We start from the raw sequence: 43,857 nt of genomic DNA, 5'->3' as shown, positions 1-43,857 counted from the left end.
TATTTTTTTTACACTTGTTTAAGCAAATATAATAGTCTACAATTGCTCTATATTTTATGCAAGTACTGTTTCAAAATCAAACCTTACTAAACCATCATCATCTATATTAGTAAGTTTTACTTTATGTAATGTATTAACAAGTTCTGGATTCCATGGTGCTTTTACTTTTACGTAGTTTTCTGTAAAACCATGAATGTAGCCTTCTTTATTATCACTTTCGAATAAGACAGTTCTAGAAGTTCCAATTTGTTTTTCGTAAAAGGCACGGCGCATTTTTGTACTTAATCCTCTTAACATTTTACTACGTTTACTTCTAACGTTTTTGGGCACAACGTTTTCAAAACTTGCAGCCTCTGTATTATCTCTTTCAGAATATGTAAACACATGTAAATAAGAAATATCTAATGTATTTAAAAAGTTATATGTTTCTAAAAAATGTTCTTCTGTTTCTCCTGGAAAGCCAACAATTACATCAACTCCAATACAAGCATGTGGCATTACTTCGTTAATTTTAGCAACACGATCTACATACAATTCGCGCATGTAACGACGCTTCATTAACTTTAAAATATCATTATGTCCACTTTGTAATGGAATATGAAAATGCGGCACAAAAGCTCTAGATTTACTTACAACATCTATTGTTTCGTTTTTAAGTAAGTTTGGCTCTATAGAAGAAATGCGAAGTCGCTCTATACCTTCAACTTTATCTAATGCTTGTACTAACTCTAGAAAGGTGTGTTCGTGCTTTTTATTACCAAACTCTCCTTTTCCATAATCACCTATATTAACACCGGTTAAAACAATTTCTTTAATACCTTTTGCTGAAATTTCTTTAGCATTTTTAAGTACACTTTCTAACTCATCACTTCTAGAAATACCTCTTGCCAAAGGTATTGTACAGTAAGTGCATTTATAGTCGCAACCATCTTGTACTTTTAAGAAAGCACGAGTTCTGTCTCCTATTGAATAACTACCAACATAGAAATCGGCATCATTAATATCGCAAGAATGTACTTCGCCAAAATCGTTTTTAGATAAATCGTTTAGGTAGTCTGTAATCTTAAATTTTTCGGTTGCACCAAGTACTAAATCCACTCCATTAACATCTGCTAATTCTTGTGGTTTTAACTGCGCATAACAACCAACTGCTGCTACAAAGGCATCTGAATTTGCTTTTTGAGCTTGTTTTACTATGGTTTTAAAACGCTTGTCGGCATTTTCTGTTACAGAACAAGTGTTTATAACATAAATATCGGCAGTCTCAGAAAAGTCTACGCGTTCGAAACCTTCATCTTTAAAATTTCTAGCTATTGTAGAAGTTTCAGAAAAATTAAGCTTACAACCTAAGGTGTAAAATGCGACTTTCTTTTTTGTATTTACTGGCAAAATTTAAGTTTATTATTAAATTGGTATTATATTTACTTCTTACTTTAATTTAAGGTTGCAAATTTAAGTAATTGTTTGCAAGTAAGTTTACAAGTACTTTAAAATATGACAAAATACTTACTATTTTCTTTAATAACTATTCTTGTTTTTTCCTGCGGAAATAATAACGATGATAAAAATCTAAATCAAGTATTTAGATATAATGAGCATAAAAACATTGGTTCGCTAGATCCTGCTTTTGCTAAAGACAATGCCGATATTTGGGCTGTAAACCAATTATTTAATGGTTTAGTACAAATGGACGATGCTTTAAATGTACAACCAAGTATAGCTAAAAGTTGGACTATTTCTCAAGATGCACTCACCTACTCTTTTTCGCTTAGAGACGATGTTTACTTTCATGAGCACAAATTGTTTGGAAAAGATTCTACGCGTTCTGTAAAAGCTTCGGATTTTGAATATAGTTTTAATAGACTTATCGATAAAAAAATAGCATCTTCCGGACGCTGGGTTTTAAATAAAGTTGAACATTTTTCAGCAGAAAACGATAGTACTTTTACTATTAAATTAAAGCAACCTTTTCCTGCCTTCTTAGGGTTGTTAACGATGAAATACTGCTCTGTAGTTCCAAAAGAAATTGTAGAACACTTTGGTACAGATTTTAGAGCAAACCCAATTGGCACTGGTCCTTTTAAATTTAAACGTTGGGAAGAAAATATTAAACTGGTTTTTAGAAAAAATATTAATTATTTTGAAAAAGACAACAACGGCAACAGCTTACCTTACTTAGAAGCTATTGCCATTACTTTTTTACCAGATAAACAAAGTGAATTTTTACAGTTTATTCAAGGTAATTTAGATTTTTTAAACTCTTTAGATGCGTCTTATCAAGATGATATATTAACCAGTAAAGGAGAATTAAGAGCTAAATACGAAGCGAATATTAATATGATTCGTGGTCCTTATTTAAACACTGAATATTTAGCATTTTATATGGATTCTGAAGCTTCAGAAATGCAATCTAAGTTAATTAGACAAGCTGTGAATTTTGGTTTTGACAGACAAAAAATGATGACTTACTTGCGTAACGGTATTGGAATTCCTGCAAATGGTGGTTTTATTCCTAAAGGGCTACCAGGTTACAATGCTAATATTGGTTATACTTACAACCCAGAGAAGTCTAAAGCTCTTATAAATCAATTTAAAGAAGAGACTGGCAACAATTCTCCAGAGCTAACTATTACAACTACAAGTAACTATTTAAACTTCTGTGAATATATACAAAGAGAATTACAAAAAATGGGCTTAATAGTTAATGTAGATGTTATTCCTGCATCTACGTTAAAAGGTGCTAAGGCAAATGGTAAACTCGATTTATTTAGAGCCAGTTGGGTGGCAGATTATCCAGATGCTCAAAACTACTTATCACTTTTTTATAGTGAAAATTTTGCTCCTAATGGTCCTAATTATACTCATTTTAAAAGTGACGACTTTAATACTTTGTATACACAGTCTTTTTCTGAAACTAATTCTAAATCTAGAGAAACACTATATACTAAAATGGATAGTATAGTAATGCAAGCGGCTCCAATAGTTCCTTTGTATTATGATGAAGTGGTGAGATTTACACAAAACAATGTAAAGAATTTAGGCATAAATCCTATAAATATGTTAGAATTAAAACAGGTTACGAAAGAATAGTAGTAGAATACCAATTTCTTTTTGCTTTACTGTTATTAATACAGATAATAAAATAAGTATCTAAAAATTAATTTTTAGTGTTTTTTCTTCAATAACCTTCTTTTCAATTAAAATACCGTAGACAATTAAAATAAAACTTACTGTCAAAAATGGCAATAAACGTGCTAATTTAAAATCTCTATTATTAGTAAAGCGTAAGCAATACATTATCTTACCTAGAACAAAAAATAACATTCCAAATATAAATCTAAAATTATTAACGTGATTAATTACCGCAATACTTTCAATCCAAAATAAAATTAAAGCTGTTAGAGTATAATAATGATATTTGTCTTTTTTGATTTTTTAAATAAAAAACAATTAATAAAGACTTGGTTATATACCTATATGGAACAATTTCTAGATTAAGTTTTCTCCCAAATATTTATGACTAAAGTTAGAAAATAGACAATAGCAAAATATGGTTTTTTAATATTAAATAGGTTATCAAGCATTTGAGGAGCTTTAAAATTATTTATTAATATCTTCTATTTTATATTTAAAATTAAACGAGTTTAAACTTATTCTATATTCATATTTACTGTACTCTTATTTTCTTTTAATATCCCTAACACTATTAGGTATTGTGCTAAGCAATAAAAAAACATAACTGTTATTTTATTATATGCTATTAATGGATTAAAAAACATTTTAAGGATATTAATACTATCGGCAATCATAAATGCTATAACCCCAAACATTACTAGCCAAAAGCTAATAACGTTAACCTCACCTCTTCTTAAATAAGCAAATTGCATTATTAACATAGCAACAAACAAATAGATTAGTAACGGTATAAAATACTTACCTAAGTTATTATATACTATAGACATAATAATACTCATGTAAATAAAACAAAAAAGTAAAAAAGGAATTAGTTTAATGATATTAAAATCTTCTTTATTTAAAAACCGAATAGAGTAACAGATTTTAGCAACACCAAAAAACATGGCAGCGATAATAAAGTAGACCATATCACCATTATTGCCCGAAATAAAGAAAAAATCGCCAAAAACAAATAAGCATAAGGCTGCCGTAACTAAGTTTTTTTTATCACTATCTTTTTGATTTGTATTAAAAAGAAAAAAAAGTAATAAGCTTAAACTTAATAGTATTTTCGAGAAATATCTATAAAAATATAAAGTATCATTATTCTTAAAAAAGGCATCTAAAATATATAAACCTAAATATAGAATTGAAAATCTAAGTGTGGTTTTAAAAATAAATTTCATATTGATAATTGCGATATCGAATATAAACCTTTAATTTAAATTTAACAATTAATAACTTACAAAAAAAATCTTTAATAGCTCATTACCAAGTACTAAATAAATTTACTCTCTTCTAAACTTTTTGGTTTCTTCAAAAACATATTCTAAAATAGATTGATCTGCTTCTGTAAAATCTAGTCCTCTTCTAGACATTACAACTTTACAAACCTCGAAAGCTTTTTTAGTTAAATAGGTAGTAAAACCACTACTTCCTCCCCAACTGTAGCTTGGTACAAAATTTCTAGGAAAACCACTTCCAAAAATATTAGCATTAACTCCTATAACTGTTCCTGTATTAAACATAGTATTAATACCACATTTACTATGGTCTCCCATCATTAAACCACAAAACTGTAAGCCTGTTCTAGCAAAACCTTCTGTATTGTAATCCCATAGTCTTACCTCGGCATAATTATTTTTAAGGTTAGAATTATTAGTATCTGCACCTAAATTACACCATTCTGCTATTACAGAATTTCCTAAAAAACCATCATGTCCTTTATTAGAATATCCAAATAAAACAGAGTTATTTACCTCTCCACCTACTTTACTATGTGGACCAACTGTAGTAGCACCATAAATTTTTGTAGCTAGTTTTAAAGTTGCGTTATCACACAAAGCTAATGGTCCACGAACCACACTGCCTTCCATAATTTCGGCATCTTTACCTATGTAAATAGGACCTGTACTTGCGTTTAGTGTGGCAAACTCCAGCTTTGCTCCTTCTTCAATAAAAATGTTTTCTGGAGCAATTATATTGTTAGATTTTGGTATTGGCTGTGATTCTCTATCCTTAGTTAACAATTCGAAATCTTGAGCAATAGCTTCACCGTTTTTAGCAAAAATATCCCAAGTATGTTCAATTGTAATTACATCTTCATTATACTCTATAGCATCAAATGTTTCTAAATCTATATCTTCTTGATCTTCTTCTGTATAAAAAGCAATTACTTCTTCATCTTTAAAGATCGCTTCATTCTTTTTAAGATTCTTAATTTTATCAACCAAAATTTCTGTTGGTAAAAAAGACGCATTAATCATTACATTAGCTTCTAGCTCTACCATTGGCCATTTCTCAGACAAATAATCTTCAGTTACAGTAGTTGTAGTTGCTAGTAAATGCTTTTCCCATTTTTCGCGAATGGTTAAAATACCTACTCTAATATCTGCAACTGGTCTTGTATAAGTAAACGGTAATAATTGATTTCTTGCTGGACCGTCAAAGAGAATGTAATTCATTTTTAATTTTATAGTTTAAAGCTTAGAGTTGTGTTAATGCACCTCTAAAAACTTAAGGTTATAACAAAAATAGCATAATTGTAGAAAACAAAAAAGCCTTTCATTTATATGAAAGAGCTTTTTAATATGATGTAAGCTAAATTATTTTTTGAATTTAGCGTATTTGTTTTTGAATTTATCGATACGACCTGCAGTATCAATTAATTTAGATTTACCTGTGTAAAAAGGATGAGACGTTCTAGAAATTTCCATTTTTACTAATGGATATTCAACACCGTCAACTTCTAATGTTTCGTTTGTGTTAGCTGTAGACTTTGTTAAAAACACGTCTTCGTTAGACATGTCTTTAAATGCTACTACTCTATAATTTTCTGGATGTATATCTTTTTTCATCTCTAAATGCTTTTATTGTATTCTAAATTCGAGGTGCAAATTTAATCATTTTTTACAAACACACACTATTTTTTTAAAAATAATTTAAACTTATTTCTGTAACGTTTTTTTATCTTTGACAACTAACTAAATATATACAAACTAATAAACTACAAAAATATGGAAACTACAACAAAATCATCTGCAATTAATCTAGGTATGTATCTAGGAGTCTTAATGTCTGCTATAACAATATTAGGTTATGCTGCATATCTAGAACTATTAACAAAATGGTGGTTAGGGATAATTCTTTTTATAACAATTATTGCGTTTGGTATCGTGTCTGCATTAAAATCTAAAAAAATGCAAGATGGCTTTATTACTTTTAAAGAAGCATTTAGCTCTTACTTTATTACTATAGCTATAGGAATATTAATTAGTATGGTGATAAGTATCATAATATTTAATTTTGTTGATCCAGAAGCAGCATTAATATTAAAAGAAAAAACAATTGAAGCTTCTGTACAAATGATGCGTAGTTTTAATGCTCCAGAAGAAGCTGTTGCCGAAGCTGTAGAACAAATGGAAGCTCAAAAAAATCAGTTTTCTATTGCGCCTCAATTACAATCTAATGCTATATTTTTAATAATTCAGGCTATTATTGGTCTTATTGTAGCTTTAATAGTAAAAAGAAACCCAGAAAACGCATAATAGTTTTATATTTGAAGTAACAATTTTCAAAATAATACATGGATATATCTGTAGTCATACCACTACTTAACGAACAAGAATCAATTACAGAATTACACGATTGGATTGCAAAAGTTATGCAATCCAATCGTTTTTCTTATGAAATACTATTTATAGACGACGGCTCTATAGATGATTCTTGGAAAACTATAGACGTACTTTCTAAAACAAATGCTAACGTAAAAGGTATTCGGTTTTTAAAAAACTTTGGAAAATCTCAAGCACTACATGCTGGTTTTGAAAAAGCACAAGGTGATGTTATTATTACAATGGATGCCGATTTACAGGATAATCCAGAAGAAATACCTTCGCTTTACAACAAGATTATTAATGAAAATTTCGATCTTGTTTCTGGATGGAAAAAGAAACGTTACGATAATAAACTTACAAAAAACCTACCATCTAAACTCTTTAATTGGGCTGCCAGAAAAACATCTGGTGTTAAACTTAACGACTTTAATTGCGGTTTAAAAGCCTACAAAAACATTGTTGTTAAACATATTGATGTTAATGGCGAGATGCACCGTTACATTCCTGTACTAGCTAAAAACGCTGGTTTTACAAAAATTGGAGAGCAAGTAGTACAACATCAAGCTAGAAAATACGGTGAAACTAAATTTGGTATGGAACGCTTTGTTAATGGCTTTCTAGATTTAATTACCATTTGGTTTATTTCTCGTTTTGGAAAAAGTCCTATGCACTTATTTGGTGCTTTAGGTGTTATTATGTTTACTATTGGTTTGCTGTTTTCTTTATATTTAGGTATCGATAAATTGTTTTTTCATATCGACGGAAGATTAATTACGCAAAGACCACAATTTTATATCGCCTTAGTTACTATGATTATTGGTACTCAGTTTTTTGTCGCTGGTTTTTTAGGTGAAATTATTTTACGTTCTAAACAAAACAAAAAACGTTACTTAGTTAAGGAAGAACTAAACCTAAACCACAAAGAGTAGAATTAACACAGCCTTAATTCTAATTTTTTTATAATGCTTATTTTTACATTCTATTAATTTACTATCCTAATTATGATACACATAGAACCAGAATTACTAAACAGAGTCAATACTTGGCTAACTCCAGCATTTGACGAAGACACACAATCTCATATTAAGGATTTAATAGCTACAAATCCAAAGGAACTAAAAGAATCTTTTTATAAAGATTTAGAATTTGGTACTGGTGGTATGCGTGGCGTAATGGGCATTGGCACCAATAGAATTAACAAATATACCTTAGGAAAAAACACGCAAGGTTTAAGCGATTATATGCACAAAGTGTTTCCTAACGAAACATTAAAAGTCGCTATTGCTTTTGATTGTAGACACAATAGTAAATCTTTAGCAAAAGTTGTTGCTAATGTGTTTTCGGCTAATAATATTGAAGTATTCTTATTCGAAGACCTTCGTGCTACTCCAGAACTTTCTTTCGCTTTAAAACATTTAAACTGCCATTGTGGTATTGTTTTAACAGCATCTCACAATCCTCCAGAATATAATGGCTACAAAGTATACTGGCAAGATGGCGGACAATTAGTGCCACCTCAAGATGGAGAAATAATAAATGTTATTAATAATTTAGATTATGCTGAAATTAAATTTGAAGCAAACGAAAATCTAATCAATTATATAGGTAAAGAAGTAGATGATGTTTTTATTAATGCATCTGTTAAAAACGGAAGCTTTAATACTTCCGCGGAAGCGAGAGAAAAATTAAACATTGTATTTACCTCACTTCATGGTACATCTATTACAGCTGTACCAGAAACATTAAACCGAGCAGGCTACACCAATGTTAATATAGTTGAAGAACAACGCGAACCAAATGGCGATTTCCCAACTGTAGTCTCTCCAAATCCAGAAGAGCCAGAAGCCTTAAAAATGGCAATAGAATTGGCTACTAAAACAGATGCTGATATTGTAATTGGTACAGATCCAGATTGCGATAGATTAGGTGTTGTTGTGAGAGATTTAGATAACGAGCTTGTTATTTTAAACGGAAATCAAGCCATGTTGTTAATGACGGATTTCTTATTAAAACAATGGCAGAGTGAAAACAGAATAAACGGTAATCAATTTATTGCAAGTACTATTGTTTCTACTCCAATGATGAGTGTTTTAGCAGAGTCTTACAACGTAGAATCTAAAATTGGTTTAACCGGTTTTAAATGGATTGCTAAAATGATAAAAGACTTTCCAGAGCAAGACTTTATTGGTGGTGGTGAAGAAAGTTTCGGGTTTATGGTTGGCGATTTTGTTCGCGATAAAGACGCTGTTACCTCTACTCTACTAGCATGCGAAATTGCGGCACAAGCAAAAGCAAAAAGCAGTAGCGTTTACCAAGAATTAATTAAACTATATATAGAACATGGTTTATACAAGGAACGTTTAATTTCTATAACTAAAAAAGGAATTGAAGGCGCTAAAGAGATAAAACAAATGATGATTGATGCTCGTGAGAATCCATTGAAAAATGTAAACGGTGAAAAAATAGTTTTAATAGAAGATTATCAGTCGTCTATAGCAAAAAACATTCAAAGTCAAGAAGAATATATTTTAGATGTTCCAAAATCTAATGTTTTAATTTATTATACAGAAGATGGCAGTAAAATTGCCTTAAGACCAAGTGGTACAGAGCCTAAAATTAAATTTTATATTAGCGTAAATACGACATTAGACAATGTGTCTGCTTTTAAAGCAACGGAACAACAATTGGAAGATAAAATCGATGCTATTTTAAAAGACATGCAGCTTAAATAAATGAAAAAAATAATAATTCAATTATTACCCTATATAAAAAAGTATAAAAAACACGTTTTTTTAAACGTAATTTTCAACTTATTATATGCACTATTTAGTGCCTTAGCATTTATATCTTTAATACCTATGCTAAACGTATTATTTGGTCAAACCGAAGATGTTACAGAAGCACCTGTTTGGAAAGGTATTTCTGGAATAAAAACATACGGAGAACAATTACTAAATTACAAAGTAAGTAGCTATTTAGACAATGGTAATGCTCAAATGGCTTTAGTAATAGTTATAGGTTTAGTAATTACTACATTTTTACTTAAAAACCTTTTTGGATACTTTTCTATGCAACACATGATGTATTTAAAAAATGGAATTTTAAATAATCTTAGAAAAGAAATGTATGATAAGATTATTAACCTACCTATAGGCTTTTATGCAAAAAGACGAAAAGGAGATGTAATGGCAAGAATATTAGGAGATATTAACGAAATGCAAAATTCCTTTTTTATTGCTTTAGAATTAATTGTAAGAGAACCAGCTACAATCATTTTTTCATTAATTTTCATGTTCACTTTTAGCTGGAAATTAACTCTTTTCGTTTTATTCTTTATTCCTGTAGCAGGAATTTTAATTTCTAGATTAGGGAAAAGTTTAAAAAGTAATTCGCTAAAAGCACAACAAGAGTCTGGAAAATTAATCTCTATTGTTGAAGAATCCTTAAGCGGATTAAAAATTGTTAAAAGTTATACTGCTGAAAAAATATTTAAAAACAATTTCACAAACTCAGCAGACAGAATATTAAAACTATCTAATAAAATAGGCTTAAAAAACAATCTTGCAGGACCTGTTAGCGAAGTTTTAGGAATTACAACAATAGCTGTATTACTTTGGTATGGAGGACAACTTGTTTTAGTAGAAAAAATTATTAAGGGCACAGATTTCTTAGCTTTTATGGGACTTGCTTATGCTATTTTAACACCAGCAAAAGCTATTAGTAAAGCTTCATATAAAGTTAAAAATGGTATGGCAGCAGCAGATCGTGTGTTCGAAATTTTACATGAAGAAGATACAATGCCAGATGTACAAAATGCTAAGTCCTTAGAAACTTTTAATAACGAAATAGCAATTAATAATATTACATTTAAATACAATAACGATCCTGTTTTAAAGAATTTCTCTATTAAAGTACCAAAAGGAAAAACAGTAGCATTAGTAGGACAGTCTGGTTCAGGAAAAAGTACGATTGCAAATTTACTTACTCGTTTTTACGATGTTAACGAAGGTAGTATAGAAATAGATAACAATAACATTAAAGACATTACCAAGAAATCACTTCGTGACTTAATGGGATTAGTTACACAAGATTCTATTTTATTTAATGATACTATTAAAAACAATCTTTTAATTGGTAAAGAAAACGCTACAGAAGAAGAGATTATAGAAGCCTTAAAAATAGCTAATGCCTGGGAATTTGTAAAAGATTTATCTAAAGGCATAGAAACTAATATTGGTGATGCTGGAAATAATTTTTCTGGAGGACAAAAACAACGCTTAAGTATTGCAAGAGCTGTTTTAAAAAATCCTCCAATTATGGTTCTAGATGAAGCCACCTCAGCATTAGACACAGAAAGCGAGCGTATAGTTCAAGTTGCTTTAGAGAACATGATGAAAAACAGAACCTCTATTGTTATAGCGCATAGATTATCTACGATTCAAAATGCAGATAAAATAATTGTCATGCATAAAGGAGAAATTGCAGAGCAAGGAAAACATAACGAACTTATAGCAATGAATGGTATTTATAAAAAACTAGTAGATATGCAAAGCTTCGAGTAGCTTCAAGAGATCAACACAAATAGAAAAAGGATAAACATTACGTTTATCCTTTTTTTGTTCTATGCATAAAATTGGGGCATAAAACATAAGTATTATTTTCTGTAATAAATTTAGGACATAAATAGTTAACACCCAAATAATTTGCACTTTAATCGTTTAAATACATCTTTTAATCGTACTTTATAGTGTGCAAACAAAATTCAATCAATATCTATTCATCAATAAACTACAAAAAGAGTATATTTTTAAAAGAATATTACATTTACATTAAACCATATTAAACTTTAGTAGTCTAAAAGAAAATAGATTTAGTGACAACAGAAACAGAACTTATATCTCAATTACAAGCTAAAGGCAATAAAGATGCTGCTTTTAGAGAACTTATAGCGCAATATAAAGAGCGTTTGTATTGGCATATAAGAAGTATTGTAAAATCTCATAACGATGCAGATGATGTGCTTCAAAACACATTTATTAAAGTCTATAAAAGTATTGATGGTTTTAAAGGAAATAGCAAACTCTATTCTTGGCTCTATAGAATTGCAACAAACGAAGCGATTACGCTAATAAACAAAAATGCAAAACGGTTACAGATAACCAATGAAGAAGTACAGAATTTAGCCATAGATAATATGGAATCTGATGTTTATTTTGAAGGTGATGCTATACAACTTAAGCTTCAAAAAGCAATTGCAACCTTACCAGAAAAGCAACAACTGGTTTTTAATATGAAATATTTTCAAGACATTAAATACAAAGATATGTCTGAAATTTTAGATACTAGTGAAGGCGCATTAAAGGCTTCTTATCACATAGCAACAAAAAAAATTGAAGCCTATTTAACTAATAATTAAACTATTTAATAGTTTTGAAGTCCTAATAGTAGTAAACAATTAAATATTTCCGATGTATCGGAAAGTAAACATGAAAAACGAAAACTTACATAACATTAAAGATTCAGGATTTAAAATTCCTCAAAATTATTTTGAAGGATTAGAAGACTCCATTTTAGCCGAAGCTAAACTTAAAAATTTAGTCAGTGATTCTGGTTTTAAAACACCCGAAGGTTATATAGATAATTTTACTGTTTCTGTAAAAAAAGAAACAAAAGTTATCTCTATTTTCTCTAGGAAAAATATGGTAATGCTTTCAAGCATCGCTGCAGCATTAGTATTATTCTTTAGCTTAAACGTTTTTGATAATTCACCTTTATCCTATAACGATTTAGACACAACTACTGTAGATAATTACATTTTAGACGAAACTGAAATTGGAGATTTAACTGCTCTTTTTCAAGATAATGAGTTAAGCGAAGGACAGTTTATTGAGTATACAATAAGTGACGAAACATTAAACAGCTACTTAGAAGATGAATATATTCAAGATTTATATTCAGAATAAAACAAAAATGAACCGAGCGTAAAATAAATTTAAATTAAAGAATACAAATTTTAATACGCGAACACATTTTACCTCTTAAAAAAAACAAAAATGAAAACAATATTAATACCTTTTTTCGCTTTACTATTGTCAATTAATAGTTTTGCACAAAAGCCCGATAAGGAAAAAATAAAAGCCTTAAAAGTGGCTCATATTACGGAACAATTAGATTTAACAGCAAAAGAAGCTCAAGCTTTTTGGCCAGTTTACAATGCTAACCAAGAAGCACACTATAAACTTAGAGACAATAAGGTAAGAAATCGATTAGAAGAATTATCTCGTTCAGAGTCTGAGACTATAATAACTGAGACAGAGGCAAAAGAACTATTAGAAAAGATATCTAAAATTGAAGAGACTAAGTATAAAACTGAAAAAGATTATTATCAAAAATTAAGTTCAATTCTTTCTTCAACAAAAATTTTAAAACTAAAATTTGCCGAATACTCTTTTAGATCAAAAATGATAAAAGAATTTAAAAGCAGGCATAAAGGAGAAAAGCCTAAAAAATAATTAAAAAAAAGCAGCCAATGGCTGCTTTTTTTATGTAAAAAATTTATCTAAAAGTAAGTTTAGCAATCCTCTTGCTTCCTGCTGCATAAGCAACACTATCGTTTACAAAACGAAGTGTATAAAAACCTTCGTCGCTTAAATGCCTCCATGAATCTCCTGCATCGTTAGAATAGTCTATACCTTTAAAACCAATGGCAACTAATTCTTTAGCCTCTCTTCCAGGAATATACTGTACACAACTTCTATAACCAGGATTTTGGTTTTGCGCAACTAATTGCCACGTTTTACCACCATCTGCCGTTCTTATTTTATTAGCAGAACTGTCTGCAGGTTTTGTATAATCTCCTCCTATGGCAAATCCGTTTTTATTATCGTAAAAATCTAAACTATACATACCTTGTGGTCCGTTACCTTGTACTATTGGAGTATTAAAAACTTCCCAAGTTTCTCCTTTATTTGGAGAATACAAAATACGACTTGCTCCTCCTCCAGTTGCTACCCAAGTTTCGTCTCCTACAATTGCAATATTAGTATCGCTTGCTGCAAAGGCTGCTTCATCGTTTATAGCTTCCGGTAGTATATCGCAGGACAGTTTATTCCATGTGTCTCCGCCATCGCGAGTTATAATAATACTTAAACAACTATCTGTTGGATCTCCAATTGCAATACCTTCTTTATCGTTCCAGAAAGCCATAGCGTCATAGAATGCTTTTTTGTGATCTTCTTGGTAAACAATTTCTTTACCTGACTCACCTTGTTTAATAACGTAAGCTGGTGAACCTATTGAAAGTAAAAATGCCGCAGTACTAGTGGATGCTACTGCTCTAAAATTAAATTTAATCGAATCGATACTTATTAAATAAGGAGGTGTAATCCAATAATTATCTCTATGTGAGTCATAATTATAGCTACCAAATTGACCGTTTGACGTTGCATATAACAATTCATCCTTTCCAATAATATCTATAGCTCTTACATTTAAAGAAGAATCTCTTAAAATTAAACCTATCTCAACTTCATTAAAATCTCTTGGAACAAAAACTACTTCATTTTCAGCAACTTCATTTTTACATGAAACTAGTGCTAATGCGACACAAAATACAATAAGAAAGTTCTTCATAAATTTTAAATTTCTATAAAAGTAAAAAAGCTTCACGACATAATCGTGAAGCTTTTAAAAAATAGTCGATTTTCATTTAATATTGATATAAAACGTATAAATCATATTACACAACTAATATGTTAGCATAGTGCATATTTGTTTACAAAACGCTTGTGTCTCTTAGTTCCTTTACAATCAAATTCAAAAAAAACAAAAGAATCTACTTATAACAAAAATTAGGAATAGAAATTTTCACTACGCTTCTAATACTGCTTTCAAATAAAAAAGCTTCACAAATAATTGTGAAGCTAAAAAAAACAAAAAAATGCTATCAATCAATTCTCATTTTTAAGTGCTTTAATATCTGTTATTAATTGTGCAATTGAGGCTCTATTTAAACCGTTGTAAATTCCTCTTATATGCTTATTCTTATCTATTAATAAAAAGTTTTCAGTATGAAGAAAATCATCAATAGTTTTTACTTCTCCTAAGTCACTTTCTACAAAATAATGATCTCTTCCAAGCGCATAAATTTCATTTCTATCACCTGTAACTAAATGCCATTTATTATCTATAACATTATTGTTATTAGCATAGTTTTTTAGAGCAGAGACTGTATCTGTATTTGGCATTACTGAATGCGACAATAATAAAATGTCGTCATCCTCTTTAAATTCTTCCTGAATTTTCGCCATGTTGTCAGTCATTTGTGGACAAATACCAGGACAGGTTGTAAAAAAGAAATCCGTTATATATATTTTATTCTCAAAAGTACTCTGTGAAATAGTATCTCCTAATTGGTTTAACAATTTGAAATCGGGAATTTTATGAAAACTTTTTTCTTCTTTAGAACCAGGCGTCAACCAATGAGGAGTAAAAGATTCGTCTTGATAAAACGGTAAATAATCTACTCGACTAGTTTCAACAACTTTAATATTTTCTTTTTTTATCTGTTCTTTACAACTTATTGTAAGTACTAATAAAAATAGTAATACGATTCTATATTTTTTTATTTCTAATAATAACTTCATCTTCTAATCTATAACATGAATTTGCTCTACTTAAACCAAAAATACGACCATTTTTAGCTTCATAATTAACATATTGTTTACCGTTAGCTAACCAAGCTTTTTGGAAACCATGTTCTTTTCCATCAACAAAGTTTCTTAATTTAAACAATTGCCCACTTGAATACCATTTTCGCTCAACGCCTTGCTTAACGCCTTTCTCGTAATAAGTTTCTCCTGATAAAACACCATTATCCCACCATGTTTTATACTCACCTACTAAACGGTTGTTTTCGTAATAAGATTCCAACTGAAGGGTTTCGTTTTTGGTCCAGCGTCTAGCAACACCTTCTCTTCTACCATTGTAAAATCCCCATTTTTCTTCTAAAGTACCATTTGGGTATAACTTTATAGAGTAGCCGTTGAATGGTTTACCTTTATAATACCATCTTCCTTTATTACCATTAAGAACCAATTCTTTTTTTAGTACTTCAACAGTATCTATAACAATAGTTAAATCCTCATTAGTAACGGTATTAGCACTTTTACTAGATGAAGCTTCATTACAACTCGTTATTGAAAAAGTAATAAGTATAAAAAAAAGAATTGGTTTCATATTTTATAAATGTTAGTATCCTTGAAAAGGTCCTGCAAAAAGAACATAGGCAGGTGTATATGCGTAATTACCTGTAGTATAGACTTCATTAATAATATGATAATGATACTCTTCCTCTCCAGCTGTATACTGTGTAGTAGATGTATGACCTCCTGACGCATCTAAATCTGTAGGATTTGTTCCTGTAGAATTACATTGTCTTCCATAAATAAATACACCATCAAGCAATATACCAACTAAACTATCATCATCGCTAGAAATTGGTGTAGGTTCTAAGTGATAATGATACACACCAGGACCTTTATGACCACCAGCCCAATCTAAACTTCCAGCAGCATCATCTAAATCTCCTGCACCTTCTTGGTCGTTAAATATAGACGCACCACTAACGGCAATACCAATAGTATTTAATTGTGTAGAAACAGTACTACCTGTTAAATTTGGTATGGCATCAACTGTAAAACTTGCAGCCTCTCCTTGACCTCCACCAATATAAGTGTTTTGAGTTGTTTTCACAACACCGGCACTAGTTTCATCAAGATAAAGTGCATTATCCTCTTCCCAATAAATTGAAGTATGATCTGGAAAACCTGTTGTTTCAATATAGACTTCAGTTCCATCATCTGATAAAATAGCGGTAACTGCATCTGCATTAAACGCTCCATAGGCAGCATGCAACTCTGTTACTACTTCTTCGTCTGCAATTTCATCGGTATCATTACTATCTGCACTTGTTGAACTATCATCGTTACTAGTACACGCAAATACAGCAAAAGCTGTAATTGCAGTTAATATTAAAGGTTTAAAATTTGTTTTCATGTTTATATATATTTATTGTTTTAGTCTTTAGATGCTGAAATAAAATAAAACTTGTGTTTTATTTTAAAAATTTTATTTTTTATCTCTTACCTCCTCTTCTTTCAGGTTTAGGTGCTTTTTCTAACTCTTCTTTAGAAATAAAACCATCACTATCTGTGTCTATTTTTGAGAAACCATCTTTTAATGGTCCTTTTGCTTCATCTTTAGAAATCTTACCATCGTTGTTAGTATCCATTTGTTCTAACATTTGAACCGCATTAGGACGTTCTCCACCACCTTGTTTACCTACTCTTCTTTCGGTTTGCTCACTTTTACTAGTTGTTGTATTTGAGTTTGTGGTGCCGCAGCTTGTAAATGCTACTAATAATGCTATTACTGCTATATTTCTTAATTGATTTTTCATTTTATGTGTTTATAAATATTAATTATCTCTTTGTTTTGGTTAATTCCTCTTTTGAAATAAAACCATCTTTATTCGAATCTATTTGAGTAAAATCTTGTTTTAAGGGACCTTTTGCTTCAGTAATAGATATTTTTCCATCTTTATTAGCATCCATTTGCTCTATAATTTGAGCTATGCTAGGTCTTCCTCCTTCTCTCCCTCCTTGTCTTTCTCCTCTTGGCGGTCCTTGTTGTTGTGTTTCTACCTCTCCCATTACACAGCGTCCTACATATGGAAACTCATTAGTTACGAAATACATATATTTTCCATCGATGGTAGTACCATTACACTCATCTAAATCGCCATAAGTATCTACATATTCGTAATCTGAACCATAAGTACCATCATGATGACCACCTAACGATATATCCATATGTTCCATAGGATTATCGTAAGTACAATCTTCTCCTTCTCTATTACCTTCTAATAATTTATAACTTGGTTTATATTTTCCGCTTTTTGAGTAATACATTGGAAAACCATCATGTGCAAAACCTATATGAACTAGGTCTTCGCCTGTGTCAAATTTTTCAATCATAGATGTTGGTGTACCATGATAATGGTATGTTCCTGTTGGTTGTACGTGTGCATGATTAAAGTCTAAACCTAAGTCAATTACATTTTGTATTGCTTCTACTCTATAATTTTCTCCAGTTTCACAAACAACAACCTCAGCGGTTTGAGGTTCAAATTTAATACCATTAAGTGCTACACCTGGCTCTCTCATCCATTGAGATTTACCTGTATACTTAGGGTTTAATGGAAAAGTATAGCTTATATTTTGAGCAGAAATACTGTTTGGATTACCTTGATTTGGAAATACTCCAGTTTTATGATTTGGTAAAGAATTGGTTACCATAACACGATCGTTACCTGAAATTGTAACCTCTGTTTTAGTACCATAACTTTCATCTTCTAAACTATACGCTTCAAAATAATTATTTTTGTCGTGAACATTCTTTTCGTTTTCGTGTGAGTGGTAATCTACTCCGTCGTGACTATGTTTGTTTTTATGACTATTACAACTAACTAGTAGACCAATAGTAAAAACAGCTATAATTTTATAATTATTTTTCATCGTTTCGCTTAGTTTTAAAAACTTAATCTCTTTTTCTTTTTTTTGAATTATCATCTTTAGTGTTAGCATAATAGGCATCTAACTCTGCCAAATCAAGTTCGCTATCACCATTCGTATCTATTTCTGCAAAGTTTTCAGTTAAATCATGCTTTCTTTTTACTGCAATTTCTAACGCGTTCAATGAACCATCTCCGTTATCGTCGACTTCTTTTATTAACTTTTTAGGGGATACTTTTTTAGGTTTTCTTTTAGATGATCTATTCTCTAAAGAATCTTTTAATTCTTCTAAATCGATGAATGAATCTTCGTTACTATCTATTTCGTCGAAATTTTCAGAAATTTCCCCTCTTTTATCTTTGGAAGCTTCATCTTTATCTATTTTCTCATCGTTATTAGTATCTAACTTAGAAAAGATTTCTGAAGCATCAGGCTGCCCGCCTCTTTGTCCTCCACCTTTTCCACCTCTACCACCGCCACCGCCTGGACGTCCTTGTGCATATAAACCTATAGTTAATAGTAATGTGAAAATTGTAAGTGTTAGTTTATTGTTCTTCATTTTAATTTGTTTTTAATGTTTAGATGTGTAATTTTAAAATAACTTGCGCTAAACTATTACTTTTTTCTAAATACCTAATTCTACATTTAATTTAGATGCTATAGTTTTTGTTTTATCTCTTAAACTTATACTATTTGCTAATTGTATTTCTGTTTGTATTAACCTATCGACCATAGCATTTTGATAGCCTCTACTATTTAAAAGGGCGACATAATTAGATTGTGTGGAAAAAGAGTTTGCTGTTTTGAAGCCGATGTCTCGGTTAGAAACAATATCTAATAAAGAAACATGCAATTCTATTTCTGGTTTTAATCGGTTTGTTATAATGTTTTCAATTTTAGCTTCCTGACTGTTAAAATTGTCTAATTCGTTTGGGTAAGATGCTATTAAATGTTTTAATACTGCACTTTCTATAAACTCAAATTTATTTGTGCTATTTATAGAGTTTATTGCGCCATCATGTAACTGAGTTAGTTTATAGTTAAGTAAAACAATATCCTTTTTTAATTGAGTTGTTATCTCTTCTGGTTGCAAACCAACATTCCTTATTGTGTTACTAATGATTTTTACATTTTCTGAATATCTATATATTGAAGAATCCAAAATTTTTAAATTAGAATCTAACTCTTCGTTTAAACTTTGATAGATTTTATGCTCTACAATTTTATTTTTTCGTATTTCGTTTAAACTATTAATTTTCCACGCAATTAAAATACCGATAACAATTAATACAATTTCTCCAAAAGCATAAATTAAGTAGCTTTTAATTTTACCAGAAGCTATTAAAGTTCTTCTAAGTTTTCTGAAAATCTTCATTCTTTGTAGTGCTTTAAAAATGATAATAATTTACTTTTTTTTTTATAAAAAAAAGACTCTATAAATTTCACCTTACAGAGCCTTTTCACTACTAACCAACCAAAATTTTAATTTAAATAATCACTTGCAGCACTTGCTCTTGCTGAAACATGAGTATTAAGTTCGTTTACTGCATTTTGAAAATCTGAGCTATTACTTAAAAATGTATAACCTTCAATTTCAGAAATTGCATATGGCTGCACTAATGATGCATAAGTAGAATAAGTAGACTGCATTGTGCTTACATTAAATGCACCATCTACAACTTCTTGAACATAAGTATCGTATTGAGATTTATAAACCGAATCTTGATATAGATAACCAATTAAAGGCCATTCGCTCGCGTTTAATCCAGAAAAATCTAAAGGTAAAGCTCCTTCCATATTACCAGTTTCTAGAGCTTCATTATTATCCCAAGGAATCCAAGTTAGCTTACTAGTATCTGGGTTATTATATAAAAAGTAATTATGCGTCATTCTACCATAAGTATCCCAATTTTGAATCACTGTATTTACTGCTAGATATTTTAAAAACACATCAGTATCTAAAACAGCATCAAGATTTGTTCTCCAAGCCACAGGATCTGTAGTTCTAGTGTCGTCGTGTAAAATTGATAATAAGCTTTCTACATCAGAAAAATCACCTTCATCTTCGTTTGTTTTCTTTACATATTCAGATTCATTATAAGTACCTAGAGCAAAAGTTGCTGCATCTCCATCTGGCTTATATAAATTACCATTATCGTCTGAGAATTGTTCGTCTAAAACAGTATCATCCACTTCTTCAACTAAAGTATAAACTCCAAAATATTCAGGTCCATTTCCATGATCTACATAAACAGTATAAAATGCAGCATGAGAAGATACTAAACCTGCATTTCTAAACACATCTGTAGCTACTTTTTCTCGAAGCATAGAATTGTCGTTAAAATTATTTTTAAGACTTAATTTTTTAAAGCCATAGAAACGCTGGTTATCAATTTGAGGATAATCATCTTCAAACTCATCGAAATCTAATTTAAAAGACAGTTTTAAAATACCACTTTCCCAACTTGTTTTTAAACTTGAATTTCCTTTAAAACGGACACCAACTCTATACCATTCTTTTCCATTATAAAACACTTCACCTGGCACAAAAATTGGATCTTCCTCATCTAAAGTAGTTTCAACCGGACCTCCTGGCCCACCACCTCCTGGTCCTCCTGGTCCAACTGCTCCAGAACCAAACGTTCCGTAAAGATTAGTCATATCGTCCAACATACTTTGCCAACGTGTTTCTGTAATAACAATATCTAGTCTTTTTACTGCATTGTCTTCAAAGACTTCGTCAAAATTAGGGTCTGCATCTTTACTATGTGTTTCTGCTGTCCAATCTGTTGCTACAAAATCGCTATCGTCTGCCGCTTCTGCCGCTTCCTCGTCTGCCACTACAGCCGCAATATCTTCATCGCTAGCACAGGCATTAAAGGTTAATAAGGTAGCACCAAATGTTATTGCTACAATAAATAGGTTTAGGTTTCTTTTTAATCTTTTCATTCCGTTTATTTTTGGTTTATTTAACTGCTAATTAGTCTTTTCTATTTTCTTTCTCTTCTTTTTGGCTTTGGTGCTTTTTTAAATTCTTTTTCAGAAATAAAACCATCTTCATCTGTATCTATTTTAGAAAAGTCTTCTTTTAACGGACCTTTAAGCTCAGATTTCTCAAGCTTTCCATCTTCCTTTTTATCCATTTCTTTTAATAACTCGCTAAACGTAGGAGGTGTTTTTTCTTTTCTGTTTTCCGATTGTCCAAAAGAAATATTACCGACTAATACTGTTAGTCCAAAAACTAATACAGCTGTTCTAAATGTGTTGCTTTTCATAATCTAAATTTTATTTGTTATGTACTTTTAGATGCTACCTCAATAAATAACTTGTGCATGCTTTTGTTAAATAAAACACAAAAAAAAGACCTTTATAAAAATAAAGGTCTTTTAAAATCTTTCTGTAAACAGCAGCTATTCTGGTCTATTCGGTCTTCCTCCTCTTGGACCTTCTGCTCCAGGTCCATCTGGTCTACGTGCTTTTTTTATAATATTACTAAAACGTTGTTTTTGATCTGCATTACATAAATTGTAAATGCCGCGAAGTCTATTAAAAACAGCTTTTTCTTTTAGTATTTCTTTTTCTGAAATTAATATTATTAAGCTATCTATTTCATCTTGATTAACTTCTGAAGCTAAAATTTTTCCAAACAATTCATCTTTATAAACCTTAACATTATCTCCAATATTTTTCATACTGTCGTGATGATTTTTTTCGACACTTTTAAATTGCTTTAATTGTGTCTCATTTAATCCTAATGCTTTTACAATAAATTCATCATTTTCTTTTGGTCCTTTATGCTCCGGTCTTCCTAAATAATTATATAAGAAAAAACCATTCATTATTATTAATACTACAAGGAGTATATATAAAACGCTATTTTTTTTCATTGTCTTTATTATTACTTTTTATAGCTGCACATATTCTTATTACGCAACAATAGTCTTATTAATTAAAAAGAGAAGATTCTTGATCTGCTGTAATTCCATAATCTGAAGCAAAACTCGTTATTGAAGCTTCATATTTAGAACTCTTTATTTCTTTTACTGCATAAACATTAACAAAAACAACACAAACTAAAGTTGCTAATTGTAATTGGGGTGTAAACCAACTCCAAATAGATACAGATGCCGTTTTTTCTTTTTCAGCAAATAAACGTTGTATCATTTTATCCTTAAAAAAAGGAGGCGCTTTTACCGTTTCCATTGTATCAAAGACTTCTAAAGTCTTTTTAACATTATCTTGTATATTCATATTTGTATTCATTACTATATTTCTTTAGATGCAGGTTTTATAAAAAACTTGCGCTAATTACCATTTTTATAAAAATTTTCTAATAATTTTTGTAAGCTCTTTTTAGACCTAAACATTAAAGATTCTATAGAAGATAAACTCTTATTTGTAATCTCACTTATCTCCTTATAACTTTTGCCATCTATTTTATGAAGTGTAAAAACAACACGCTGTGCTTCGGGCAATTGGTTAATGGCATAAAACAAAGTTTCACTTGTCTCTTTATTTTCTAATACAACTCCAGGATGATTCATCTCTGTAAAGTATGAAGTCTTATCCATTGGTATTGCATTTCCTGTAATAGATTGCAAAAAAGCAAAACGTTTTTTAGTGTTTTTCTTTCTTATAAACTCTAAACACTTATTGGTTGTAATTCGATAAATCCAAGTAGATAATTTAGAATCACCTTTAAATTTATGTATAGAATTAAACACTTCAACAAAAACTTCTTGTGCAATATCCTCGGCATCTTCAGTATTAGGAACAAAAGAAATACAAGTAGCAAATACCTTTTGTTGAAAATCGTCCAAAAGAGTACTATAAGCTAGCTGGCTTTTATTTATTAATTGTTTTATGAATTCGGTTTCAGTCAAAAAAAAGAATTAGAAAATTATATTAATAGTATTTAGATGCAATAGAAATTAAAAACTTGCGCAAAAATATTTTTTTTTGGAAAAGATAACACTTTAGTTAAACTCTTCAACTATTAAACTTTTAACGTACCTTTGCATGCTGAATTAAACATCAAAATAACTTGATTTTTAATTGGATTAAATATTGAAAATGAGATTACACAGAAATTTATGTTTTGCTACCGTTGATGGATTATTATTAATCTTTAACGAAGGCAAGTATGCAGATAAAGTAGTACAACAACTTCTTAAACGAGATAAACGTTGGGGAAGTAGAGATCGTGGTTTTGTTGCCGAAACAACCTATGATATAGTACGTTGGAAACGTCTATACGCGGAAATTGCAGGCGTAAAAGAACCTTTTTCGCGCGATGATATTTGGCGTTTATTTGCCGTTTGGGCGACATTAAAAGGAATAAAATTACCAGATTGGACTTATTTTGAAGGTACGCCAACCAGAAAAATTAAAGGACGTTTTGATGAGCTGTCTAAAATTAGAAAAATAAAAGAGTCTTTTCCAGATTGGATGGACGAGTTAATTGTGTCTGAATTAGGCGAAAAAATTTGGAACAAAGAAGCTACTGCTCTTAACCAACAAGCCGATGTTATTTTAAGAGTAAACACACTTAAAACAACAAAAGAGCAATTAAAAACAGCTTTATTCGATTTAGACGTTGAAACTGAAGAATTAAAAGGACATCCAAGTGCATTAAAACTTGCTGAGCGCGGAAACGTGTTTACAACAGAAGCTTTTAAAAACGGATGGTTTGAAGTGCAAGACGCATCTTCTCAATTAGTTGCAGAATTTCTTGACGTAAAAGGTGGAATGAAAGTTGTAGATACTTGTGCAGGTGCAGGTGGAAAAACATTACACATTGCTGCCTTAATGGAAAACAAAGGTCAGATAATTGCAATGGATATTTATGAAAATAAATTAAAAGAATTAAAGCGTCGTGCAAAACGTGCTGGAGCTCACAACATAGAAATGAGAGTGATAGATTCTACCAAACCAATTAAAAAATTATACGATAAAGCAGATCGTGTTTTAATAGATGCACCTTGTTCTGGATTAGGAGTATTACGTAGAAATCCTGATGCAAAATGGAAAATGCAACCAGAATTTATTGAGAAAATTAAAAAAACACAACAAGAGATTTTAAACTCGTATTCTAGAATGGTAAAACCTGGAGGAAAGTTAGTATATGCTACTTGCTCTATTTTACCTTCTGAAAATAATGAACAAGTTGAAAAGTTTTTAACTTCGGATAATGGGAAAGATTTTACTTTTATTAAAGACAAAGTAATTCTATCTCACGAATCTGGTTTCGACGGATTCTATATGGCGCTTTTAGAAAAGAAGTCTTAAAATTAAAAATTAGTTAACATGAAACACTTTTACCTTACAATAACTTTTTTACTAACAACATTTGTTGCAATAGCACAGATTCCTGCTGATTATTACGACAGTGCAAATGGATTAATAGGTTTTACCTTAAAAACTGAATTAAGAGATATTACAGCTAATGGACATACTGCAAGAACTTACGATCAATTATACGATGGTTCTGGAGTTAGTGGGTCTCAAGGTTATGTAGACACGCACTCCGATGTTAATGTTTCTTCAGGAAACGTATACGAAAACGACGGAACAGTTTTAGATATGTATTCTGAAAACCCATCAGGATCAGACCCATACAACTTTTCACACAATGTAGATGAAGGTGGAAACCAAAATTCTGAAGGAGATTGTTACAATAGAGAACACATAGTTCCTCAATCCTCTTTTAACAGTGCTTTTCCAATGCAAAGTGATATACATCATGTAATACCAACAGATTGCAGAGTTAATAACTTTAGAAGTAGTTATCCTTTTGCTAATGTTGCTAATGCGACATGGACTTCTTTAAATGGATCTAAAAGAGGATCCAGTGCAGCTGCAGGATACAGCGGCGTTGTATTTGAACCTATAGATGAGTTTAAAGGAGATATTGCTAGAGCTATATTATACTTTGCTACTCGTTACGAAAATACTATAGATGGATATACAAGTTTCGAAATGTTTAATGGTAGTAACGATCAAGTATTTTTTCCTTGGGCAATCGATACATTATTAGATTGGCACAATAACGTAGATCCCGTAGATCAAAGAGAAAGAGACAGAAACAATGCTGCTTTTAATTTTCAAGGTAATGCAAATCCATTTGTAGATCATCCTGAATATGCAGATTTAATCTGGAACCCGAATCCAGATACGCAAGATCCTACAACACCAACAAATTTAGTAGCTTCCAATCCAACTGCTAGTTCTGTAGATTTAGCTTGGACAGCCTCTACAGACAATACTACAGTAACAAACTACGATATATATGTTGATGGTGCTTTTTATGTAACAACAAGCTCTAATGCAACTACATTTACGGTTACTGGCTTGAGCTCTGAAACAACTTATATATTTACCGTTTTAGCAAATGATGCTGCAGCTAACACCTCTAACTTAAGTGCTTCCGATACTGAAACTACACTTGCAGGAGGAACAACTGGATCAGACTGTGTAAACGAAAGCTTCGAAAACATTCCTGCTAATGCTGGATCATACGCCACAAGAACTTGGACAGGAGTAGATGGTATTGCAAATGGTTGGACAGCAACAGATGCAAGAACAGACCAACCATTAAATACAAGATCAATCTGTATTAGAAACGGATCTTTAACATCTCCTTCAATTAGCAATGGTATTGAAAACTTAACAGTAACTACACAATTAGCTTTTGGAGGTTCTGCAGGAACTTTTGATGTTAAAGTAAATGGAACTTCTGTAGGCTCTATTCCTTATACTGACGATAATACAACTAGTACAACTACTACTATTTCTAATATAAACATAATAGGAAACGTAACAATAGTTTTAGAGAACCTGTCTTCTTCTAATAGAGTTAGAATTGATGATTTATCATGGACTTGTTATCCTTCATTAAGCGTTGAAGAATTTTCATTAAATGCGATTAAAATCTATCCGAATCCTACTAAAGGAAACCTTTTAAATATTGATGTAAAAGAAAACACTCGTTTTGAAATCTACTCTATATTAGGTAAGAAAGTTTTAGAAGGAAACGTTACTCCTACTAACAAACAAGTAAGTGTATCTAGATTAAACAAAGGTGTTTATATACTAAAATTAGAAACTCCAAACGGAAGCATTTCAAAGAAATTAGTAAAAGGATAATCTTTAATAAATTATATAAAAAAAGCGATTCTAAACGAATCGCTTTTTTTTTTGGTTAATAACCACGTGAATAACTATAAAATTAAGTCACTTTTTTAGTTAAAAAATCTAACTAAAAAACCTAAATTTGTGTTTTTAAAAACAACTCAAACAACTATAAAATGATTCATTTCTTCGGAAACCAAAACAGTAAACTATATGCTGTTCAAGCAACAAAAGAATTATCAACTACAACCATCTCAAAATTGACATGGTTATTTGGCGACCAACCAAAAATAAATGCAGCATCTATAGACGCTTTTTTTATTGGACCACGTGCAGCCATGATAACACCTTGGAGTACCAATGCTGTAGAAATCACCCAGAATATGGGAATAGAAGGCATTATTAGAATTGAAGAATTTGAAAGCTGTAAGCAGGATTTCAAGGATTTCGATCCTATGATTTCTGAAAAATACAACAGCATAAACCAAGAGTCTTTTAAAATAGACATTAAGCCAGAAACTATACTTAATATCGAGGATATTTCGGCTTACAACAAACAAGAAGGTTTAGCTTTAAACGATGAAGAAATTGAATACCTAGAAGGTGTTTCAAAAAAAATAGGACGACCTTTAACAGATTCTGAAGTCTTTGGTTTTTCTCAAGTTAATTCTGAGCATTGTCGTCATAAAATATTCAATGGTACTTTTATTATTGATGGAGAAGAAAAACGAACATCACTTTTTAAATTAATAAAAGAGACAGCAAAACAACATCCTAACGATATTGTTTCGGCTTATAAAGATAATGTCGCTTTTATTAAAGGTCCAAAAGTGGAACAATTTGCTCCTAAAACAGCAGATAAGCCAGATTATTATACAACATCAAACTACGAATCTGTAATCTCAATAAAAGCAGAAACACACAATTTTCCAACAACAGTAGAGCCTTTTAATGGAGCTGCAACTGGAGCTGGAGGAGAAATTAGAGATAGACTTGCAGGTGGAAAAGGTTCTTTACCATTAGCAGGAACTGCTGTTTACATGACATCTTATTCTCGTTTAGAAGAAAATAGACCTTGGGAACAAAAAATGGAAGCTAGAGATTGGTTATACCAAACTCCTGTAGATATTTTAATAAAAGCTAGTAATGGTGCATCAGACTTTGGAAACAAATTCGGTCAACCATTAATTTGTGGTTCGGTATTAACTTTCGAACACGAACAAGACGCTAGAAAAATTGGTTTCGATAAAGTAATTATGCAAGCCGGTGGTATTGGTTATGGTAAAGCAGAACAAGCCTTAAAAGACACTCCAAAAACTGGTGATAAAATTGTAATTCTTGGTGGTGAAAACTACAGAATTGGAATGGGAGGAGCTGCTGTTTCTAGTGCAGACACTGGAGCTTTTAGCTCAGGAATTGAACTAAACGCTGTACAACGTTCTAATCCTGAAATGCAAAAACGTGCTGCAAATGCAGTTCGTGGCATGGTAGAAAGCGAAGAAAACTTTATTGTTTCTATTCACGATCATGGTGCAGGTGGTCACTTAAATTGTTTAAGTGAATTAGTAGAAGATACTGGTGGAAAGATAGATTTAGATAAACTACCTGTTGGAGACCCTACATTATCTGCAAAAGAAATAATTGGTAACGAATCTCAAGAACGTATGGGATTAGTAATTGCCGAAAAACATTTAGAGACTTTAAATAAAATTGCAGAACGTGAGCGTTCTCCAATATATACTGTTGGTGAAGTTACAGGAAACCACCGTTTTACTTTCGAATCTAAAACCAAAGGTGATAAACCAATGGATTTAGCTTTAGAAGATATGTTTGGTAGTTCTCCTAAAACAATAATGAATGATGTTACTGTAGATAGAAACTACGGTGGAATCTCATACAATACTGATAATTTTTATGACTATCTAGACCAAGTATTACAGTTAGAAGCTGTTGCTTGTAAAGATTGGTTAACAAATAAAGTAGACCGTTGTGTTGGTGGAAAAGTAGCAAAACAACAATGTGTTGGACCATTACAAATACCATTAAATAATGTAGGTGTTATGGCTCTAGATTATAAGGGTAAAGAAGGTATTGCAACATCTATTGGCCACTCTCCTATCTCAGGATTAATAAATCCTGTAGCAGGAAGTAGAAACAGTATTACCGAGGCTTTAACAAATATTATATGGGCTCCTTTAAAGGATGGATTACAAAGTGTATCTCTATCTGCAAATTGGATGTGGCCTTGTAAGAATGAAGGTGAAGATGCACGTTTATACGAAGCCGTAAAAGCAATTTCAGAATATGCTATAGATTTAGGTATTAATGTGCCAACTGGAAAAGATTCTCTTTCTATGAAGCAGAAATATCCTAACGAAGAGGTAATCTCTCCTGGAACAGTTATTATTTCGGCAGCAGGAAATTGTAATGAAATATCTAAAGTTGTTGAGCCTGTTTTAAAACAAGGAAAAGGAGATATTTATTATATTAATATTTCTCAAGATTCTTATGAATTAGGTGGTAGTTCGTTTGCACAAATCAATAACAAAATAGGAAACACTACTCCTAATGTTAAAAGTGCTGATTATGTAAAAACGGTATTTAATACCATTCAGAAACTAATAAAAGAAGAACAAATTGTTGCAGGACATGATGTTGCTTCAGGTGGTTTAATTACTACTCTTTTAGAATTATGTTTTGCTTATAACAATTTAGGTGCAGAATTAGACATTACAGCTATCAACGAAAAAGATGCTTTTAAAGTATTATTTGCTGAAAATACAGGTATTGTTTTCCAATCTAAAGATGCTTCAATAGAAAAAGTATTAGCAGATGCTAACATTGATTTTTTCAACATTGGAAAAGTTACAGAGAGTGATACGTTAAGCATCATTAATAACGCTGAAGTTTTTACTATGACGGTATCACGTTTACGTGATGTTTGGTATAAAACCTCTTTCTTATTAGACCAAAAGCAAACTGCTAATAATTTAGCTGAAGCACGTTATAACAATTATAAAAATCAACCATTAAAATATACGTTCCCTAAACATTTTACAGGAAAGTTACCGGCTATAGAAAATACAAGACCAAAAGCAGCGATTCTTCGTGAAAAAGGTTCAAACTCTGAACGTGAAATGGCAAATGCTATGTACTTAGCTGGTTTTGATGTTAAAGATGTACATATGACCGATTTAATTTCTGGTCGTGAAACACTTGAAGACATTCAGTTTTTAGGAGCTGTTGGAGGTTTCTCTAACTCTGATGTTTTAGGATCTGCAAAAGGTTGGGCTGGAGCTATAAAATACAACGAAAAAGCGAATAAAGTAATTAACGATTTCTTTAATCGTGAAGACACTTTATCTGTTGGTATTTGTAACGGTTGCCAATTATTTATGGAACTTGATCTTATTAATCCAGAGCACGATGTACATGGAAAAATGATTCATAACGAATCTAAAAAACATGAAAGCTCGTTTACATCAGTAGCTATTCAGAAAAACAATTCAGTAATGCTATCTACTTTAGAAGGTACTACTTTAGGTGTTTGGATTTCTCATGGTGAAGGTAAATTTAACTTACCAAAAGAAGAAAACCAATATAATATTGTTGCTAAATATGGTTATGAAGGTTACCCGAATAACCCAAATGGATCAGACTTTAACACAGCAATGCTTTGTGATACAACTGGAAGACATCTAGTAACTATGCCACATATTGAGCGCTCTACTTTTCAATGGAACTGGGCAAATTACCCAGAAGACAGAAAAGATGAAGTTTCACCTTGGTTAGAGGCTTTCGTGAATGCTAAACAATGGATTATAGCTCAGAATAAATAAAATTAAAGAAATTATATTTCTATAAAAAACGGTTTAAGAACTTATTCTTAAACCGTTTTTTTTTATCCTCTTTTGCTATAATTAGTTTAACTATATTACATCTCTTAGTCCATATTCTATAAAATTATTATTTTTTACTAACTTAATATATAACAACACATTAAAGCTTTAAATCTTTATTAAACAACAGTGATAAAAAACGGTTTAATAATACGAAAGGAATTCTAAACGTTAAAACGCAATTCCTAGATGTATATTAGTAAGAAATCTCATATTTTTGTGTAGCTATCTAATTGATAAACCACAACCAAAAAATATGATTTATAGTGCATGTGAAAGCAATAATTCATCAAATTTAATTGAAAAAATTTTTGAATTTAAAATCCCAGAATCGAATCTTCCTTTTAAAAGTAAAATACTTCCTCATGGAAATCACTCTATGACATTCACTTATAAAGGTTTACACAAAATAACAGTGGGAGAAACACTATTTACTGCTAAAGACCTTATTGTAACTGGGCAAACAAAAAAATCCTACTTATTAAATATTGATGAAGAGACAGAATGTGTTGGCATTATATTTCATCCAACGGCATTACATAAACTTTCCAAATTAGATGTTTCAACAATAAACAACAAGCATTTACCTTTAAGTGATTTTTCGAAACCACTTTACAATACATTAATGCCATTTTTTAACAAAATGCTAAGTGGAGAAGATGCTCTTAAATCTTTAGAAGAACTGTTACGGAAACAACCATTGCATATTAATAATCATACAGAAAATATAGATCTCGCATTAGATATAATTAATAAAAAAGGAGGACAAATTTCAATTAGCGATCTTTTAGAACAAATTCCTGTTTCTCAAAAAACATTAGAAACTAAGTTTAAACAAATTGTTGGTTTAACTCCAAAAAAATATGCCAGATTGTTTCGTTTTACATTATTAATGAAAAGATATAATGAGAACGAACTTAAATTTAAAGACTTAGTCCAAATTTATAATTTTCATGATGGTTCACATTTTTCTAAAGAGTTCAAATATTTTATGAATCAATCTCCAAAAGCCTATTTTGAAAATGAAAGTGAAATAATAAAAAACACTTAAAATAGTAGATATTACGATTTTTTACATAAGTAATTAATTTAATATTTTTATATTTACCTCGAACTTTATGTTAAAATTTTATTTAAATAAATGAAAGTTAAGGGATTCATTTAAAAATAGTTAGTTATTAAATAAACTTATACAATACATAAATTCATGCTATCAATCAATTAGCAAAAGGGAGCTGTTTTTAACAGCTCCTTTTTTTTGGTGTTTGAAATAAAATTAAAAATCGTTACTTTGCAAGTCTTACGAACTCCCATACAAAGCATGACAGAAATAACTCGCCTTTTCGATTTTCCATATTATCAACTAGAAAAATATAATCTAGATGCTTCTTTAGTCACTAAATACGATGGAAAATGGACACCAATGTCTACCCAAGAATATTTAGATAAAGCAAATGCAGTTAGCCGTGCTTTAATTAAAATGGGAATTCAAAAAAACGATAAAATTGCCGTTATTTCTTCTACTAATAGAACAGAATGGAATATTATGGATATTGGAGTGCTTCAAGTTGGAGCACAAAATGTTCCAATTTATCCTACTATTTCTTCAGAAGATTACGAATATGTTTTAAACCATAGTGGTGCCATTTATTGTTTTGTAAGTGACGAAGAAGTTTTGGCTAAAGTAAATAAGATAAAAGCTAACACTCTTATTAAAGAAGTGTACTCTTTTAATCAGATTGAAGGCTGCAAACATTATTCAGAATTATTCGAGATAGGTAAAGACACAAGTAATCAAGACGAATTACAAGCTCGTAAAAATGCAGTATTACCTACAGATTTAGCAACAATTATATATACCTCTGGAACAACTGGGAAACCAAAAGGAGTAATGCTATCTCACAATAATATTACAAGTAATGCACTAGATGCTTCAGATCGCTTACCTTTTAGCACAGCTAAAGAAAATAGAGTTTTAAGCTTCTTACCCATTTGTCATGTATTCGAACGTGTACTTATTTATCTATATCAATATGCAGGTGTATCTATATATTTTGCTGAAGGAATAGATAAAATTGGTGAGAATGCAAAAGAGATCAAACCTAATTTAATGAGTGTTGTTCCTAGACTTTTAGAAAAAGTCTACGATAAAATCATAGCTAAAGCTGAAGATTTATCTCCAATAAAAAAAGCATTATTCTTCTGGGCAGTAAATCTTGGAGAACATTGGGAACCATACGGAGCAAATGGAGCTTGGTATGAGTTTAAATTAAAAATTGCTAACAAACTTATTTTTAGCAAGTGGAGAGAAGCACTTGGTGGTGAACTAAATACAATGGTTTCTGGTTCTGCCGCATTACAAGTTAGACTTTCACGTGTATTCTCTGCTGCCGGCATGCAAGTTATGCAAGGTTATGGTTTAACCGAAACATCTCCTGTTATTTCAGTAGAAAGATATGCAGGCGAATATTTTAGATTAGGAACCGTAGGAAAGCCTATTAAAAATGTAGAAGTAAAAATTGCCGAAGATGGAGAAATCTTAGTTAAAGGTCCAAATGTAATGATGGGCTACTACAAAGATCCAGAAAAAACGAAAAGCGTAATGTCTGGTGATTTTTTTCATACAGGAGACAAAGGAGAAGTAGATGCAGATGGTTTCTTAAAAATTACAGGACGTAAAAAAGAAATGTTTAAAACCTCTGGTGGTAAATATGTAATTCCTACACTTCTTGAAAACGAGTTTAAACAATCACGCTTTATAGAACAAATTATGGTTGTTGGTGAAGGCGAAAAAATGCCTGCGGCAATTATTCAACCTAACTTTGAATTTATACAAGAGTGGATAGACAGAAAGCATAAAAACATTGGGAAATCTGGTGAAGACATTGCTAATTCTCAAGAAATAAAAGACCGTATACAATTAGAAATCGATACGTGTAACAAAAATTTTGGTAAATGGGAACAAATTAAACGTTTTGAACTTACTCCGAATGTTTGGTCTATAGATGGTGGACACCTTACACCTACCATGAAAATGAAACGTAAAATAATAATTGAAATCTATCAAGATCTCTACGATAAAATTTACAGAGCCTAACTCAAAATAAAAACCTTTCTTAAGTAAATTTTAAATTATTTTTTTAATTTACTATGCATGCATAATAAATTTTTACTATATTTGGATTCAGACTAAAACGAATTCAAATTTAATGAAAGATAAAACCATAGACTATTTACTGCGTACCACTTGGTTAGCAGTAAATAAAATGTATAACGAAGAAGCTGCCAAGTTCGATACAACTATGGCTACTGGTTTTACACTATTAAGCATCGATCCCGAAAACGGAACTCCTTCAACTTCTCTCGGCCCAATTATGGGAATGGAAGCTACTAGCCTATCTCGCATTCTAAAAAAGATGGAAGAGTTTGGCTTAATCGAGCGCAAACCAAACCCTGAAGATGGACGCGGTGTTTTAATTCATCTAACAGATTTTGGTAGAGAAAAAAGAGAATTCTCTCGAGATCGCGTTTTAACTTTTAACGATACTATAAAAAATCACGTATCCGAAGAAAAACTAAAACACTTTCAAGAAGTTACCGAATCAATTATCGAATTGATTTCAAACAAGAAAATATACAATCAAAAAGAATATACCTTAAAATAAAATGAGCAAACGTAGAATTAAAAAAGTTGCGATTATTGGTTCCGGTATTATGGGATCTGGTATCGCGTGTCATTTCGCCAACATTGGTGTAGATGTATTATTATTAGACATCGTACCAAGAGAACTTACAGACAAAGAGAAAGCTAAAGGATTAACTTTAGAAGACAAAGTTGTAAGAAACAGATTAGTAAATGATGCTTTAACAGCATCAATAAAATCTAAACCCGCACCACTTTACGATATTTCTTTTAAAAACCGTATCACCACTGGTAACTTAGATGATGATATCGCTAAAGTAAAAGATGTAGACTGGATTATGGAAGTCGTAGTTGAAAGACTAGACATTAAACAACAAGTTTTTGAAAAGCTTGAAAAGTATAGAACTCCAGGAACGTTAATTACTTCTAACACCTCTGGAATTCCTATTAAATTCATGAACGAAGGACGTAGTGAAGATTTCCAGAAGCATTTCTGTGGAACCCACTTTTTTAATCCTGCTCGTTATTTAAAATTATTCGAAATCATTCCTGGACCTAAAACAGATGCTTCTGTATTAGAATTCTTAAATGAATATGGTGAAAAATTCTTAGGTAAAACTTCTGTTATTGCTAAAGATACACCTGCTTTTATTGGAAATAGAGTTGGTATTTTTAGTATACAAAGTTTATTTCACGCAGTTAAAGAATTAGATTTAACGGTAGAAGAAGTAGATAAGTTATCTGGACCAGTAATTGGTCGTCCAAAATCGGCAACTTTTAGAACTGTTGATGTTGTTGGATTAGATACTCTAGTTCACGTTGCAAACGGAATAAGAGAAAACTGTCCTAAAGACGAACGTTTAGAGTTATTCGAATTACCAGATTTCATCAACACGATGATGGAGAATAAATGGTTAGGAAGTAAAACTGGACAAGGTTTCTACAAAAAACAAGTTTCTGCAGATGGTAAAAAAGAAATTTTATCTCTTGACTTAAACACATTAGAATACCGTTCTGCAAAAAGAGCAAAATTCGCCACTTTAGAATTAACAAAATCTATTGATCGCGTTGCAGACCGATTTAAAGTATTAGTAAAAGGAAAAGATAAAGCCGGAGAATTTTATAGAAAAAGTTTTTCAGCATTATTCGCTTACGTGTCAAACCGTATTCCTGAAATTACAGATGAATTATATAAAATTGACGATGCCATGAAAGCTGGTTTTGGTTGGGAACATGGACCTTTCCAAATCTGGGATGCAATTGGTGTTGAAAAAGGAATTGAAATGATGCAAGCTGAAGGTTTAAAACCTGCAGATTGGGTACACGATATGGTTGCTTCAGGAAGCGATAGCTTCTACTCTATTCAAGATGGTGCAACGTACAGTTATGATATTCCGAAGAAAATACAAGAAAAAATTCCTGGACAAGATTCATTTATCATATTAGATAATGTTAGAAAAACAACAGAAGTGTTTAAAAACTCTGGTGTTTCTGTTCAAGATTTAGGAGATGGTATTCTTAATGTAGAATTCCAATCTAAAATGAATACTATTGGTGGAGACGTTTTAGCAGGATTGAATAAAGCTATAGATATGGCTGAAAAAGATTTTGCTGGATTAGTTGTTGGTAATCAAGGTCCAAACTTCTCAGTTGGTGCAAACATAGGCATGATTTTTATGATGGCTGCCGAACAAGAATACGACGAGCTTAACGCAGCAATTAAATATTTCCAAGACACGATGATGCGTATGCGTTATTCTTCAATTCCAACAATTTCTGCTCCTCACGGAATGGCACTTGGTGGTGGTTGTGAAATTTCATTACATGCCGATAAAATTGTAGCAGCAGCAGAAACTTATATGGGACTTGTTGAGTTTGGTGTAGGTGTTATTCCTGGTGGTGGTGGTTCTAAAGAAATGGCTTTAAGAGCATCAGATACTTTTAGAAAAGGTGATGTGCAATTAAATACACTTCAAGAATACTTTTTAACTATTGGTATGGCTAAAGTATCTACTTCTGCTTACGAAGCATTCGATTTAGGTTTAATGCAAAAAGGAAAAGATATTGTTGTAGTTAATAAAGATCGCCAAATAGCAACTGCAAAAGCACATGCTAAATTAATGGCAGATGCTGGTTATACACAACCTGTAAAACGTGATGATGTTTTAGTTCTTGGTAAGCAAGCTTTAGGAATGTTTATGGTGGGTACAAATTCTATGAAAGATTCTAACTACATAAGCGAACACGACATGAAAATTGCCAATAAACTAGCTTATGTTATGGCTGGTGGTGATTTATCTGAACCAACTAAAGTTACAGAGCAATACTTATTAGACTTAGAGCGTGAAGCTTTCCTTTCGCTTTGTACAGAACGTAAAACTTTGGAAAGAATTCAGCACATGTTAACCAAAGGTAAACCTTTAAGAAACTAAGAAAAATGAAAACAGCATATATAGTAAAAGCATATAGAACCGCAGTTGGTAAAGCACCAAAAGGCGTGTTCCGTTTTAAAAGAACAGATGAATTGGCAGCAGAAACCATCAAATACATGATGAAGGAATTGCCAGGTTTAGACCCAAAGCGTATTGACGATGTTATTGTTGGTAACGCTATGCCAGAAGGTGCTCAAGGATTAAATATGGCGCGTTTAATCTCTTTAATGGGATTAGATGTTGTAGATGTTCCTGGTGTAACAGTTAATCGTTTTTGCTCTTCTGGAGTAGAAACTATTGGTATGGCAACAGCAAAAATACAGGCTGGAATGGCAGATTGTATTATTGCTGGTGGAGCAGAAAGCATGAGTAGCGTACCAATGACAGGTTTTAAACCTGAATTAAATTACGATGCGATTGTGAAAGCTGGTCACGAAGATTATTATTGGGGAATGGGAAATACTGCAGAAGCTGTTGCAAAGCAATTTAAAGTATCTCGTGAAGATCAAGATGAGTTTGCTTTTAATTCTCATATGAAAGCATTACGAGCGCAAGCCGAAAATCGTTTTCAAGATCAAATTGTACCCATTGAAGTAGAACAAACATTTATTGATGCCAACGGAAAGAAAGCAACAAAATCTTATACAGTAACTAAAGACGAAGGACCTCGTGCGGGAACTAGTAAAGAAGCTTTAGCTAAATTAAGAGCAGTATTTGCTGCAGGAGGAAGTGTTACGGCTGGTAATTCTTCTCAAATGAGTGATGGTGCGGCTTTTGTTATGGTAATGAGTGAAGACATGGTTAAAGAACTAGGTCTTGAACCAATTGCAAGAATGGTAAACTATGCTGCTGCAGGTGTTGAGCCTCGTATTATGGGTATTGGACCAGTTAAAGCTATTCCAAAAGCATTAAAACAAGCAGGTTTAAAACAAGATGATTTATCTTTAATTGAATTGAATGAAGCTTTTGCTTCTCAATCTTTAGCAGTAATCAGAGAATTAGATTTAAATCCAGATATTATTAACGTAAATGGTGGTGCTATTGCACTTGGTCACCCATTAGGATGTACAGGAGCAAAATTATCTGTGCAATTATTTGATGAAATGCGTAAGCAAAACATGCAAGGTAAATATGGAGCAGTAACTATGTGTGTAGGTACTGGTCAAGGTGCTTGCGGAGTCTTTGAATTTCTTAATTAACTAAGAATCAAAACTAAAAACGAATTAAAAAGAACAACTAGATTATAATATAATTATGGCAACAGAAGAAAAAGAATTATTAAGAGGTGGGCAATTCCTTGTAAAGGAAACAAATTGTGAAGACGTATTTACTCCTGAAGATTTTTCAGAGGAACAAAATATGATGAAAGAGGCCGTTACAGAATTTAACGATCGTGAAATCATACCACACAAACCTCGTTTTGAAGCTAAAGATTATGCATTAACTGAAGAAGTTATGCGTAAAGCAGGTGAATTAGGATTTTTAGGTGTAGCTGTTCCTGAAGCTTATGGCGGATTAGGAATGGGCTTTGTATCTACTGTTTTAACTTGCGATTATATTTCTTCTGGTACTGGTTCTTTTAGTACAGCATTTGGTGCACATACAGGTATTGGTACTATGCCAATTACATTATATGGTACAGAAGCTCAAAAGCAAAAGTATGTACCAAAATTAGCTTCTGGAGAGTGGTTTGGATCTTATTGTTTAACTGAACCTGGTGCTGGATCTGATGCCAACTCAGGAAAAACGACTGCAGTACTATCAGAAGATGGTAAATCTTACAAAATCAACGGTCAGAAAATGTGGATTTCTAACGCTGGTTTTTGTACTGTCATGATTGTTTTTGCTCGTCTTGAAGATGATAAAAACATTACAGGTTTCATTGTAGAAAATGATGCTGCAAATGGTATTACAATGGGTGAAGAAGAACACAAATTAGGTATTCGTGCTTCTTCTACACGTCAAGTATTTTTTAACGATACTGTTGTGCCAATCGAAAATATGTTAGCTGGTCGTGGTGAAGGTTTTAAAATTGCCATGAATGCGCTTAACGTTGGTCGTATTAAATTAGCTGCTGCTTGTTTAGATTCTCAAAGAAGAATTGTAACACATGGTGTAAAATATGCTATGGAACGCAAGCAATTTAAAACACCTATTGCCGATTTTGGAGCTATAAAAATGAAGCTAGCAGAAATGGCAACAAATGCTTATGCTGGTGAATCTGCAACTTATAGAGCTGCAAAAAATATTGAAGATAGAATTGCTTTACGTGAAGCTGCTGGTAATACTCACCAAGAAGCAGAACTTAAAGGTGTCGAAGAGTATGCTATTGAGTGCTCAATACTAAAAGTAGCAGTATCGGAAGATGTACAAAATTGTGCAGATGAAGGTATTCAAATTTTTGGAGGTATGGGCTTTAGTGAAGAAACTCCTATGGAATCTGCATGGAGAGATGCACGTATAGCACGTATTTATGAAGGAACTAACGAAATTAACAGAATGTTATCTGTTGGTATGCTAGTTAAAAAAGCGATGAAAGGTCATGTTGATTTATTAGGACCTGCAACAGCTGTAGCTAATGAATTAATGGGAATCCCTTCTTTTGAAACACCAGATTACTCTGAATTATTTTCAGAAGAAAAAGCAATTCTTGGAAGACTTAAAAAGGTGTTTTTAATGGTTGCAGGTGCAGCTGTTCAAAAATTTGGTCCTGAAATGGAAAAACACCAACAGTTATTAATTGCAGCTTCAGATATATTAATTGAAATCTATATGGCTGAATCTACAATTTTAAGAACTGAGAAAAATGCCAAACGTACAAGCGAAAAAGAACAAGCTGTACAAATAGCAATGTCTAAATTATACTTATATAATGCTGTTAGTATTATTGAAAACAAAGGAAAAGAAAGTATTATTTCTTTTGCTGAAGGTGATGAGCAACGCATGATGTTAATGGGACTTAAACGTTTTACAAAATATACAAACTTCCCAGATATCGTTGATTTACGTAACGAGATTGCTGAGAAAATAAAAGCAGAAGGTAAATATTGCTTCTAAAAATTAAGTTTTAATTAAATAGTGAAAAAGTCGTTTCTTTATTAGAAACGGCTTTTTTTATTAGAAACAAAACCTAAAATTTAAATTAATAGTTAAAAACCACTTCAACATGAAGTGGTTTTTTATTTTTCATTAATTTAGAAGAAAATTTAATAGTAATGAAAAATACCACCTACCTACTACTTTCCTTTATACTTTTTCCATATATATCAATACAAGCTCAAGGCTTACTACAAGAAAAAAATAACTTCACTCACCAAGACACACTTAGAGGTAGTATTACTCCAGAGCGCGAATGGTGGGATTTAACTTATTATCATTTAGATATTAAAGTTAATCCTGACAATAAAACAATTTCTGGAACAAACACAATTCAGTATACCGTTTTAAAACCAAATCAAGTTTTACAAATAGATTTACAAGAACCTTTAGAGTTAACTAAAGTTACTCAAAATGGTAAAGCATTAGAGATAAAACATGACGGAAACGCACATTTTGTAACACTTAAAGACCAACAAAATATAGGCGAAACAAATAGCGTAATTGCGCATTACCAAGGTAAACCACGTGAAGCCGTTAGAGCACCTTGGGATGGTGGTATTTCTTGGAAAAAAGACAACAACGGAAATCACTTTGTAGCCTCATCCTGTCAAGGTTTGGGTGCAAGTGTATGGTGGCCAAACAAAGACCACATGTACGACGAAGTAGACAGTATGTTAATTAGTGTAAACGTACCTAAAGGATTAACAAACGTCTCTAATGGAAGATTAAGAAGCACTGAAGAAAAAGAAAATACAACAACCTTTAATTGGTTTGTAAGTAACCCAATTAATAACTATGGTGTAAATATTAATATTGGTGACTATGCTAATTTCTCTGAAGTTTTTAAAGGAGAAAAAGGCGATTTAGATATGAATTATTATGTCCTAAAAGATAATCTTGAAAAAGCGAAAGAACATTTTAAAGATGCCCCTAAAATGATGAAAGCATTCGAACATTGGTTTGGACCTTATCCTTTTTACGAAGATAGTTTTAAATTGGTTGAAGTGCCCTATTTAGGAATGGAGCACCAAAGCTCTGTAACCTATGGTAACAAATACATGCAAGGTTATTTAGGTAGTGATTTATCTGGTACTGGTTGGGGATTAAAATTCGATTTTATAATTATTCACGAAGCTGGACACGAGTGGTTTGCTAACAATATTACCAACGTAGACATTGCAGATATGTGGATTCACGAGAGCTTTACAGCATATTCCGAAAGTTTATTTTTAGATTACTATTATGGTAAGCAAGCGTCTGCAGAGTATGTTATTGGTACAAGAAGAGGTATTCAAAACGATAGACCTTTAATTGGACATTACAACGTTAACAATGAAGGTTCTGGCGATATGTATTATAAAGGTGCAAATATGCTTCATACGTTACGTCAACTAGTTAAAGATGACGAAAAGTGGAGACAAATACTACGTACTTTAAATTCTAAATTTTATCATCAAACGGTAACAACGCAACAAATTGAAGACTGCCTAGCCGAAGAATCTGGTTTGGACTTAAAAACATTTTTTAATCAGTATTTAAGAAGCATAAAAATTCCTATTTTAGAATATAACGTTGAAGGTAAAAATCTAAATTACAAATGGACCAATACCGTTGAAGGATTTAAAATGCCAATTCAAATTGAGATTAATGGAGTGACGCAATGGATTTCTCCTACTTTAGAAAATCAAACTTTAAAATTAAACTCTAAAGATTCTAAAATAAAAGTAAACAGTAATTTTTATGTTACTGCAAAAGTGCTTTAAAAATGAATTTAGAAGAATACTATTTTAAATCTCACACCGAATGGAGAGAATGGTTACATACCAATCATGAAAGCGATGAAGGTATTTACCTCATCTTTTACAAAGTCAGTCATGAAAAAGAAAGTATGCGTTGGGAAGAAGCTGTAAAAGTAGCCCTATGCTATGGTTGGATAGACAGTACTGTTAAAAGTTTAGGCGACGGAAAACGCAGACAATACTTTTGTAAACGTAATCCTAAAAGTGTTTGGAGTGCATTAAACAAAAGACATATTAAAGCTTTATTAGCTGAAGATTTAATGCATAAAAAAGGCTTAGAAATCATAAATATTGGAAAACAAAATGGAAGTTGGACTGCCTTAGACGCTGTTGAAAAAGGAATTGTTCCAGAAGCATTGCAATTAGCATTTGATAAAAATCCAAAAGCTTTTGAAAATTACAACAACTTTGCGCCTTCATACAGAAAACATTATTTGTATTGGCTAAATCAAGCTAAACGAGAAGCTACAAAAGAGAAGAGAATTGCAGAAATTATTAAGTTTTGTGCAGCGAATATTAAATCTAGAGATATCTGGTAAGCACACAAATTTGAAAGGCTACAAATATTTTTCGACTGAATAAAAAAAACCATCAAAATGAACATTCAAAAAATAAATTTTACAAATGCCGAAGGTCAACAATTAGTTGGCAGATTAGAACTTCCTATAAATCAACATCCGCATAACTTCGCTATTTTTGCACACTGTTTTACTTGCAATAAAAACTTATCTACTGTAAAAAATATTACGCGTGAATTAACGTCTAATGGTTTTGGCGTGTTACGATTCGATTTTACAGGTTTAGGTGAAAGTGAAGGTGATTTTGAAAATACTAATTTCTCAGGAAATGTTGATGATTTAATTAGTGCTTCAAATTATTTAAAAGAAAACTATACAGCTCCTACTCTATTAATTGGACACTCTTTAGGTGGCGCTGCTGTTATTTTTGCAGCCTCTACAATAGATTCTGTTAAAGCTGTTGCTACAATTGGTGCACCTTCAAATCCAAAACACGTAGAGCATTTAATACAAAGTAGCGTTGAAGAAATTAAAACTAATGGCATTGCCAATGTAAATATTGGAGGACGCCCATTTACCATAAAAAAACAATTTTTAGACGATATAGATACAAAGTCATTACCAGACGTTGCAAAAAACTTACGTAAAGCATTATTAGTGATGCACTCACCACAAGACACTACAGTTGGAATTGAAAATGCAGAAGAGATTTATATTGCTGCTAGACATCCAAAAAGTTTTGTATCTCTTGATGGTGCCGATCATTTATTAATGAGAAAAGAAGATTCTATTTATGTTGGAAGTGTAATTGCTAGTTGGGCAAAACGCTATATTTCAACACCTAAAACAAATACTGTTTCTACAACTCACCAAGCAGTTGCTAGTTTAGATGCAGAAGATGGTTTCACCACACAAATGACGGTTGGAAATCACACCATGATGGCCGATGAACCTACAAGTTATGGTGGAAACGACTTTGGACCTTCGCCTTACGAGTTGGTTTCTGCAGGATTATCTGCTTGTACGGCCATGACAGTTCAAATGTATGTTAAACGCAAAAGTTGGGACTTACAAAATATTGAAGTACACACCTCGCATACTAAAGTAGCAAAGCAAGTTGTTGAAAATGGTGAGCAAAAAGAAATTAAAGTAGATACATTTAATAGAGATATTAAACTAAAAGGTAATTTAGACGAAAAGCAAATACAACGTATTCTTCAAATTGCAGATAAATGCCCAGTACACAAAACCTTACATAGCGATATTGACGTAGTAACTAAAATAGTTTAACTCATTGTATTTTTAATGCTACGGAAATTTAAAATTAACTAATTTTTAAGAATTCTTATTTATTAAATTCTTCAGAATAGTTGTTAATTATAATCCGTGAAAAAGAAGAACAAGAACTTAGCAAAATCCACACGCTGGTATCGTAAAACACATAGTTTCATAGCTATCTCGTTATTGCTATTTATTGTTATAATGAGTAGCACTGGTTTACTTCTAGCATGGAAAGACCAACTTGGTTTTAAGCCTTCCTCTGTAAAAGTTAAAGAAGGTACTAAATCTTTGATTTCTTTAAACGAAATAGAATACAATGCTATTAAATATATTGATAGTTTAAAGCTTTCTAATAAAATAAACAGAATAGATTATAGGCCAAGAAAAGGAATTGCTAAAGTTAGATTTGAAGAGCATTTTACCGAGTTGCAAATCAATTGTTATACAGGTGAAATTATTTCGACTAAAACAAGAGCTGCAGATTTTATAGAAATGATTCACGACGGTTCTATTGTAGATTATTTATTTAATTTAAAAACTAATCCCATTAAGTTATTCTACTCTACCATTATTGGATTTGGATTACTTTTTATCTCTTTTAGCGGTTTTCTGTTATGGCTAAAGCCGAAACAAATTAAAAAGAATAAACGTTTAATTTCTGAAAGTTCACTAAACTTATAATCATAAAAAAG

The 43,857-nt window shown here is 31.5% G+C and carries 39 protein-coding genes; 21 read left to right on the top strand and 18 right to left on the bottom strand.

Annotated features, from left to right (window positions below):
• Positions 1 to 54: 54 nt before the first annotated feature.
• Positions 55 to 1,389 carry a tRNA (N(6)-L-threonylcarbamoyladenosine(37)-C(2))-methylthiotransferase MtaB gene (gene mtaB, locus ASC41_RS15785; protein WP_055437628.1) on the bottom strand — a complete coding sequence of 445 codons (1,335 nt, stop codon included), beginning with the start codon at positions 1,387 to 1,389 and terminating at the stop codon, positions 55 to 57.
• A 105-nt stretch (positions 1,390 to 1,494) separates the two neighbouring features.
• Between mtaB and ASC41_RS15780 the strand changes: the two genes are divergently transcribed.
• Positions 1,495 to 3,090, top strand: a complete 1,596-nt coding sequence (locus tag ASC41_RS15780) for an ABC transporter substrate-binding protein (RefSeq protein WP_055437627.1) — start codon at positions 1,495 to 1,497, stop codon at positions 3,088 to 3,090.
• A 60-nt stretch (positions 3,091 to 3,150) separates the two neighbouring features.
• Here ASC41_RS15780 and ASC41_RS17330 read toward each other — a convergent pair whose 3' ends face one another.
• The 4 genes from ASC41_RS17330 to ASC41_RS15765 form a co-directional block, all read right to left on the bottom strand.
• Positions 3,151 to 3,432, bottom strand: a complete 282-nt coding sequence (locus tag ASC41_RS17330; protein WP_083477234.1) for a lysoplasmalogenase family protein — start codon at positions 3,430 to 3,432, stop codon at positions 3,151 to 3,153.
• 218 nt (positions 3,433 to 3,650) lie between these two features.
• The gene (locus ASC41_RS15775) at positions 3,651 to 4,361 is read right to left on the bottom strand and encodes a lysoplasmalogenase family protein (RefSeq protein WP_055437626.1); all 711 of its coding nucleotides are present in this window, start codon (positions 4,359 to 4,361) and stop codon (positions 3,651 to 3,653) included.
• A gap of 102 nt (positions 4,362 to 4,463) precedes the next feature.
• Complete coding sequence (locus ASC41_RS15770; protein WP_055437625.1) at positions 4,464 to 5,639, bottom strand: GlmU family protein; 1,176 nt, start codon at positions 5,637 to 5,639, stop codon at positions 4,464 to 4,466.
• A 141-nt stretch (positions 5,640 to 5,780) separates the two neighbouring features.
• Positions 5,781 to 6,032 (bottom strand): type B 50S ribosomal protein L31, encoded by a 252-nt coding sequence (locus ASC41_RS15765; RefSeq protein ID WP_055437624.1) that lies wholly within the window; start codon positions 6,030 to 6,032, stop codon positions 5,781 to 5,783.
• Between the two features lie 159 nt (positions 6,033 to 6,191).
• Here ASC41_RS15765 and ASC41_RS15760 point away from each other — a divergent pair, with 159 nt between their 5' ends.
• The 7 genes from ASC41_RS15760 to ASC41_RS15730 all read left to right on the top strand — a co-directional run bounded on the left by ASC41_RS15760 (position 6,192) and on the right by ASC41_RS15730 (position 13,303).
• Positions 6,192 to 6,722, top strand: coding sequence for a DUF4199 domain-containing protein (locus ASC41_RS15760; protein WP_055437623.1), 531 nt, complete (start codon positions 6,192 to 6,194; stop codon positions 6,720 to 6,722).
• Between the two features lie 38 nt (positions 6,723 to 6,760).
• Positions 6,761 to 7,720: a glycosyltransferase family 2 protein gene (locus ASC41_RS15755; RefSeq protein WP_055437622.1), complete on the top strand. Its 960-nt coding sequence runs from the start codon at positions 6,761 to 6,763 to the stop codon at positions 7,718 to 7,720.
• Positions 7,721 to 7,792: 72 nt separating this feature from the next.
• The gene (locus tag ASC41_RS15750; RefSeq protein ID WP_193786902.1) at positions 7,793 to 9,523 is read left to right on the top strand and encodes a phospho-sugar mutase; all 1,731 of its coding nucleotides are present in this window, start codon (positions 7,793 to 7,795) and stop codon (positions 9,521 to 9,523) included.
• Complete coding sequence (locus ASC41_RS15745) at positions 9,524 to 11,353, top strand: ABC transporter ATP-binding protein (RefSeq protein WP_055437621.1); 1,830 nt, start codon at positions 9,524 to 9,526, stop codon at positions 11,351 to 11,353.
• A gap of 311 nt (positions 11,354 to 11,664) precedes the next feature.
• A complete protein-coding gene (locus ASC41_RS15740) occupies positions 11,665 to 12,207 on the top strand; it encodes an RNA polymerase sigma factor (protein ID WP_055437620.1) in 543 nt (180 codons plus the stop codon).
• 70 nt (positions 12,208 to 12,277) lie between these two features.
• Entirely contained in the window at positions 12,278 to 12,754 is a 477-nt protein-coding gene (locus ASC41_RS15735; RefSeq protein ID WP_152971496.1) for a hypothetical protein, read from the top strand.
• Between the two features lie 90 nt (positions 12,755 to 12,844).
• A complete protein-coding gene (locus tag ASC41_RS15730) occupies positions 12,845 to 13,303 on the top strand; it encodes a hypothetical protein (RefSeq protein WP_055437618.1) in 459 nt (152 codons plus the stop codon).
• Positions 13,304 to 13,346: 43 nt separating this feature from the next.
• Here ASC41_RS15730 and ASC41_RS15725 read toward each other — a convergent pair whose 3' ends face one another.
• The 13 genes from ASC41_RS15725 to ASC41_RS15665 all read right to left on the bottom strand — a co-directional run bounded on the left by ASC41_RS15725 (position 13,347) and on the right by ASC41_RS15665 (position 23,184).
• The gene (locus ASC41_RS15725; RefSeq protein ID WP_055437617.1) at positions 13,347 to 14,423 is read right to left on the bottom strand and encodes a beta propeller repeat protein; all 1,077 of its coding nucleotides are present in this window, start codon (positions 14,421 to 14,423) and stop codon (positions 13,347 to 13,349) included.
• 317 nt (positions 14,424 to 14,740) lie between these two features.
• Positions 14,741 to 15,436 carry an SCO family protein gene (locus ASC41_RS15720; RefSeq protein WP_055437616.1) on the bottom strand — a complete coding sequence of 232 codons (696 nt, stop codon included), beginning with the start codon at positions 15,434 to 15,436 and terminating at the stop codon, positions 14,741 to 14,743.
• On the bottom strand, positions 15,405 to 16,028 hold the full coding sequence (locus ASC41_RS15715; RefSeq protein WP_055437615.1) for a toxin-antitoxin system YwqK family antitoxin: 624 nt from the start codon (positions 16,026 to 16,028) through the stop codon (positions 15,405 to 15,407). Before ASC41_RS15715 ends, ASC41_RS15720 begins: the two co-directional genes overlap by 32 nt.
• Before the next feature lie 12 nt (positions 16,029 to 16,040).
• Positions 16,041 to 16,847: a YHYH protein gene (locus tag ASC41_RS15710; protein ID WP_055437614.1), complete on the bottom strand. Its 807-nt coding sequence runs from the start codon at positions 16,845 to 16,847 to the stop codon at positions 16,041 to 16,043.
• Positions 16,848 to 16,926: 79 nt separating this feature from the next.
• Positions 16,927 to 17,250, bottom strand: a complete 324-nt coding sequence (locus ASC41_RS15705; RefSeq protein WP_055437613.1) for an EF-hand domain-containing protein — start codon at positions 17,248 to 17,250, stop codon at positions 16,927 to 16,929.
• Between the two features lie 22 nt (positions 17,251 to 17,272).
• Positions 17,273 to 18,421 carry a YHYH protein gene (locus ASC41_RS15700; RefSeq protein WP_241489686.1) on the bottom strand — a complete coding sequence of 383 codons (1,149 nt, stop codon included), beginning with the start codon at positions 18,419 to 18,421 and terminating at the stop codon, positions 17,273 to 17,275.
• Positions 18,390 to 18,923: an EF-hand domain-containing protein gene (locus ASC41_RS15695; RefSeq protein WP_055437612.1), complete on the bottom strand. Its 534-nt coding sequence runs from the start codon at positions 18,921 to 18,923 to the stop codon at positions 18,390 to 18,392. Before ASC41_RS15695 ends, ASC41_RS15700 begins: the two co-directional genes overlap by 32 nt.
• A 66-nt stretch (positions 18,924 to 18,989) precedes the next feature.
• Positions 18,990 to 19,739, bottom strand: a complete 750-nt coding sequence (locus tag ASC41_RS15690) for a hypothetical protein (protein WP_055437611.1) — start codon at positions 19,737 to 19,739, stop codon at positions 18,990 to 18,992.
• Between the two features lie 107 nt (positions 19,740 to 19,846).
• Positions 19,847 to 21,313, bottom strand: a complete 1,467-nt coding sequence (locus ASC41_RS15685; protein WP_055437610.1) for a CotH kinase family protein — start codon at positions 21,311 to 21,313, stop codon at positions 19,847 to 19,849.
• A gap of 41 nt (positions 21,314 to 21,354) precedes the next feature.
• Positions 21,355 to 21,639, bottom strand: a complete 285-nt coding sequence (locus ASC41_RS15680; protein WP_055437609.1) for an EF-hand domain-containing protein — start codon at positions 21,637 to 21,639, stop codon at positions 21,355 to 21,357.
• Positions 21,640 to 21,774: 135 nt separating this feature from the next.
• Entirely contained in the window at positions 21,775 to 22,251 is a 477-nt protein-coding gene (locus ASC41_RS15675) for a Spy/CpxP family protein refolding chaperone (RefSeq protein ID WP_152971495.1), read from the bottom strand.
• Between the two features lie 58 nt (positions 22,252 to 22,309).
• Positions 22,310 to 22,615: a hypothetical protein gene (locus tag ASC41_RS15670; protein ID WP_152971494.1), complete on the bottom strand. Its 306-nt coding sequence runs from the start codon at positions 22,613 to 22,615 to the stop codon at positions 22,310 to 22,312.
• A 53-nt stretch (positions 22,616 to 22,668) separates the two neighbouring features.
• Positions 22,669 to 23,184, bottom strand: a complete 516-nt coding sequence (locus ASC41_RS15665; protein WP_241489685.1) for an RNA polymerase sigma factor — start codon at positions 23,182 to 23,184, stop codon at positions 22,669 to 22,671.
• A gap of 253 nt (positions 23,185 to 23,437) precedes the next feature.
• Here ASC41_RS15665 and ASC41_RS15660 point away from each other — a divergent pair, with 253 nt between their 5' ends.
• The 13 genes from ASC41_RS15660 to ASC41_RS15600 all read left to right on the top strand — a co-directional run bounded on the left by ASC41_RS15660 (position 23,438) and on the right by ASC41_RS15600 (position 43,846).
• Complete coding sequence (locus ASC41_RS15660) at positions 23,438 to 24,652, top strand: RsmB/NOP family class I SAM-dependent RNA methyltransferase (protein WP_055437605.1); 1,215 nt, start codon at positions 23,438 to 23,440, stop codon at positions 24,650 to 24,652.
• Positions 24,653 to 24,670: 18 nt separating this feature from the next.
• A complete protein-coding gene (locus ASC41_RS15655; protein ID WP_055437604.1) occupies positions 24,671 to 26,509 on the top strand; it encodes an endonuclease in 1,839 nt (612 codons plus the stop codon).
• Positions 26,510 to 26,670: 161 nt separating this feature from the next.
• Positions 26,671 to 30,333, top strand: coding sequence for a phosphoribosylformylglycinamidine synthase (purL, locus tag ASC41_RS15650; RefSeq protein WP_055437603.1), 3,663 nt, complete (start codon positions 26,671 to 26,673; stop codon positions 30,331 to 30,333).
• A 316-nt stretch (positions 30,334 to 30,649) separates the two neighbouring features.
• Positions 30,650 to 31,444: an AraC family transcriptional regulator gene (locus ASC41_RS15645; RefSeq protein WP_055437602.1), complete on the top strand. Its 795-nt coding sequence runs from the start codon at positions 30,650 to 30,652 to the stop codon at positions 31,442 to 31,444.
• 270 nt (positions 31,445 to 31,714) lie between these two features.
• Positions 31,715 to 33,490 (top strand): AMP-dependent synthetase/ligase, encoded by a 1,776-nt coding sequence (locus tag ASC41_RS15640; RefSeq protein ID WP_055437601.1) that lies wholly within the window; start codon positions 31,715 to 31,717, stop codon positions 33,488 to 33,490.
• Between the two features lie 112 nt (positions 33,491 to 33,602).
• Positions 33,603 to 34,058 (top strand): MarR family winged helix-turn-helix transcriptional regulator, encoded by a 456-nt coding sequence (locus tag ASC41_RS15635; RefSeq protein WP_055437600.1) that lies wholly within the window; start codon positions 33,603 to 33,605, stop codon positions 34,056 to 34,058.
• Between the two features lies 1 nt (position 34,059).
• Positions 34,060 to 36,468, top strand: a complete 2,409-nt coding sequence (locus tag ASC41_RS15630) for a 3-hydroxyacyl-CoA dehydrogenase/enoyl-CoA hydratase family protein (protein ID WP_055437599.1) — start codon at positions 34,060 to 34,062, stop codon at positions 36,466 to 36,468.
• A 5-nt stretch (positions 36,469 to 36,473) separates the two neighbouring features.
• Positions 36,474 to 37,667 carry an acetyl-CoA C-acyltransferase gene (locus ASC41_RS15625; protein WP_055437598.1) on the top strand — a complete coding sequence of 398 codons (1,194 nt, stop codon included), beginning with the start codon at positions 36,474 to 36,476 and terminating at the stop codon, positions 37,665 to 37,667.
• Between the two features lie 55 nt (positions 37,668 to 37,722).
• Positions 37,723 to 39,525 (top strand): acyl-CoA dehydrogenase family protein, encoded by a 1,803-nt coding sequence (locus ASC41_RS15620; protein ID WP_055437597.1) that lies wholly within the window; start codon positions 37,723 to 37,725, stop codon positions 39,523 to 39,525.
• Between the two features lie 158 nt (positions 39,526 to 39,683).
• Positions 39,684 to 41,330 carry a M1 family metallopeptidase gene (locus tag ASC41_RS15615; RefSeq protein WP_055437596.1) on the top strand — a complete coding sequence of 549 codons (1,647 nt, stop codon included), beginning with the start codon at positions 39,684 to 39,686 and terminating at the stop codon, positions 41,328 to 41,330.
• Positions 41,331 to 41,332: 2 nt separating this feature from the next.
• Positions 41,333 to 41,905: a YdeI/OmpD-associated family protein gene (locus ASC41_RS15610; protein ID WP_055437595.1), complete on the top strand. Its 573-nt coding sequence runs from the start codon at positions 41,333 to 41,335 to the stop codon at positions 41,903 to 41,905.
• 57 nt (positions 41,906 to 41,962) lie between these two features.
• Positions 41,963 to 43,174: a bifunctional alpha/beta hydrolase/OsmC family protein gene (locus tag ASC41_RS15605; protein WP_055437594.1), complete on the top strand. Its 1,212-nt coding sequence runs from the start codon at positions 41,963 to 41,965 to the stop codon at positions 43,172 to 43,174.
• A 96-nt stretch (positions 43,175 to 43,270) separates the two neighbouring features.
• Positions 43,271 to 43,846 carry a PepSY-associated TM helix domain-containing protein gene (locus tag ASC41_RS15600; RefSeq protein ID WP_055437593.1) on the top strand — a complete coding sequence of 192 codons (576 nt, stop codon included), beginning with the start codon at positions 43,271 to 43,273 and terminating at the stop codon, positions 43,844 to 43,846.
• Positions 43,847 to 43,857 lie beyond the last annotated feature (11 nt).

Source organism: Lacinutrix algicola (assembly GCF_001418085.1).
Classification (GTDB): domain Bacteria; phylum Bacteroidota; class Bacteroidia; order Flavobacteriales; family Flavobacteriaceae; genus Lacinutrix; species Lacinutrix algicola.
The sequence above is the reverse complement of the archived record's forward strand: the minus strand, read 5'-3'. Positions and strand labels throughout refer to the sequence as shown.

Coding starts and splice junctions, on each gene's coding strand:
- ASC41_RS15780 (WP_055437627.1), top strand. CDS start 1,495: ATGACAAAATACTTACTATTTTCTTTAATAACTATTCTTGTTTTTTCC.
- ASC41_RS15775 (WP_055437626.1), bottom strand. CDS start 4,361: ATGAAATTTATTTTTAAAACCACACTTAGATTTTCAATTCTATATTTA.
- ASC41_RS15770 (WP_055437625.1), bottom strand. CDS start 5,639: ATGAATTACATTCTCTTTGACGGTCCAGCAAGAAATCAATTATTACCG.
- ASC41_RS15765 (WP_055437624.1), bottom strand. CDS start 6,032: ATGAAAAAAGATATACATCCAGAAAATTATAGAGTAGTAGCATTTAAA.
- ASC41_RS15760 (WP_055437623.1), top strand. CDS start 6,192: ATGGAAACTACAACAAAATCATCTGCAATTAATCTAGGTATGTATCTA.
- ASC41_RS15755 (WP_055437622.1), top strand. CDS start 6,761: ATGGATATATCTGTAGTCATACCACTACTTAACGAACAAGAATCAATT.
- ASC41_RS15750 (WP_193786902.1), top strand. CDS start 7,793: ATGATACACATAGAACCAGAATTACTAAACAGAGTCAATACTTGGCTA.
- ASC41_RS15745 (WP_055437621.1), top strand. CDS start 9,524: ATGAAAAAAATAATAATTCAATTATTACCCTATATAAAAAAGTATAAA.
- ASC41_RS15735 (WP_152971496.1), top strand. CDS start 12,278: ATGAAAAACGAAAACTTACATAACATTAAAGATTCAGGATTTAAAATT.
- ASC41_RS15730 (WP_055437618.1), top strand. CDS start 12,845: ATGAAAACAATATTAATACCTTTTTTCGCTTTACTATTGTCAATTAAT.
- ASC41_RS15725 (WP_055437617.1), bottom strand. CDS start 14,423: ATGAAGAACTTTCTTATTGTATTTTGTGTCGCATTAGCACTAGTTTCA.
- ASC41_RS15720 (WP_055437616.1), bottom strand. CDS start 15,436: ATGAAGTTATTATTAGAAATAAAAAAATATAGAATCGTATTACTATTT.
- ASC41_RS15715 (WP_055437615.1), bottom strand. CDS start 16,028: ATGAAACCAATTCTTTTTTTTATACTTATTACTTTTTCAATAACGAGT.
- ASC41_RS15710 (WP_055437614.1), bottom strand. CDS start 16,847: ATGAAAACAAATTTTAAACCTTTAATATTAACTGCAATTACAGCTTTT.
- ASC41_RS15705 (WP_055437613.1), bottom strand. CDS start 17,250: ATGAAAAATCAATTAAGAAATATAGCAGTAATAGCATTATTAGTAGCA.
- ASC41_RS15700 (WP_241489686.1), bottom strand. CDS start 18,421: ATGATAATTCAAAAAAAAGAAAAAGAGATTAAGTTTTTAAAACTAAGC.
- ASC41_RS15695 (WP_055437612.1), bottom strand. CDS start 18,923: ATGAAGAACAATAAACTAACACTTACAATTTTCACATTACTATTAACT.
- ASC41_RS15690 (WP_055437611.1), bottom strand. CDS start 19,739: ATGAAGATTTTCAGAAAACTTAGAAGAACTTTAATAGCTTCTGGTAAA.
- ASC41_RS15685 (WP_055437610.1), bottom strand. CDS start 21,313: ATGAAAAGATTAAAAAGAAACCTAAACCTATTTATTGTAGCAATAACA.
- ASC41_RS15680 (WP_055437609.1), bottom strand. CDS start 21,639: ATGAAAAGCAACACATTTAGAACAGCTGTATTAGTTTTTGGACTAACA.
- ASC41_RS15675 (WP_152971495.1), bottom strand. CDS start 22,251: ATGAAAAAAAATAGCGTTTTATATATACTCCTTGTAGTATTAATAATA.
- ASC41_RS15670 (WP_152971494.1), bottom strand. CDS start 22,615: ATGAATATACAAGATAATGTTAAAAAGACTTTAGAAGTCTTTGATACA.
- ASC41_RS15660 (WP_055437605.1), top strand. CDS start 23,438: ATGAGATTACACAGAAATTTATGTTTTGCTACCGTTGATGGATTATTA.
- ASC41_RS15655 (WP_055437604.1), top strand. CDS start 24,671: ATGAAACACTTTTACCTTACAATAACTTTTTTACTAACAACATTTGTT.
- purL (WP_055437603.1), top strand. CDS start 26,671: ATGATTCATTTCTTCGGAAACCAAAACAGTAAACTATATGCTGTTCAA.
- ASC41_RS15645 (WP_055437602.1), top strand. CDS start 30,650: ATGATTTATAGTGCATGTGAAAGCAATAATTCATCAAATTTAATTGAA.
- ASC41_RS15640 (WP_055437601.1), top strand. CDS start 31,715: ATGACAGAAATAACTCGCCTTTTCGATTTTCCATATTATCAACTAGAA.
- ASC41_RS15635 (WP_055437600.1), top strand. CDS start 33,603: ATGAAAGATAAAACCATAGACTATTTACTGCGTACCACTTGGTTAGCA.
- ASC41_RS15630 (WP_055437599.1), top strand. CDS start 34,060: ATGAGCAAACGTAGAATTAAAAAAGTTGCGATTATTGGTTCCGGTATT.
- ASC41_RS15625 (WP_055437598.1), top strand. CDS start 36,474: ATGAAAACAGCATATATAGTAAAAGCATATAGAACCGCAGTTGGTAAA.
- ASC41_RS15620 (WP_055437597.1), top strand. CDS start 37,723: ATGGCAACAGAAGAAAAAGAATTATTAAGAGGTGGGCAATTCCTTGTA.
- ASC41_RS15615 (WP_055437596.1), top strand. CDS start 39,684: ATGAAAAATACCACCTACCTACTACTTTCCTTTATACTTTTTCCATAT.
- ASC41_RS15610 (WP_055437595.1), top strand. CDS start 41,333: ATGAATTTAGAAGAATACTATTTTAAATCTCACACCGAATGGAGAGAA.
- ASC41_RS15605 (WP_055437594.1), top strand. CDS start 41,963: ATGAACATTCAAAAAATAAATTTTACAAATGCCGAAGGTCAACAATTA.